A 55,487-nucleotide genomic window follows, 5' to 3' on the forward strand; every position below is an offset into this window, starting at 1 on the left:
GGCCCGGTTCGGCATCCCGCTCGGCCCGCGCGGCCATGTGGACACCGCCCCGACCCTCCAGGTCCAGGGCAGCGACTACATCTGGGCCGCCGGTGACAACGCCCAGGTCCCGGACCTCGCCACCGGCGAGGGCGCCTGGTGCCCGCCGAACGCCCAGCACGCGCTGCGCCAGGCCAAGGTCCTCGGTGACAATGTGATCTCCGGTATGCGGGGCTTCCCGCAGAAGGAGTACAAGCACGCCAACAAGGGCGCCGTCGCGGGCCTGGGCCTCCACAAGGGCGTCGCGATGATCGTCTTCGGCAAGATGAAGATCAAGCTGAAGGGCCGCCTGGCCTGGTACATGCACCGTGGCTACCACGGCATGGCCATGCCGACCTTCAACCGCAAGATCCGGGTGCTCGCCGACTGGACACTGGGGATGTTCCTCAAGCGCGAGGTCGTCTCGCTCGGCGCCATCGAGAACCCCCGCGAGGAGTTCTACGAGGCCGCCTCCCCGGTCAGCGCCGCCACCGCGGCCAAGCCCGCGGCCCCGGCCGAGAAGGCCAAGGCGTCCTGACCCATACGGGCCCGACCGGCCCGGCCATACGGGCCCGACCCGTACAAATGAACGCCGAGGGCGTCCGCCATCCGTGGGGCGGACGCCCTTACGTCTGCCCTCGGACGCCCTCCGATGGCCCGCTTTTGAAGCTGTTTTGCCGATTCCAGACGTGTCGGCGGGACTGTACGGCGGGTTCCATGGTGTTTACGTGGTGAGTGAATCTTCCTGACTCGCCATCACGGAGGTGTGATATGGCCGACGCCGCTGGGCGGATCGCCACCCTGGCCGAGGAGGTGCTGGGAACCCCCCTCCCGATCCGCGTCCGCGCCTGGGACCACAGCGAGACCGGTCCACCCGGCGCGCCCACCCTGGTCATCCGGCACCGCCGGGCGCTGCGCAGGATCCTGTGGCGGCCGGGCGAGCTGGGCCTGGCCCGCGCCTGGGTCGCCGGGGACCTCGATGTCGAGGGCGATCTGTACGAGGCCCTGGACCGGCTGTCCGGACTGCTGTGGGAGCGCGGCCCCGCGACCGCGCCGCGGTCCCGGCTCCGCACCGGCCTCCAGGCGCTGCGCGACCCCGGGCTGCGCACCGCCGCCCGGGAGATGATCGCGCTCGCCGGGCCGGGGCTGCCGCCGCCCCCGCCGCGCGAGGAGGCCCGGACCAGCCTCGGTTCGCTGCACTCCCCGCGCCGCGACCGCAAGGCCATCAGCCACCACTACGACGTCGGCAACGACTTCTACGAGCTGGTGCTCGGCCCCTCGATGGTCTACTCCTGCGCCTACTGGGACCAGGCGGACTCCACGCTGGAGGAGGCCCAGCGCGCCAAGCTGGACCTGGTCTGCCGCAAGCTGGCCCTGAAGCCCGGCCATCGGCTGCTGGACGTGGGGTGCGGCTGGGGCTCGATGGTGCTGCACGCGGCGCGCGAGTACGGGGTGCGCGCCGTCGGCGTCACGCTCTCCGAGGAGCAGGCGGCGTACGCCCGTAAGCGCATCGCGGACGCCGGGCTCACCGACCAGGTGGAGATCCGGGTCCAGGACTACCGCGAGGTCCCGGACGGCCCCTACGACGCCATCTCCTCGATCGGCATGGCCGAGCATGTGGGCGCCGTGCGGTACGCCGAGTACACCGCCATCCTGCACCGGCTGCTGCGGCCCGGCGGGCGGCTGCTCAACCACCAGATCGCCCGGCGCCCCCAGCCGGACGAAGAGGCGTACCACGTGGACGAGTTCATCGACCGCTATGTCTTCCCCGACGGTGAGCTCGCCCCGGTCGGCCGGACCGTGGCCCAGCTGGAGGAGGCGGGCTTCGAGGTGCGCGACGTGGAGGCCATCCGCGAGCACTACGCGCTCACGCTGCGCCGCTGGGTCGCCAACCTGGAGCGGTCCTGGGCCCAGGCCGTGCGGCTGACCTCCCCGGGCCGGGCCCGGGTCTGGCGGCTCTACATGGCGGCCTCCGCGCTCTCCTTCGAGCGCAACCGGATCGGGGTCAACCAGGTCCTCGCCGTGCGCACTCCCGAGGGCGGGGCCTCGGGGCTTCCGCTGCGCGCCCGCGACTGGCGCGGCTGAAGGCGGCCGAAGGCGGCTGGAACCGGCCACGACGCGGACGTCCCCGCCCGCCCCGGAGAGGGGCGGACGGGGACGTCCCGTGTCCGGCTCGCCGCTGTGCGGCTCGCTCGGCTACTCGGCCTTGATGGCGGCCAGCATGTTGAGCTTGGAGGCCCGCCGGGCCGGCCACAGCGCCGCGATGACGCCCACGAGCGCGGCCATCAGCAGGAACAGTGCCATCCGGGGCCACGGAAGCACCAGCTCGTAGCTCGGCAGCTCGGTGGCGATCAGCTCACCGGCCGCCCAGCCGAAGAAGACGCCGAGCCCGAGGCCGAGCACCCCGCCGAAGAGCGAGATGACCAGCGACTCCAGCCGGACCATCCGCTTGATGCCGCCCCGGTCCAGGCCGATCGCCCGCAGCATGCCGATCTCCTTGGACCGCTCGAAGACCGACATCGCCAGGGTGTTGATGACACCGAGCACGGCGACGATCACGGCCATGGCGAGCAGCCCGTAGAGCATGTTCAGCATCAGGGTGAAGGCGCTGGCGATCTCGTCGGAGGTGTCCTGCTTGTTCTGGATCTTGATCGCCGGGTTGTCGCCGAGCGTCTTCTTCAGCAGGTCCTTGTTGTTCTCCGTGGCGCCGCCCTTGGTCTTCAGCATCACCTGGAAGTCCGCGACGGTGGTCATGTGCGGGGTGACCGTGGCGCTGTCGACCATGACGCCGCGGATCATCTGGTTGCCCTCGTAGACACCGCCCACGGTCAGCTTGCCGCTGCGGCCGTCCTCGTAGGTCACCGGGATGGTGGAGCCGACCTTCCAGCGGTGCTCATCGGCGATCTTGTCGTCGATGAGGGCCTTGGTGCCCCCGAGCGCGGCGAACGAGCCCTCGGTGAAGTCCACCTTCACCAGGTCCTTGATGGCCTTCGGGTCGACGCCCGTCAGGGAGTCGGAGTCGCCGGCGACCCGGGCCGGGGAGGAGCGCAGCGGGCTGATCGTGGTGACCTCCGGCAGCTTCGCCAGGGTCTTGGACACCTCGGGCGACAGCGGCCGCCCGCCGGTCCCGCCCCCGCCCATGCTGACGACGTAGTCGGACCTCAGCCCGTCGGCCGCCATCTTGTCGATCCCCTTCTGCATGGATCCAGCGATCACCGTCATACCGGTGATCAGAGTGAGACCCACCATCAGGGCGGAGGCGGTGGCGGCGGTGCGGCGCGGGTTGCGCACCGCGTTCTGCCGGGCCAGCTTGCCGGGCATCCCGAAGATCCGCAGCACCGGGGAGGCGGCCGCGATCAGCGGCCGGGACAGCAGCGGGGTGAGCACGAAGACGCCGATCACCAGGACGGCCGCGCCGAACGCCATCGGGCCCTGGCCGTCGCCGCCCATGCCCGCACCGGCGACCACCAGCGCGGCACCGGCCGCGGCGAGGATCGCGCCGATGGTGTTGCGCACCACCAGACCGCGGGTGGTCGGCGCGGCGTGCACGCTGTTCATCGCGGCGACCGGCGGGATCTTGGCGGCGCGCCGGCCGGGCAGCCAGGCGGAGAGCACGGTCACCACGACGCCCACGACCACCGAGGCCAGCACCGTGGTCGGCGCGACGATCAGCGGACCGTCCGGGACGTTGGCCCCGGTGGAGTTGAGCACCGAGCGCAGCACGGCCCCGATGCCGACACCGGCGGCGAGACCCACCACGGCCGCGACGGCGCCCACGACGGTGGCCTCGATCAGCACCGAGCGGGTGACCTGACGGCGGGTCGCACCCACCGCGCGCATCAGGGCGAGCTCCTTGGTGCGCTGGGCGACCAGCATGGTGAAGGTGTTGACGATGATGAAGATGCCGACGAAGAGCGCGATACCGGCGAACACCAGCATCGCGGTCTGCATGCTGCTCATGCTCTCTTCGATCGCCTTGGCCTGGTCCTTGGCGAGCTTCTTGGCGGTGGTGGCCTTGGCCTGCTCGGGCAGGATCTTGTCGACCGACGACTTCAGGGCGGACTGCGAGGTGCCCGCGGCGGCCTTCACATCGATCTCGTCGAACTGCCCGGGCTTGCCGAACAGCTTCTGCGCGGTGGCCGTGTCGTACAGCGCGAGGGTGCCGCCCGCCGCGACATTGCCGTCGTCGGTGGTGAAGACGCCGACGACCTTCTCGGTGCGCACCGGGCCGTCGACGGAGACCCGGATGGAGTCCCCGGCCTTGTAGTGGCCGCGCTCGGCGGTCCTGGAGTCGAGCGCGATCTCACCCGCGGCCTTGGGGGCGCGGCCCTCGGTCATGTTGTACCGGGGGTCCTTGCCGTCGGCGCCCGGGTAGTAGTTGCCGCCGAGGTTGGAGAAGCCGCCGCCGAGCAGGTCGCCCTTCTTGTCGGCGAGGGAGGAGGAGCCCTTCACCACACCGTAGGCGGAGGCGGCGCCGGGCGCCTTGGCCGCCTGGTCCAGCAGCCGCTGGCTCAGCCGGGGCGCCTCACCGGGGTTGGCGGAGTCGTCGTCCTTCTTGTCGGGGGTGATGGCGAGGTCGACGCCCTTGAAGCCCTTCTGGGAGCTCTTCTGGTACGCGTCGGAGATGGTGTTGGTGAAGACCAGGGTGCCGGCGACGAAGGCCACGCCGAGCATCACGGCGAGCACGGTCATCAGCAACCGGGCCTTGTGCGCAAGCACATTGCGCAGGGCTGTACGGAGCATGAGGTGTCAGTCCTGAAGGGTGGAGTGGGGGAGGGCGGGGCGGCGTGCTTTATACGGGCGCGCGCCCCGCGTCAGCTCGTGCGGCCCTTGGCGTCGAAGCGCTTCATGCGGTCCAGCACCGAGTCGGCGGTGGGGCTCCGCAGCTCGTCCACGATCCGGCCGTCGGCGAGGAAGACCACCCGGTCGGAGTAGGACGCGGCGACCGGGTCATGGGTCACCATCACGATCGTCTGGCCCAGCTCCCGTACCGAGTTGCGGAGGAAGCCCAGAACCTCGGCGCCGGAGCGGGAGTCCAGGTTGCCGGTCGGCTCGTCGGCGAAGATGATCTCCGGCTGGCCGGCCAGGGCGCGGGCCACGGCGACGCGCTGCTGCTGACCACCCGACAGCTGGTTGGGGCGGTGCTTGAGCCGCCCGGCCAGACCGACCGTGGCCACCACCTGGTCCAGCCACGCCTGGTCGGCCTTGCGGCCCGCGATGTCCATCGGGAGGGTGATGTTCTCCAGCGCGTTCAGCGTCGGCAGCAGGTTGAACGCCTGGAAGATGAAGCCGATCTTGTCCCGGCGCAGCTGGGTGAGCTTCTTGTCCTTGAGCGTGGTCAGTTCGACGTCGCCGATCCGGGCCGAGCCGCTGGAGATGGTGTCGAGACCCGCCATGCAGTGCATCAGCGTGGACTTGCCGGAGCCGGAGGGGCCCATGATCGCGGTGAACTCGGCCTGGCGGAACTCGACGGAGACCGAATCCAGGGCGATGACCTGGGTCTCGCCCTCGCCGTAGACCTTGCTCAGGTCCGTGGCGCGGGCGGCCGCCCCGGTGGAGTGGGCGGTGGTTTTGACGCCGAGGGGCATGGTGGTCACGGTGAATGACTCCTGTCGTGCTCTGCGGGAGTGGGCGGGACGTCACTCCATGGTTCCGGTTGTGAAGGGGAGCGGGATCCGCCCGTGCTCCCGTTCTCGTGGGGGTCTCGCGATGTAGGTGGTGGTGGCGGAGTCCTCCTTGAGGAGGAGAGGACACCCCGTCCGGGGCGTCGAGATTGCGTCAATCCGCAGTTAACGGGGGTTCAGGGCATATCGGCAGGTCCAATGGCCGTCGGCATCTTTGGGTACCCCGCCCCGCTGCTGATGCTCCCTCAGTTGCCAATAAAATAAGACAACCTCGGGTCGAGGATTCACTGTGCGGGGGCATGTCCCCGGATAGGCTCGTGCTGCTCTCTTCCAGGGGAGGGCCGTATGCGCACCGTGCGGCCCAGGGGGAACCGCTGCCCGGATGGTGGAATGCAGACACGGCGAGCTTAAACCTCGCTGCCCCTCGCGGGCGTACCGGTTCAAGTCCGGTTCCGGGCACCTTCAGATCCGGTGGGCGCACTCAGCGTGTGTGGATGGTCGCCCCAAGTGCGGGCGCGGGGCCCGCAGGGGCCTCGCGCTGCCTCTTCCTGCGTGAAAAGATCCTCCTTGGGCACTAGGGTGCTTTCTTTGCTTACCCATTACTCTTGAGTCAAGGTCGCGCCCGGCGGCCACGGAGGAGTGAGATGAGGAGCAGCAACCCGGTCTTCTCGCGACGGGGGTTCAGCCGCAGCGGCGGCTACGCCGGTTTCGGCGCGGCGCCGCAGGCCGGGAGTCCCGCCGCCGGTCAGGCCAACCCGTACGCGGGCGGTAACCCGTACGCGCAGACACAGCCGCCCACGAACCCCTACGCGGCGGGCGACCAGCAGAATCTGACCCCCGAACAGCTGCAGCAGATGTACGGCGCGCCGCCGGCGGGCCCGCCGCAGACCGGCCGGATGACGATGGACGACGTCGTCATGCGCACCGGTATGACCCTCGGTACCGTCATCGTCGCCGCCGCGGTCGCGTGGATCGCGCAGCTTCCGGTGGGCGTGGGCTTCGGCGCCGCGCTCGTGGCGCTGGTGCTCGGTCTCGTCCAGTCGTTCAAGCGCACGGCCTCGCCCGCGCTGATCTTGGGTTACGCCCTCTTCGAGGGCCTCTTCCTCGGCGTTATCAGCCAGGTGTACAACGATCGCTGGTCCGGCATCCCGATGCAGGCCGTGCTCGGCACGATGGCCGTGTTCGTCGGTGTGCTCGTCGCGTACAAGACCCGCCTCATCCGGGTGAACGCGCGATTCCAGCGCTTTGTGCTCGCCGCCGCCATCGGGTTCATCCTGCTGATGGCGGTCAACCTGCTGTTCGCCGCCATCGGCGGCGGGGACGGCCTCGGCTTCCGCAGCGGTGGCCTCGGCATCGTCTTCGGCCTCGTCGGCGTCGTGCTCGGCGCGGCGTTCCTGGCGATGGACTTCAAGCAGGTCGAGGACGGTGTCCGGTACGGCGCTCCGCGCGAGGAGTCCTGGCTGGCCGCCTTCGGGCTGACGCTCTCGCTGGTGTGGATCTACCTGGAGCTGCTCCGGCTGATCTCGATCTTCAGGGACTAGCTCCTGAGTGTCGCGTAGCACGTAGGCAGCGCGTAGACAGCGCGTAGAAGGGCCCGCGGAGGCGAAGACCTCCGCGGGCCCTTCTTGCTATGCGGCTTAAGCCGCTCCGTTCGGTGGGTCTGTCATACACGCTTCTGCCTCCGGGCAGCGGCTACAGCAGTTTGCGTGCCGCACGCCTCAAGTCGTGTTCATGGATGATGGCCTTCGCATGACCGTAGGCGAGCTGGTGCTCGCCGCGCAGCCAGCTGACCTTCTCCTCGAATCGGAAGAATGCGGGGCCCTCGTCGACCGTGCGCAGCCAGTCGGCGACTTCACGGCCCGTGCACTGGGGGATGCGGGAGAGTAGGTTCCGGTGAGTCTCGTCGGAGAAGATTTGGGACATCGGCGCCTCCGGACGCTTCCATGCCGGACCCGGGTCGCTGGCCCGGGTTTCCTTCAGCTCACCGTGCCTGAGTGTTCGCCCGTTGGCAACAGTCCCTCAGTGGCGCATACGCTCGGAGCGTGGATGATGTCTCCCCCCTCCTGGCCGCCGTCGACCGGCTCGCCGACCGGTTGCGCGCCCTTCCGCAGTCCCGGCTGCGCGCGGGCGCGGCGGCCGAAGGACTGGCCCTGGCCAGGGAATTGTCGGTGCGCGCACAGCGGCTCGAGGAGCCGGGAACCCCGCCGCGGATCATGCCGGACGCGGGGCTGTTCGTGGTCGCCGACCAGGTGGCGGTGGCCGGACATGACTTGGTGCACGCGCTGGAGCGTGCGCCGGAGGGCGCCGGGGGCGGCGATACGGCGCGGGGGGCCGCCGAGGCGGTGGCGCTCGTGGCGGAGGCGGCGGGGCGCTGCGGCGTCTGAGGGCCTGCTCACAGCCTGGGGCCCGGCTGACAGCCATGAGCCTGCTCACGGCCTGAGGGCCTGCTTACAGCGGGGCGATGTGTCCCTACAGCGAGGCGATGACGCGGTCGGCGAGGATGTACACGTTCTCCTCGCCGCAACCGAACGTGAGCGCATAAGCACCGGAGACGCCCGAGCCGCCGAGCAGCACCGGGGCGGTGCCCTCGCGCAGCGCGTCCGCCAGCCGCTCAGCGGTCTCCCGGTGGCCCGGGGTCATACAGATCGTGGTGCCGTCGGCGAAGACGTAGACATCGAGGGTGCCGAGGGGTCCGGGCCGCACATCGGAGAGCGGGGTGCGGGCGTCGGCCAGCTCGGTCAGCCGGGTCACCGTACGGTCGTGGTCGGCGACCGGTGACGACGGGGTGAAGTCGGGGTGGGACGGATGGCGACGGCGGGCCGCCGCCAGCTCGGCCGACTCCCGGGGCTCGGCCGCGGGCTCCGCCCCGGCGCCCAGCTCCAGCTCCACCTCGGACTCGACCTCGGGCTCCTGGTCCCCGCCGGAGTCCATGGCCTCGGGGCCCAGCGCGTCCAGCCCGAGCAGCGGTTCGAGCCCGGCCAGGTCGGCCTGGCGGGGCACGAAGAGCTGCGCGTCCTGGGAGGCGTCCTCGAACCCGCCCGGCCCGCTCAGCAGCGAGTGGGCGTCGGCCGCTCCGGTGGAGTCCCTGGCCTCCTGGGCGGCCCAGAACGCCCGCGCCTCGGCCAGCTCGCGCTCCCGCTCCTCGGCCAGCGCGTCGGCGACGGCCGCGCGTATCTCGGCGGCCGGGGTGGCGCGGGGCGCGGGCACCGTCGCGCCGCCCTCCGTGCCGTCGCCTCCGCCGCCCGTCCGGGCACCGGCGGCGCCGGTGGCCGCGAGCTCGGCGCGCAGCTCACTGATCTGCCGGCGCACACCGCGCGCGGTGTGCAGGGCGGCCGCCCCTACGGCCGTGGCGGTCACCGCGGCCAGGAGGAGGACAAGACTCGTGGGGCTCACTGACGTACTCCCGGTTGGCTGTAGATCCCCCGAATTCCTACCTCAGCTTGAGGCTTATCGCCTCTCGACGTCAGTGCATACCATCACCAAATGGGCAGAATTCGGTACCGGGCGGGCCTTTGGTCACCGGTGCTGAGCTGGGCAGACACCTCTCCCCCAGGACTTTTGTCACATCCTGGGGGAGATCCGGTCACGGCCCGGACCGAACCAGTGTCGCAGACGTGTCGCCGCGGCCTAGCTCAGGCGCTCGATGACCATGGCCATGCCCTGGCCACCACCGACGCACATGGTCTCCAGGCCGAACTGCTTGTCGTGGAACTGCAGCGAATTGATCAGCGTGCCGGTGATCCGGGCGCCGGTCATGCCGAAGGGGTGGCCCACGGCGATCGCGCCGCCGTTGACATTGAGACGGTCCAGGTCGATGCCCAGATCGCGGTAGGACGGGATGACCTGTGCGGCGAACGCCTCGTTGATCTCCACCAGGTCGATGTCGCCGATCGACATCCCGGCGCGGGCCAGCGCCTGCTTGGACGCCTCGACCGGGCCGTAGCCCATGATCTCGGGGGAGAGGCCGGTGACACCGGTCGACACGATCCGCGCCAGCGGGGTCACGCCCAGCTCGCGCGCCTTGGTGTCGGACATGATCACCAGCGCCGCGGCGCCGTCGTTGAGCGGGCAGCAGTTGCCCGCGGTGATCCGGCCGTCGGGGCGGAAGACCGGCTTCAGGCCCCGCACGGCCTCCAGGGTGGTGCCCGCGCGGGGGCCGTCGTCCTGGCTGACGACCGTGCCGTCGGGGGTGGTCACCGGGGTGATCTCACGCTCCCAGAAGCCCTTCCTGATGGCCTCCTCGGCGAGGTTCTGGGACCGCACGCCGAACTCGTCCATCTCCTCGCGGGTGACCCCCTTGAGCCGGGCCAGGTTCTCGGCGGTCTGGCCCATCGCGATGTACGGGTCGGGCAGGAGATCGTCCTCGCGCGGGTCGTGCCAGTCGGAGCCTTCCTGCTCGGCGCGCGCGACCGTACGGGCCTCGGCCTCCGCGAACACCGGGTTGTGGGTGTCCGGCAGCCCGTCCGAGGTGCCCTTCTTCGACCGCGAGACCATTTCGACGCCCGCCGAGATGAAGACGTCGCCCTCGCCCGCCTTGATGGCGTGCAGCGCCATCCGCGAGGTCTGGAGGGAGGAGGAGCAGTAGCGGGTGATCGTACAGCCGGGGAGATGGTCCATCCCCATCTGCACGGCCACGATCCGCCCCAGGTTGTGCCCCTGCTCACCGCCCGGGAGCCCGCAGCCGAGCATCAGGTCGTCGATCTCGTGGGGGTCGAGCTCGGGGACCTTGGCGAGCGCTGCCTGGATGATCTCGGCGGTGAGGTCGTCCGGCCTCAGATCCTTGAGCGAGCCCTTGAAGGCGCGGCCGATGGGAGAACGGGCGGCAGAGACGATCACTGCTTCGGGCATCACGGCTCCATGGGGGCGGGGGTGCGGGCGGGACTCCGAGGGAAGTTACCCGTACGTATCGGCAGGGTCACGGGGTGCGGGCTGTGACACCGGACTCTTTTTTCCAAGCGTACGCTCAGCGGCTGGGGGCCGCCCCGGGTGCGGCGCCCTTCTTGCGGCTGGGCGTCGCCCCGGGCGCGGCGCCCTTCTTGTGCGATGTCCGGGCCGCGCGGCCGGGTCGGGTGCGGCTTACGTCCCGCGCCTTCGGCGCGATGGGGCAGCGGGGCAGGGGCGCCGGGGAGCGGGCGCCCGGAGGCCCGGCCCGGTGCCCCCGGCCCACTCGGACGCGCCGAAGGCGCGAGACGGGCCGTCCGCACCCGGCGGAGCGGATCGGCCCGCGCCGGGCGGCAGGGCGGCCAGGCCCAGGGGACGCAGCCCCCGACCCGGCCCGGCGGGGTCAGCAGCCCGAAGGGGGCGGCGACGTCGGGGACGAGGTGTCGGGGGAGCCGGACACGGCCGCGGGCTCCTTCTTGGCGGGGCCCTGGCGGCGCAGCAGACGGGCCCAGGGGCCGCGGGCCGCGGTGACCTCCGTGCCACCCTCCGCGGCCGCCTCGGCCGCCGCCGTGGCGACCGGCAGGATGCCCTCGTCGAGCATCTCCGGCGCCTCCTCGGGCCACAGGCCCAGCGAGTCGCACAGGGTCGGCAGAACGGCCATCGCGGCCGTGGCGTACCCCTCCGCCGAGGGGTGGTAGTTGTCCGGGCCGAACAGCTCCCGCGGATTCGCCGCGAACTCCGGGCCCAGCAGATCGCCCAGCGAGACCGTGCGCCCGCCCTGCTCCACCACCCCGATCGTCTGCGCGGCGGCCAACTGCCGGCTCAGCCGCCGCGCGATCCAGCGCAGCGGCTGATAGACGGGCTCGATCGTGCCGAGGTCGGGACAGGTGCCCACGATCACCTCGCAACCCGTCTCGCGCAGCCTGCGCACCGCGTCCGACAGCAGCCGCACCGACTTGGCGGGCGGCATCCGCCGGGTGACGTCATTGGCGCCGATCATGATCACGCATACGTCCGGGAGCAGGTCCGGATCCTCCAGCACCAGCGTGACCTGGCGCTCCAGATCGCTGGACTGCGCCCCCGGCAGCGCCACGTTCCGCAGGTCCACCGGGCGCTCCGCGACCGCCGCCAGCCCCGAGGCGAGCAGCGCGCCCGGTGTCTGACTAGGGCGGTGGACGCCCTGTCCGGCGGCCGTGGAGTCGCCGAGAAAGGCCAGCCGCAGTGGTGGCTGGCCGGTCCTGCGGGCGAAGGCGAAGCCATATCGGCCGTCCGCGCGCGGAGGCGGGTCGTCCGACCCGCCCACGACCCGCTTGGCATGGGACACCTCGGTGAGCACCAGCACGGCGGTCACCCCGCCCAGCAGCCCGATCCCGCCGCCCCCGTACGCCGCCGCGGCGGCGATCCGCCGCGCCACCCTCGCCCTCGACATCGACATGGGTCCAGCCCACCTCCGTCCGCACGCGCACGCGCTTCTTTCTCCTTTGTACGCCTTGCTAACAACTTGTTGCCCCGTGCAGGCTTCGTCCCAACGCGCCGGTCGGAGGGCGGCAGTGCGCAATAAGCTGACAGCAAGGCCCCGCGACGGCGGCCGCCCCGACGCGGAGATCCCGCGGAACCGGACCAGGAGCAGGTGTGCAGTACTACGAATCGATGATTGAGCTGGTCGGCAACACCCCGCTGGTGAAGCTCAACACCGTGACCGAAGGCATCCGGGCGACCGTCCTGGCCAAGGTCGAATACTTCAACCCCGGCGGCTCGGTGAAGGACCGGATCGCGGTCCGGATGATAGAGGCCGCCGAGCGCTCCGGTGAGCTGAGGCCGGGCGGCACCATCGTGGAGCCGACCTCCGGCAACACCGGTGTGGGCCTCGCGATGGTCGCCCAGCGCAAGGGCTACAAGTGCGTCTTCGTCTGCCCGGACAAGGTGTCCACGGACAAGATCAACGTGCTGCGGGCCTACGGCGCCGAGGTCGTGGTCTGCCCCACCGCGGTGGACCCCGAGCACCCCGACTCGTACTACAACGTCTCCGACCGGCTGGTCCGCGAGACGCCGGGCGCCTGGAAGCCCGACCAGTACAGCAACCCGAACAACCCGCGCTCCCACTACGAGACCACCGGCCCCGAGCTGTGGGAGCAGACCGAAGGCAAGATCACCCACTTTGTGGCGGGCGTCGGCACCGGCGGCACGATCTCCGGCACCGGCCGCTATCTGAAGGAGGCCAGCGAGGGCCGCGTCCAGGTGATCGGCGCCGACCCCGAGGGCTCGGTCTACTCCGGCGGCTCCGGCCGCCCATATCTGATCGAGGGCGTCGGCGAGGACTTCTGGCCGACCGCGTACGACCAGACCGTCGCGGACGAGATCGTCGCCGTCTCCGACAAGGACGCCTTCCAGATGACGCGGCGGCTGGCCAAGGAGGAGGGGCTGCTGGTCGGCGGCTCCTGCGGGATGGCCGTCGTGGGCGCCCTGAAGATCGCCGAGCGGCTCGGCCCGGACGATGTGGTGGTCGTCCTGCTGCCCGACAGCGGCCGCGGCTATCTCTCCAAGATCTTCAACGATGAGTGGATGGCCGACTACGGCTTCCTCGAGGAGGACGGCCCCTCGGTGCGGGTCGGCGATGTGCTCCAGGGCAAGGAGGGCGGACTGCCCTCGCTGGTCCATATGCACCCGGAAGAGACGGTGGGCGAGGCCATCGACGTACTGCGGGAGTACGGCGTCTCGCAGATGCCGATCGTCAAGCCGGGCGCCGGTCACCCCGATGTGATGGCCGCCGAGGTCATCGGCTCGGTGGTGGAACGCGAGCTGCTGGACGCCCTGTTCGCTAAGCGCGCGGAGCTGACCGACCCGCTGGAGAAGCACATGAGCCCGCCGCTGCCGCATGTCGGCTCCGGTGAGCCGGTCGAGGACCTGATGGCGGTGCTGGGCGCGGCGGACGCGGCGATCGTGCTGGTGGAGGGCAAGCCCAAGGGCGTGGTGAGCCGGCAGGACCTGCTGGCGTACCTGGCAGGCGGCCCGAAGTGAGGGCACGTAAGGGTCCCAACCGCTCCCAACTGCCCTTCGGGCAAGTGGTACGAACGTGTCACGCGCCCGCAGCACAGGGTTAACACGGCTCCGGCAGATTAGTGGGCGTCGGAAGGACGACACCGACACCCGAGATGAGGCGGCAGGACCTCCGGAGCGGCTCCCGGACCTCCATGGTCGCCTGGACGCGGAATTCCGGCCCTGACCCGGCCCGCGTCCCCGCGGGGACCGCCGTCGTCCCGCCCTCGGTGGCTTGCCACCGGGGTGCGGCGGTCCCCGCGCAGACTTCTCTAGTCCTCGCTCTTCTCCCGCCCATGGCCTCGGCGGAGCCAGGAGAAGGCCCCCATGGCATGGACCGCGTTGACGCCGAAGATTCCGGCCCAGGTGATCAGCAGACCGGGCAGGCCCTCGTTCACGACGCCGATGGCCGACAGCGGGATGGCCAGGACCAGGGAGACCCCGACGAAGGCGAAGCGCTCGCCGACGCCCAGGCCGTGGGCCTGGTCCGCGGGCGCGCCGGTGGCGTACGGGCGGCTGCCGCGGGCCGTCGCCATCTGCTGTTCGGCGAGCTGGCGGCGGACATGGCGGTCCGCCGTATCGTTGAAGCGCTGCTCGACCTTCTCCATGAAGGAGTCGACCAACTCCGACTCGTACTCCGTGCCCAGCTCCTTACGGGTCTGCAGGGCCGCGTCGAGTTCCTTTTTCAGATCCGGGTCACGGGCGTCCATGCTTAAGGACGGTACGGTCGCGGGGACGCTTTGTCGGTAGGGCTAGCCCCCTGAACCCAGCCCCCCGAAACCCAGCCCCCCTGGAAGACGCGCGGGCCCGAGAAGCACCACCCCCGGCCCGCTGTGGAAGGAGTCAGTTCCGTGACCGCACCTCTCCTCACGTCCCTCGCCGCGCCCGGCGACGACCGCCCCGACGCACTGAGCGTCGGCGGCCGCGCGCTCTCGCGCGAGGAACTGCTCGGTGCCGCGGGCGCGGTGGCGGCTCGTATCGCCGGTGCGCCGGTCGTCGCGGTCCGGGCGACCGCGACCCCGGAGACGGTGGTCGCGGTGGTCGGCGCGCTGCTGGCCGGGGTGCCGGTGGTGCCCGTACCGCCGGACTCCGGCCCGGCCGAACGCGACCACATACTGCGGGACTCGGGCGCCACCCTGCTGCTCACCGGGGAGGCCGTGGACGCCCCGGTGGAGACCGTCCCGGTGAACCTGACCGAGCGCGCGGCGTGGACGAAGGCGGAGCCGGACCCGGAGTCCACGGCGTTCATCCTCTACACCTCGGGCACCACGGGGGCGCCCAAGGGCGCGCTGATCTCCCGGCGGGCGGTCGCCGCCGACCTGGACGGACTCGCCGCGGCCTGGGCCTGGACCCCGGAGGACACCCTGGTCCACGGGCTGCCGCTGTTCCATGTGCACGGCCTGGTGCTCGGCGTCCTGGGCGCGCTGCGGACGGGCAGCCGCCTCGTCCACACCGGCAAGCCGACCCCGGCGGCGTACGCGGCGGCGGACGGCAGCCTCTACTTCGGTGTCCCCACCGTCTGGAACCGCGTCGTCCAGGACCCGGACTCCGCCCGCGCCCTGGCCTCCGCCCGGCTCCTGGTCTCCGGCAGCGCCCCGCTCCCCGCCCCCGTCTTCCGCGAGCTGGAGCGGCTCACCGGCCAGCGCCCCATCGAGCGCTACGGCATGACCGAGACCCTCATCACCATCAGCACCCGCGCCGACGGCGAACGCCGCCCCGGCTATGTCGGCACCCCGCTGACGGGCATCCGCACCCGGATCGCCGCCGAGGAGGGCGCCGAGATCGGCGAGCTCCAGCTGACCGGCCCGACCCTCTTCGACGGCTACCTCAACCGGCCCGAGGCCACGGCCGGTTCGTACACCGAGGACGGCTGGTTCCGCACGGGCGACATCGCCGCCATCGACCCCGACGGCTTCCACCGCATCGTGGGCCGCGCCTCCACCGACATGATCAAGTCCGGCGGCTACCGCATCGGCGCGGGCGAGGTCGAGAACGCCCTGCTGGACCACCCGGCCGTCCGCGAGGCCGCCGTCGTCGGCGCCCCGCACGAGGACCTGGGCCAGGAGATCGTCGCGTACGTCGTGGCCGACGGCATCGGCGAGCGGGAGCTGATCGACTTCGTCGCCTCCCAGCTCTCCGTCCACAAGCGCCCCCGCAAGGTGCGCTTCCTGGAGGCCCTGCCCCGCAACGCCATGGGCAAGCCCCAGAAGAAGCTCCTGCCCCCGGCCTGATTGCGGCTTGATCCCGTCTTCGGCTCCAGCGACCGTTGCCATCCGTAAAGGCCATTCCTACACTCGGTAACCACGACGGATGAGTGGAGAGAGCGATGGCCCGCGCGTGGGAAGCCGACCCGTCCGCATCGTTCGCGCGTCGATTAGGAAAGTCGGCGCGCGAGCTCGGAACCACCGGTGGACGGGACGGGTGCCCCGACATCTGGCAGCTCGACAACGGTGACATCGCGGTCATCGGCCGCGACCTCACCGACACCTACCGGGCGAAACTCCCCGAGGACGCCAGCATCGCCCCTGACGAGCGCCTCGTCGTCATCCCGGGCTCCACCCTGAGCGCCGCGAAACCGGACATCCCCGATGCTCGGACTTGACGGCCCCCGCCTCGGGACCGGCCAGGGCGAAGCGCTGCCCCTCGACGTCTACCGCCGCGACTTCCGCGAGCGGCAGTGGACGATCGACGGTCAGGACTCCTGGAAGCTGGAGCGCGGGCAGCACTTCAGGGAGCCGGGGTTCGCCAGCTGGGAGGCGTTCGCCCGAGGCGACTGGGACGAATCCCTGCGTCTCATCGAGGAGGAGCGCGACTATCTGCGGGAATTCTCGCAGGAGGTTGACGACCACCGGATCACCCTCTACCGGGTCCGGGTGGTCGAGGAGCCCATCACCCCGTATCTGCAATGGGAGCTGCACCTGCTGCGGCTGCGCGCCGAATGCGGGGAGAGGATCCGGGTGGTCGGCCCGGAACACCTCGCCGACTTGGAGAGAACCGAACCGTTGCCGGAGCTTCTGACGCTGGGCGACTCGACGACCTACCGGATCCGCTACACGGACCAGGGCGTTCTCGACGGCGCGGTGCGGTTCACGGATGCCGGGATCACCACCCGCTGCCGCGCGCTCACCAGAGATCTCTACGACGCCGGTGAGGAACTAGGGTCGTATTTCGCCCGCGAAGTAGCGCGTTTACCTCCACCACAACCGGAGTAGCAGATCAACGAGGATCACGGGATGCATTCCGAACTGTCCGGGTCCGCGGGTGACGTGGTGCAGGCCCGGGACGTCAGCGGAGGCATCCACTTCCACAGCGGCGGGCGCCCTGAGAGTCTCAAGCCCCGGCAACTGCCCGGAAACGTCCGGGGATTCGTAAACCGGGGCCAGGAGCTGGGACGGCTCGACGCCATCCTGACCGACGGCGGCGATGTATCCGTTTCCGTCCCGGTCTGCGTTCTTGCCGGGACCGCGGGCGTCGGCAAGACCTCCCTGGCGCTGCGCTGGGCGCACCGCGTACAGGACCGTTTCCCCGATGGCCAGCTGTATGTGAACCTGCGCGGTTATGACCCGGGTGCGCCGGTCACCCCGCAAGAGGCGCTGCACCGGTTCCTCTCGGCTCTGGGCGTACCGGTGGCGGCGATTCCGGCGGACCTGGAGGCGGGCGCGGCGCTCTACCGGTCGCTGCTGTCCGGGCGCAGGGTGCTGGTCGTCCTCGACAACGCGGCCACCGCGAGCCAGGTGAGACCGCTGCTTCCGGGCGCCGCGGGCTGCCTGGTCATCGTGACCAGCCGGAGTCGGCTGTCCGGGCTGGCCGTCCGCGACGGGGCGCACACGCTGACCCTGGGCACGCTGGACGAGGCGGAGGCCGTCGCGCTGCTGAGCGTCGTCACCGCCCCCTACCGCCCCCAGGACGACCCGGGCCGGCTGATCGAGCTGGCGCGGCTGTGTGCCCGCCTTCCGCTGGCCCTGCGCATCGCCGCGGAGCGGGCCGCCAGCCGTCCGCGGATGGGGCTGGACGACCTGATAAGAGACCTTCGCGACGAGTCAGCCCTGTGGGACGCGCTGAGCGTGGGAGACGACGAGGAGGCCGAGGCGGTGCGTACCGTGTTCGCTTGGTCCTATCGGGCGCTGCCCGCGGAGGCGGCGCGTCTCTTCCGGTTGCTCGGGCTGCATCCGGGCGCCGAGTTCGGCATCGCGGCCGCCGCCGCTCTCGATGCGGGCGGGGGCACGGGCCGCATCCGGCATCTGCTGGACGTGCTGGTCGGCGCCCATCTGCTGGAGCAGACCGGGCCCGACCGCTACGAGTTCCACGACCTGTTGCGCGCCTACGCGGCCGACCAGGCGCGGCACGAGGAGTCCCCGGAGGAACGCGGGGCGGCGCTGCGTCGGGTGCTGGTCTGGTACCTGCACTCCGCGGACGCGGCCCAGACCTGGATCAACCCGCAGGAGGCCCACATCCCGCTCGATCCGCCGGGCGACGGCCTCACCCCCGCGTCCTTCGCGGACTACGACGAGGCCATGCGGTGGTACGAGACGGAGCGTGGCAATCTGTTGGCCGCGACCCGTGCGGCCGAGGATGCCGGTATCGATGTGATCGCGTGGCAACTTCCCGCGGTGCTGCGGAGCGTGCACATGCTCCTGAACCCGTTCGAGGAATGGCTCGCCATGGGCCGCATCGGACTGCGCGCCGCCCGCAGGCTGGGCGACCGCACCGCCGAGGCCGAGCTTCTGGAGAGCCTCGGAATGGCCTGTACGCAGTCCCATCGCCTTGCCGAGGGCGCCGAGTACCACCAGGGCGCCCTGGCCGCCCGCCGGGAGATCGGCGACCGGCTCGGGGAGGCGCTCTCACTGAACGACATCGGGCTTATCCACTTGCGGGGACGCGGGCTGGAGTTGGCGAAGGACCGGTTCGAGCAGGCGGCGGCGCTCTTCCGGGAGCTGGGCGCCGCCCACTGGGAGGCCGTCCTGTCGGCGAATCTCGCCGAGGTCACGTACGAGCTGGCCCGGCTGGAGGAGGCGTCCGGCTTTGTGCTGCGGGCCCTGGAGATGCACCGCGAACTGGGCAACCAGGGCGGTGAGGGCAACGCGCTGCGCATCCTGAGCGCCATTCAGCGGGACAGCGGGCAGCCGGAGGAGGCGCTGCGGTCCGCACAGGGCGCGCTGGACATCGCCCTCACCCACCGCAACCACATGTGGGAGGGGTACTGGCTGCTGGAGCTGGGACGGGCGCAGCAGGCCAACGGTGCGTTCGACGCCGCCCTGGTCTCGTTCCAGCGGGCCGCCTCCCTCCAGCGACGCCTCGGCGACCGGGCGCGGGAGGCCCGGGCGTGGGACGGCGCGGGGGAGACGTACCGGCGGCTCGGGCGGCCCGGCGAGGCGGCCGATTTCTACCGTCGCGCCGCGGCGGCCCACCGGGAGTTGGACGACCTGTGGCACACGGCGCTCTCCCTCTGCGGCCTCGCCGGTGCGCTGCGCGAGGCCGACGGGGCCGACGGGGCTCATGGGGCCGACGGGGCCGAGGAAGCGCGGGGGCACTGGGCCGAGGCTCTGAGGGCGCTCGCCTCGTACGACGATCCCCGGGCGGTGGCGCTGCGCGAACGCGTCTCCGCCGCCCTCGCGCGATAGGACCATCCGGACGGGAACGGCTGGACGTGACAACGGCTTTGTGGGACCCGCTCACCCGGCCTCGGTGACGTACGGGCGGCCCGATGGCGGATCCGGGGTGAGGATCATGCGGTCCGGGACGTGGGCGGTGTCGCGGTGGGCCAGGAGCCAGTAGACGGCGGCGGGGACGGCGAGGCCGATGAGCCAGGAGATGTCCGCACCGCCCAGGGGGGCGACGAAGGGGCCGGTGTAGAAGGCGGTGGACAGGAAGGGGAGTTGGGCGAGGACGCCGAGGGCGTAGGTGGTCAGCGCCTTCCAGCGCCAGGCGCCGTAGCGGCCGTTCGGGTCGCTGAGGGCGGGGATGTCGTAGCGCTCCTTGGCGATGGCGTAGTAGTCGACGAGGTTGATCGCGCTCCACGGGGTGAAGAAGGTCAGCAGGAACAGCAGGAAGTCTTTGAAGGAGGACAGGAAGCTGTCCTTGCCGAGCAGCGCGACCGCCGTGCCCGCGACCATGATCCCGGCGATGTAGGCGGCCCGGCCGCGCGGGGAGAGGGTGGCGCGGCCGCGGAAGCCGCTGACGCTGGTCACCATCGACATGAAGCCGCCGTAGGTGTTGAGGACGTTGATCGTCAGCTTGCCGAGGGCGATGACGAAGTAGAGCAGCGAGGTGATCAGGGCCGCGCCGCCGCCGAGGCCGACGATGTACGAGACCTCGTGGCCGACGAAGGCGTGGCCGGCCGCGGCGGCCGCGAGGGCGCCGAAGGTCATCGACCACTGGGAGCCCAGGACGGTGCCGGCGAGGGTCCAGGAGAAGGTGGCCTTCGCGGAGGTGGCGCGCGGCAGATAGCGGGAGTAGTCGGCGACGTACGGGCCGAAGGCGAGCTGCCAGGAGGCGGACAGCGACACCGCGAGGAGGAAGAGCGGGAAGTCGAAGGTCCGGTCGTGGAGGAGGGTGGCCAGGTCGGTGCGGTCCAGCAGCCGGATGCCCAGATAGACGAAGGCCAGGGCGCAGACGAGGCCCGCGATCCGGCCCAGGGTGTGGATCAGGCGGTAGCCGACGGCGGCCGCCACGGCGGTGACGAGGGCGAAGAGGACGATCCCGGTGGTGTCGCCGAGATGGGTGAGTTCGCCGACCGCCTGTCCCGCGAGCACGCTGCCGCTGGCGAAGAAGCCCACGTACATGACGATGACCAGCAGCAGCGGGACGATCGCGCCCCGGACCCCGAACTGGGCCCGGGAGGAGATCATCTGAGGGAGGCCGAGCCGCGGTCCCTGGGCGGAGTGGAGCGCCATGACGGCTCCCCCGAGCAGGTTTCCGATCAGCAGAGCGATGATCGCCCAGAGGGCGGCGGCGCCGAAGACGACGGCCAGGGCGCCGGTCACGACGGCGGTGATCTGGAGGTTGGCGCCGAGCCACAGGGTGAACTGGCTGAAGGCGGTGCCATGGCGCTCCGCGTCCGGGACGACGTCGATCGAGCGCTTTTCGACCAGGGAGTCCAGGGAGTTTGGGGAGTCGGGCATACGGTGCTCCTGCCGCTACTTCTTGGTGAGGCCGTTCTTGGCGGCCCAGTCGGCGGCGACCCGGTCCGGGTCCTTCTTGTCGTTGCTCACCAGCTTGTTGAGCCGGGCCAGTTCCCGGGTGGTGAGGGCACCGCCGAGGCGGGCCAGGGCCTTGCGGACCTTGGCGTCGGCCTTGGCGGCGCGGACCACGGGCACGATGTGCTGGGCCGGGACGAGGGATTTGGGGTCGGCGAGGATCACCCAGTCGTTGGCCTCGATGTCGGGGTCGGTGGAGAAGAGGTTGGCGACGTCCACATCGCCCTTCTTCAAGGCGCCCTTGACCAGGGGGCCGGAGGCGTCGAGGGCCTTGAACTCCTTGAACGTCACGCCGTAGCGGTCCTTGAGGCCGACCAGGCCGACCACCCGGTTCTTGTCCTCGGCCGGGCCGCCGAAGACCAGCTTGCCGTTCTGCTTGGCGAGGTCGGCGAAGCTGCGCAGCCCGTACTTCCGGGCGGCCTCGCGGGTGACGCAGAAGACGTCCTTGTCCTCGGCGGCCGCGTACGACAGGGCCTCCAGACCGCTGGGGAGGGCGACGGTGAGGGCGTTCTGGAGGTCGCCGGCCTCGGTCTGGGGGGCCTTGTCGTCGAAGTGGAGCAGCAGATTGCCCTGGTACTCGGGGAGCAGATCGATATCGCCCTGCTGGAGGGCGGGTATGACGATCTCCCGGGAGCCGAGGTTGGGCCGCACGCTGGTCTTGATGCCCGCGCCGCTCAGCGCCTCGGCGTAGAGGTAGCCCAGCAGCTGGTTCTCGGTGAAGTTGGCGGTGCCGATGACCAGCCCGCCCAGGCTGCTGCCGCCGCCCGAGCCACCGCTGCCGCCGTCGCCCTTGAGCGAGGTGACGCCTCCGCTACAGGCGGCGAGCGTGGGCACGGAGGCGCCGGCGAGCAGGCCGCCGAGCAGTTTCCTGCGGTTCATGGGGTCGTCTCCTCGGATCGGAGTGAAGTCGCTGAGTCGGTGGGGCGCTGAGGCGCTGAGTCGGTGGGGGCTCTGAGGTGCTGAGCCGGTTGGGGCGGCGCTCAGTGCGCGTGGGCGCGCGGGGGGCGGTTGCGGAACAGCAGGCGCTGCACTCCGGCCAGCGCCAGGTCCAGGGCGATGGCCAGCACGGCGACCAGCACCGCCCCGCCCAGCACCTGCACCAGATCGCGCTGGGCGAGCCCGTCGAAGACATAGCGGCCGAGCCCGCCGAAGCTGACGTACGCGGCGATGGTGGCGGTGGCCACGACCTGGACGCAGGCCAGCCGCAGCCCGGTCATGATCAGCGGCAGCGCGAGCGGCAGCTCGACCTGGAACAGCACCTGGTACCAGCGCATGCCCTGGCCCCGCGCCGCGTCCCTGACCTCGGGGTCCACGGCGGCCATGCCCGCGTACGTATTGGTGACGATCACCGGGATCGCGAGGGCGACCAGCGAGACGTACACCGGCCACATGCTCAGCCCACTGGCCAGGAAGACCAGCGTGACCAGGCCGACGGTCGGCAGCGCCCGCCCGAAGCCGGAGAGGTTGATGGCGAGGAACGCGCCGCGCCCGGTGTGCCCGATGAGCAGCCCGACCGGGAGGGCGATGGCGGCGGCGACCAGGGTGGCCAGCAGCGAGTACTGGAGGTGCTCCAGCAGGCGGGTGGCGATGCCGTCGGGCCCGGACCACTGGGAGCCGCTGGTCAGCCAGCGGAGGAGGTTCTGGAGTAGTTCGAGCATGTCAGGCACGCCTCCTCAGCCACGGGGTGCACAGCCACTGGATGGTGACCAGCACGGCGTCCGCGACCAGCGCCAGTACCAGGGACAGGACGACTCCGGCCACGACGGGGGTGGGGTAGTTGCGCTGGAAGCCGTCGGTGAACAGCTGGCCGAGGCCGCCGTACCCGATGTAGCTGGCCACGCTGACCAGCGATATCGCCATCACCGTGGCGACCCGTACGCCCGCCATGATCACCGGGAAGGCGAGCGGCAGCTCGACGGTGAGCAGGGTGCGCAGCGGACGGGCGCCCATCGCGGTGGACGCCTCGCGGACCTTGGTGGGGACGCTGTCGAGCCCCTCGACGGTGTTCCGCAGCAGCACGACCAGGGTGTAGATGGTCAGGCCGGTGATGGCGGTGGTGCGGGTGAGGCCGGTGACCGGCAGCAGCAGGACGAAGATCGCGATGGAGGGGATCGTGAACAGGATGTTCGAGAGCCCCAGCAGGAGTCCGCGCAGCGGGCGCACCCGGTGGGCGATCACGGCCAGCGGCAGCGCGATCAGCAGACCGAGGAGGACGGCGGGGACGGCGGTGGAGAGGTGGTCCAGGGTGAGCGTGACCAGGGTGCTCCGATGATCGGGGAACCAGCCCCAGTCGATGGTCATGCGGTCACGCTCGTGTCGGAGGCCGTGGTGTCGTCGCCCGCGTCGGCGGTTTCGGGGCCCTCGTCGGCGGTCTTGAGGGCGGCCGCGCGGCCCGCCTCCGTGTGGCGCTGCCCCGCGTACTCGTGGATCGCGTCGCGCCCGGTGACTCCGGTGAGCACCCCGTCGGCGTCCACGCGGGCCACCAGACCTGCGGGCGAGGCCAGCGACTCGTCCAGGGCGGTGAGCAGCGAGTCGCCGTCCCGCAGCGGGCGCACCGGCAGCAGCGGGGCCCGGTCGCCCTCCGGCCCCTCGGTGTCGCGCCAGCCCAGCGGCTCACCGCGCTCGGAGGTGACCAGCCGCCAGCGCTGCCCGTCGGTGGGCGCGGGCTCCCGCTCCACGTCGGCGAGGGTGGACAGGGAGAGCAGCTTCAGCCCGCGCTCGGCGCCCAGGAAGCCCGCCACGAAGTCGTCGGCGGGGCTCGCCAGCAGCTCGGCGGGGGGTGCGCACTGGACCAGATGGCCGCCGGTGCGGAAGATCGCGATGCGGTCGCCGAGCCGTACCGCCTCGTCGATGTCGTGGGTGACGAAGACGACCGTCTTGCGCAGCTCGCTCTGGAGCCGCAGCAGCTCGTTCTGGAGCTGGGTCCGTACGACCGGGTCGACCGCCCCGAACGGCTCGTCCATCAGCAGCACCGGCGGATCGGCGGCCAGCGCGCGGGCGACCCCGACGCGCTGCTGCTGACCGCCCGAGAGCTGGTGCGGGTAGCGCTTGCCGGAGTCGGCGGGCAGCCCGACCAGCTCCAGCAGCTCGGCGGCGCGGGCCCGCGCCTTGCGGCGGCCCCAGCCCAGGAGCAGCGGGACGGTGGCGATGTTGTCGAGGATCGTGCGGTGCGGGAAGAGCCCGGCCTGCTGGATCACATAGCCGATCCCGCGCCGCAGCTCGGCGGCGTCCGCTCGCAGGACATCACGCCCGCCCACGCTCACCGTGCCGCTGCTCGGCTCGACCATGCGGTTGACCATGCGGAGGGTGGTGGTCTTGCCGCAGCCCGAGGTGCCGACAAGAACGGTGATGCCTCCTTCCGGGAGCTCGAGATTGAGGCGATCCACCGCGGTGGTGCCGTTCGGGTAGTGCTTACTGACGTCCTTGAAGCTGATCATCCGCTTCCCCTTGCCCTGTCTGCATATAGTCATGCACAGTCATAGTCGAGTGAATAGAAGTCAAGAGGTCTGCGTTAATCACCGGTTACTTCTGCTCGCGATGTGGACGGAGTGCTGGGCGGTTGGCCCAGAAAGGGCGTGTTCGAAAGGGGTTGCCCTGGATGTTGTCTCACATGCTGGATGCTGATCACGCGGCGGCCGACGGCACCGACGGCGCCAGCCCGCGGATCACGCTGGACGGCCGGAGCCTACGCGTCGTGGATGTCGCGCGGCTGGCCGACCGTCTCAGCCGGCCCGCCGCGCCCGATCCCACCGCGCTCGCCCTGGCCGAGCGCGCCTGGGAGACCGCGGACCGGCTCGCGGCCACCGGCCGCGTCTACGGGCGCAGCACCGGTGTGGGCGCCAACCGCACCGAGGACGTCGGCCCGGCCGACTCCGACCACGGGCTGCGGCTGCTGCGCAGCCACGCCGGAGCGATCGGCGCACAGCTGCCCGGCCGCGAGGTCCGCGCCATGATGGCCGTCCGGGCCAATCAGCTGCTGGCGGGTGGTGCCGGGCTGCGCCCCGCCGTCGTCACCGCGCTCGTCGAGGGCCTCGACAGCGGCGCCCACCCGGTGATCAACGAATACGGCGCGGTCGGCACCGGGGACCTCGCCGCGCTCGCCCAGACCGGTCTCGCGCTCGTCGGCGAGCACCCCTGGGACCTCACCGAGGCCGCCCCGGGCCGTCGCGCCCCCGACCCCATCAGGCTCGACAGCAACGACGCCCTCGCGCTCATCAGCAGCAACGCCCTCACCCTCGGCCAGTCCGCGCTCGCCCTCGCCGAGCTGCGGCGGCTGCTGTCCGCCTCGCTCGCCGTGGCCGCGCTCTCGCTGATCGCGGTCGGCGGCTCGTACGAGGCATACGCCGAACCCGTCCACGCGTCCCGGCCGCACCCCGGCTCCGTCGCGGCCGCCGCCCGGATGCGCGCCCTGCTCGGCGCCCCGCCCCGGCCCACCCCGCCGCTGGGCCGCATACAGGACCCGTACGGCTTCCGCTGTCTGCCGCAGATCCACGGACCGGCGCTGGACGCGGCGGACGCGCTGGAGCGGGTGCTGGCCGTCGAGTTCAACGCCGCCGCCGAGAACCCGCTGATCAGCTCCACCGACGAGGCCGCCTACCACCACGGCAACTTCTACGCCGCGCACACCGCCCTCGCCCTGGACCACTTCCGGCTCGCCGCGCTCCAGACCGCCCGGCTCTCCACCGCCCGGCTCGCCGCGCTCAGCGAACCCGACTTCACCCGGCTGCGCCCCTTCCTCGGCGACGCCGCGCCCGCGAGCTCGGGCGTGATGATCCTCGAATACGCGGCGGGGGCGGCCCTCGGCGAGATGCGCGCGGTCTCCCACCCCGCCTCGCTGGGCCACGCGGTGCTCTCGCGCGGGGTGGAGGAACAAGCCAGTTTCGCCTCGCTCGGCGCCCGCCAGACGCTCCGGGTGGCCGACCACTACCGGCTGGTGCTGGGCTGTGAACTCGTGGCGGCCGTACGGGCGTTGCGCCAGCGCGGCCTTGAGCCGGACCCGGAGCTCCCGGCCGGGGTGGCCTTCGCCCTGGCGTCGGAAGTGCTCGATCCCCGGATGGAGGACCGGCCGTTGACGGAGGATGTGGCGGTGGCCGCGCGCCTGCTCGACCGGCTGGCGGGGGTCTGAGGGACGAGGGTACGAGGGTCAGGAGGACGTGATGAGTACGGACCACGGGGTGAGTGGTGGGGTGGGCGGTGCGCGGGTGACGCAGGTGGACGAGGACGTCACGGCGGTGTCGCCGGGGGTGCCGGGCGTCCCGCCCGCTTCCGGCGCCTCGACCGCGGCCCGGCTTCAGGCGCTCTTCGAGGGCCACCGGCTGACCCCGACCCAGCGGCGGATCGCCCACTGCATGGTGCGGCGGGCCGCGGACGCGCCGTTCCTCTCCAGCGTCGAGCTGGCCGAGCTCGCGGGCGTCAGCCAGCCGTCCGTGACCCGCTTCGCGGTCGCCCTCGGCTTCGACGGCTATCCGGCGCTGCGCAAGCATCTGCGCGATGTCGCGCCCGCCGAGCCGGAGGCGGACGAGGGGTCGTACAACGAGTACCAGCAGGCCGTGCAGTCCGAGATCGACAATCTGCGCCATCTCGCCGCGCTGCTGGCCGACCCCGCTCCCGTCGTCCGCGCCGGGCGGCTGCTCGCCGAGTCCCGTCCGCTGCCGGTCCTCGGGCTGCGCGCCGCCTCCGCGCAGGCCCGCGGCTTCAGCTACTTCGCGCGCAAGGTCCATCCGGACGTCCGGCTGCTCGACGAGGGCGGCACGATGCTCGACGACCGCGTGGACGCGGCGAAGCGGGCGGGCGCCACGGCGCTGCTGTGCTTCGCGCTGCCGCGGCATCCGCGCGAGGTCGTGGAGGGTCTGGAGTACGCCCGGGATGCGGGTCTGACCGTGGTCACCGTCGCCGACAGCGCCTTCGCCCCGGTCGCCCGCCACAGCGATCTGCTGCTGCCGGCGGCGGTCGGCACGGGCCTGGCCTTCGACACCGCGTGTGCGCCGATGCTGCTGGGGCGGGTGCTGCTGGAGGCGATGTGCGACGCGCTGCCGGACGCGCAGGCGCGGCTGGAGGAGTTCGACGCGAAGGCGGCGGAGCGGGGCCTGTTCGTGGAGTGAGCCGGGCTTCCGGGCCACTCTGTGTGCCAACCCCCGTTCCTCTCACCGAATTCTCAGGCATCCTGGCTAGATTCCTCGATTCGACAGGGATTTCTTCCGGGATTCACCAGAGTGAGGAGGTCGGTCGTGGGGCGCGGGGCGTATGCGCTGGCACGGGTGGCGGTGATCGTGAGGGCTCCCGCGGGGTGGCTGTGGTGGCCCGGTGTGCTGGCCGCGGGGATCGGGGCGCTGGTGCCGGGGCTGACCGGCCGCCGGATCGGAGTGCTCGCAGGGGCGGCGCTCTTCCTGATCGCGGGGGTCGTGGTGTTCGTGGTGCGCCGTAAGCGGTATCTGGAGCTGGCGCGCGACGCCTCGCGCGCGGGCAAGGCGGTCTTCCTCCAGGACCGCGCGGTGACCGTAAGGACCCGGCGGCGCGCCCTGCGGTGGTGGCTGCTGCTGGCCTTCCTCGCCGCGACGGGCTCGTCCTTCGCCGTTCCGGCGGCGGGCGGGATGCTGCTGGCGGGGCTCGGCGCCGGGCTGTGGGCCAAGGCGCTGTGGCTGGGCCGCTGGGAGCGTGCGCACGACGCGCTGTTGTGGGTGCGCACGGAGCGGGTCACTCGGGGGCGGCCCGCGGGCAAGGCGGTGGACGGCTACCAGACGACGGGGATCGTGGCCGGTGACGCGGGACCGGGCGGGGCGCGGCGCTCCCGCGCGATGGCGGCGGCCGGGCGCTGAGGGGTGCCCCCGGCTCTTCGGCCCAACCTCGGTGGGGTTGGTCCGGTGGGGTTGGCTCGGCGGGATTGGACCAGTGGGGTTGGCCCGGCGGGGTTGCGCGGCGTGGGTTTGTGCGGCGCCGTCTCGCGCCTTCGGCGCCTTTGAGCATGGGGGCGGGGGTGCCCTGGCCGGGGTCCGTCGCCGGCGGTCGGCCGGAGGGGGCGGGCCCGGTCGCGGCGCCCCTCCGGCCAGGGCTTCGCGCCAATCCGGACTGCGGGGGGGGGTGGGGGTACCCCTCTCGAAAACGTTTGACAAATTAGTTGCGTCAGATCAAGCGTTTTTTGGAGGGGTACCCCCACCGGGCCCGGTGGGGGCGGCCGGGCTCCGGGCCGCCGGGCACGGAGTGGGGCGTCGGGCCGTCCCGAACACGCTGGCTCTTCGGCGACTTGCGATGGTCGCCGGACCACAGGGGCCCGCAGTCCGGCAACGGCCTCGGCGCCAGGTCACAGAGGCCGCCACCGGCCTCGCCCCCACTGGCCGGTGGTCGGCGATGCGGCCCGCGCCCGCCCCCACCTGCCCCGATGCTCAATCAACGCCAACCCAGACGAAAGCGCCACCCGTACGGCGGACTTCGGAGCCCCACAGCCCGGGCGCCTCATAGCCTGGGCGCCCCACAGCCTGGGCGCCCCGCGCCCTACCGCAACCGGCTCAGGCCCAGCGCGTGCTTCGCACCGCTCTCGGCCACGATCTCGTCCACCGTCTGCGGCTCCCGTACCGTCGCGAAGCGCACATCGGCGCTCGTCGCGTCAAAGCCGTAGATCCCCGGGCGGGGCAGGCTGTTGTACGCGAAGTGGTTGGAGAAGTAGTACGCGCCGGTGTCCAGCAGGGCGACCAGGTCGCCCGCCGCCAGCTCCGGCAGCGGCCGGTCGCGCGCGACCAGGTCGCCCGCGAAGCAGCAGGGACCGGCGATGTCCTGGGGGACCGGGCCGTCGCCGGTCGCGGCCTTGGGGCGGCCCGCCGCGTCGTAGGCCAGGACGCGCAGCGGCCAGGCCTCCGGGGCGAAGACCGTACGGGTGGCGAGCTGGGCGCCCGCGTGGGTGACCGCGATCGGGCGGCCGCCCGCGGACTTGGCGTATTCGACCCGGGCCAGCACCAGGCCGGACTTGGCGAGCAGGGACCGTCCGAACTCGGTCACCAGCTTGTACCGGCCGTCGAAGAGCCCCGGCACGGTGGCCCGCAGCAGCTGGGCGTACTGCCGGTGGCCGGGGGTGATCTCGTCGGAGGTGAAGTTCACGGGGAGGCCGCCGCCGATGTCGAGGGCGTCGATCTGCTGTCGGCCGGCCGCCTCGTTGATCTCCTCGGCCAGTTCGTAGGCCGTCCGTATGCCCGCCGCCATCAGCTCCAGCGAACAGCCCTGGGAGCCCACGTGTGCGTGCAGCCGGGTCAGCCAGGGGCGCTCGGCGAAGGCGCGCGCGACCCACGCGCGCGCCCCCGGGTCCTGGAGGGCGACGCCGAACTTGGAGGTCGTGGTGGCCGTGCTCATCGCGTCGATGCTGCCGCCGCCCACCTGGGGGTTGACCCGCAGGCCCAGGGGCGGGGGCGGGGTCGCGCGGTGCCCCACCAGCGCGTCGAGCCGCGCCAGCTCCTGGGGGTTGTCGGCGTTGACGGCGATGCCCAGGTCGAGGGCCTCGCGCAGCTCCGCGGCGGTCTTGGCGGGGGAGTCCAGGACGATCCGGTCGGGCGTCACCCCCGCCGCGCGGGCCAGCGCCAGTTCGCCGGGGCTGGCCACCTCGCAGCCCAGGCCCTCGTCGGCCAGCAGCCGCAGGACGGGGACGAGCGCGGCGGCCTTGACCGCGAAGGCGTGCAGGATGGGGGTGCCGGGCGCGACGACCTCCTCGAAGGCCGCGCGCAGCCCGGCGGCCGCGGAGCGGATCCCGGCCACGTCCAGCAGCCCCACGACGGGCTGGTCCGGGCCCAGCAGCCGCTGCTCCACGGCCGCCTGTACGGCTTGTTCGCGCCGGGTGGCCATCGCAACCGCTTTCGATGTCATGCTTTCAGCCAACCATCCGGAACGGCCGCGGACCAGCTCCGCGGGGGGCGCTCCGGGAGCGGGGCCGTGCGGTCGCGGGGAGCGCGCCCCCCGGCACCGGGCTGATTCGGCCCTACAGCTCCACCAGCACCGCCCCGAGGTGGCGGCCCGCCACCAGCTCGCACAGCGCGCCCGGCGCCTGGTCGATCCCCGTCAGCCGGGTGTACGGGTAGATGAGCGCGCCCTCGCGCAGCGCCCGGCCGAACTCGCTCAGGTACGCGGGCATGGCGTCCTGGTGGTCCACCGCGCTGATGCCGCGCAGCGTGATGCTCCGGGTGATCAGGTCCAGGGTGCTGATCGCGGTCGGGGCCAGCGCGTCGTCGGACAGCTGCGCGGCCAGCGCGCCGACCAGGGCGAACCGGGCGTTGCGGCGGGCCAGCGCCAGGGCGGCCCGCAGCTGCTCGCCGCCGACGGTGTCGAAGAGGACGTCGACGCCGTCGGGGGCGGCCGCGCGCAGCTGCTCCTCGATCGATCCGTCGCCGCGCAGGACGGCCGCGTCATAGCCCAGCTCCCGCGTCAGCCGGTCGGCCTTGTGCCGGGAGCCGGTGGAGCCGATGACCCGCTTGGCACCGTGCAGCCGGGCGAACTGCCCGGCCAGGGAGCCCACTCCGCCCGCCGCGCCGGTGACGAACACCGTGTCGCCGCGCCGCACCCCGGCCCCGCGCACCACCCCCAGCCAGGCGGTGAACCCCTGCGAGAGATGGGCGGCGGGGTCCGGCAGCACCTCGGGGTCGACGGGCGACACCTCGGGGGCGTTCAGGAGCGCGTACTCGCGCCAGCCCGCGCGGTGGCGGACGAGGGTTCCGGGGGCGAGATCCGTGCCCGGCGCCCGGACCACCTCGCCGAGGGCCGCGCCCCGCATCACCTCGCCGGCCTTGTGCAGCAGCTGGGGGAGGCCGAAGGCGTCCGGGTCGGCGAGCGTGAGCGGGCGCATCACGGCGGCGACGCTCATCAGCCGGTTGCGCACCAGCACCTGACCGGCGCGGGGGGTGGGGACGGGGGCGGTGACGACCTCGAAGTGGCCGGGGGTGAGCTCCCCATCGGGCAGGGCCGCCAGACGGACCTCGCGGTGGGTGGCGGGGAGGGACACGAAGGGCTCCTCGGCGGGCGTGGGGACACGACCTGGTGACGCTACCCCGTGGCCGGGGCGGGTTGGCCGCGACCAGCACGGTGAGCCCGTGCCGCTGAACCACCTGGACGTATGCGGAGCCCCACGGTATTGACTAGTCATATTCATTCGCATCAAGATGTGAATAACTCGATCCAGTCGATGCGGTCGACGTAGTCGATGCAGTCGAACCAGTTGATGGCACAGGGAGGCTTGGCCCATGACAGGACCGCGACCCGTACGGGCGCCGCGTGGTGCAGAGCTCAGCGCCCGGGGGTGGCAGCAGGAAGCCGCCCTGCGGATGCTGCAGAACAACCTCGACCCGGAGGTCGCCGAGCACCCCGACAAGCTCGTCGTCTACGGCGGCACCGGTAAGGCGGCCCGTGACTGGCGTTCGTTCGACGCCATGGTCCGCACCCTGCGCACGCTGAAGCAGGACGAGACGATGCTGGTCCAGTCGGGCCGCCCGGTGGGCGTCATGCAGACCCACGAGTGGGCACCGCGGGTGCTGATCGCCAACTCCAACCTCGTCGGCGACTGGGCCAACTGGGAGGAGTTCCGCCGCCTGGAGGCGCTGGGTCTGACCATGTACGGCCAGATGACGGCGGGCTCCTGGATCTACATCGGCACCCAGGGCATCCTCCAGGGCACGTACGAGACCTTCGCCGCGGTCGCCGCCAAGAAGTTCAACGGCACCCTGGCCGGGACGATCACCCTCACCGCCGGTCTCGGCGGCATGGGCGGCGCCCAGCCGCTGGCGGTCACGATGAACGACGGCGTCGCGATCTGCGTCGACTGCGATCCGCGCGCCATCGAGCGCCGTATCGACCACCGCTACCTGGACGTCCGCGCCGACAGCCTGGACCACGCGCTCCAGCTCGCGACCGAGGCCCGGGACGCCCGGCGCCCCCTGTCGATCGGCGTGCTGGGGAACGCGGCCGAGCTGGTCCCGCAGCTCCTCGCGATGAACGCCCCGATCGACATCGTCACCGACCAGACCAGCGCCCACGACCCGCTGTCGTACCTGCCGGTCGGCGTGGACTTCGACGAGATGGCCTCGTACGCCGCCGAGAAGCCCGCCGACTTCACCCAGCGGGCGCGCGAGTCGATGGCCAGGCATGTGGAGGCCATGGTCGGCTTCATGGACGCGGGCGCCGAGGTCTTCGACTACGGCAACTCCATCCGCGGCGAGGCCAAGCTGGCGGGCTTCGAGCGCGCCTTCGCCTTCCCCGGCTTCGTCCCCGCCTACATCCGGCCGCTCTTCTGCGAGGGCAAGGGCCCCTTCCGCTGGGCGGCCCTGTCCGGCGACCCGAAGGACATCGCGGCCACGGACAAGGCGATCCTGGAGCTCTTCCCGGAGAACGAGTCGCTGGCCCGCTGGATCAAGATGGCGGAGGAGCGGGTCCACTTCCAGGGGCTGCCCGCCCGGATCTGCTGGCTCGGCTACGGCGAGCGCGACAAGGCGGGCGAGCGCTTCAACGAGATGGTCGCCGACGGCACCCTGGCGGCGCCGCTGGCGATCGGCCGCGACCACCTCGACTGCGGCTCGGTGGCCTCCCCGTACCGCGAGACCGAGGCCATGCTGGACGGCTCGGACGCGATCGCCGACTGGCCGCTGCTCAACGCCATGGTCAACGTCGCCTCGGGCGCCTCCTGGGTCTCCATCCACCACGGCGGCGGCGTCGGCATGGGCCGCTCGATCCACGCCGGCCAGGTCACGGTCGCCGACGGCACGGCGCTCGCGGGCGAGAAGATCCGCCGCGTCCTGACGAACGACCCCGGCATGGGCGTCATCCGCCACGTGGACGCGGGCTACGACCGAGCGGACGAGGTAGCGCAGGAACGCGGCGTGCGAATCCCCATGAGGGAGACGGATAAGTGACCGTTGTGGGCAATCGTTCCGCGGAGGGGGCACCTCCCGGCGGTAGCTGGGGGAGGGACGGGTCGGCACAACCCACCCACCGGGCCGCACCCGCGCACGAAACGGAGGCTGAGACGGGCGTGGGCGCACCCCGCACGACCGGCGCGTCGTTCCACGACATGTGGCGCGACCTGGCGCCCATCGGCCGCGACACAACAACGAACGGCTACCGCCGCTACGCCTGGACGGAAGCGGACGCCGACTGCAGAACGTGGTTCAAGGAGCAAGCCCAGAACCGTGGCCTCACCTACGAAGTGGACCGCAACGGCAACCAATGGGCCTGGCTGGGCGACCCCACCGCGGGAGACGCCGTCGTCACCGGCTCCCACCTGGACTCCGTCCCCGACGGCGGCGCCTTCGACGGCCCGCTGGGCGTCGTCTCCTCCTTCGCCGCCCTCGACGAGCTACGAGCACGGGGCACCCACCCCACCAAACCGCTCGCCATCGTCAACTTCGGCGACGAGGAGGGCGCCCGCTTCGGCCTGGCCTGCGTCGGCTCCCGGCTCACGGCGGGGCAGCTCCCCCGGGACCAGGCGTACGCCCTGCGGGACGCGGACGGGCTGAGTCTCCCCCGGGCGATGGAGCGCGCCGGTTACGACCCGGACGCCATCGGCCCCGACCCGGAGCGGCTGGCCCGTATCGGCGAGTTCGTCGAGCTCCACATCGAGCAGGGGCGCGCCCTCGCCGACACTGACGACCCCGTGGGCGTCGCCTCCGCGATCTGGCCGCACGGCCGCTGGCGGTTCGACTTCCACGGCGAGGCCAACCACGCCGGGACCACCCGGATCGAGGACCGCCGCGATCCGATGCTCACCTACGCCAACACCGTCCTCGCCGCCCGTAAGAAGGCGAAGCTCGCCGGGGCGCTGGCGACCTTCGGCAAGGTCGGCGTCGAGCCCAACGGGGTCAACGCCATCGCGAGCCTGGTCCGCGGCTGGCTGGACTCGCGCGCGGCCGACGAGGAGACCCTGGCCGCCGTGGTCGGCGAGATCGAGCGCGCCGCGGTCGAGCGCGGACAGCGCGACGGGGTGGACGTCCGGGTCACCCGGGAGTCCTTCACCCCGGTCGTGGAGTTCGCCCACGATCTCCGGGACCGACTGTCCGGGCTGCTCGGCGGCGTCCCGATCCTCCCCACCGGGGCCGGACACGACGCCGGCATTTTGTCCGCGTCGGTTCCGACGGCCATGCTGTTTGTAAGGAACCCCACCGGCGTCTCGCATTCACCCGCGGAGACGGCGGGCGAGGACGATTGCCTCGCCGGTGTGGCCGCGCTCGCGGAGGTACTGGAGGGCCTGGCGTGTCACTGACGGCGCAGACGTACTGGGCGGAGCACGCCTGGGTGGACGGAAGCGTGCGGTCGGACGTGGTGATCGTGGCCGCGGCCAATGGGCGGATCACGGCGGTGGTGCCCGGGAGTCCGCGGCCACCCGCCGGGTCGGTCACCCTTCGTGGCCTGACGCTCCCCGGCCTGGCCAACGCCCACAGCCACGCCTTCCACCGGGCCCTGCGCGGTGTCGTCCAGGCAGACGGCGGGGCGAACGGCGAAACCGGAGGCGAGGCGGACGGCCCGCCCGACCAGCAGCGCAACGGCGGCGCGCCGGACTCCTTCTGGACCTGGCGCGAGGTGATGTACGGCGTCGCCGACCGGCTGACCCCGGACAGCTACTTCGAGCTGGCCCGTGCCGTCTACGCCGAGATGGCCATGGCCGGGATCACCTGCGTCGGGGAGTTCCACTACCTCCACCACGCACCCGGCGGCGCCCGCTACGGCAACCCCAACGCGATGGGGGAGGCCCTGATCGCGGCCGCGGCCGAGGCCGGTATCCGGATCACCCTGCTCGACACCTGCTATCTCTCCTCCGGTTTCGGGGCCGAGCCCAACGAGCACCAGCTGCGCTTCTCCGACGGCACGGCCGAAGCCTGGGCCGAGCGGGTCTCCGGGCTGAAGGGCGACGGCAACACTCGCATCGGCGCGGCGATCCACTCGGTGCGGGCCGTCCCCGTCGACCAGCTGGCGACCGTGTCCGGCTGGGCCGACGAGCGTACGGCGCCGCTGCATGTCCACCTCTCCGAGCAGACGGCGGAGAACGACGCCTGTGTGGAGGCACACGGCTTCACCCCCACCCGGCTGCTCGCCGACCACGGGGTGCTGGGCCCGCGGACCACCGCCGTGCACGCCACCCATCTCACCCCGGGCGACATCCGGCTGCTCGGCCACGCCGCCACCGGCGTCTGTATGTGTCCGACCACCGAGCGTGACCTCGCCGACGGGATCGGCCCGGCCGTCGAGCTCCAGAGCGCTGGCTCACCGCTCTCGCTGGGCAGCGACAGCCATGCCGTGATCGACATCCTGGAGGAGGCCCGCGCCATGGAGCTGGACGAGCGGCTGCGCACCCGCGCCCGGGGCCACTGGACCGCGGCCCAGCTGCTGCGGGCGGCCACCGTGGACGGTCATGCGGCGCTCGGCTGGGGCGCGGAGGCGGGCCGGATCGAGGTGGGCGCGCTCGCCGACCTCACCACGATCGCGCTGGACTCGGTGCGCACCGCGGGGCCGCCGCCCCGGCTGGGCGCGGAGACCGCCGTATTCGCGGCGACCAGCGCGGATGTCCGGCACACCGTGGTCGGCGGCCGCCATGTCGTACGGGACGGCGCCCATCAGCTCGTCCCGCGTGTGCCGCAAGCGCTGGCCGAGGCCATCGAAGCCCTGCACGGACCGTGATCCGGCCGCTGCCGGCACCGCTACCGGCACGGCCGACGAAGGAGAGCACCCCCACGATGACGACCGCGACGCCCACGACGGCCATCACCGACATCGCCACTCTGGTCACCAATGACCCCTCCCTCGGTGAAGGCCCCCTCGGTCTGATCCGGGACGCGGCCGTCGTCATCGACGGCGACCGCATCGCCTGGGTCGGTGAGTCCAGCAAAGCACCCGCCACCGACAACCGGGTCGACGCCGGTGGCCGGGCCGCCATTCCGGGCTTTGTGGACTCCCACTCCCATCTGGTCTTCGCGGGCGACCGGACCGAGGAGTTCAACGCCCGGATGTCCGGCCGCCCCTACAGCGCGGGCGGGATCCGCACCACCGTGGCCGCCACCCGCGCCGCCTCGAACAACGTGCTGCACGCCAATGTCGGCCGCTATGTGGCCGAGGCGCGCCGCCAGGGCACCACGACCGTCGAGATCAAGTCCGGCTACGGGCTGACCTCGCAGGACGAGGCCCGCGCCCTGACCATCGCCGGTGCCCACACCGACGAGGTGACCTTCCTCGGGGCGCATATCGTCGCCCCCGAGTTCGCCGACGACCCGGCCGCGTACGTGGATCTGGTCACCGGCCCGATGCTGGACGCCTGCGCCCCGCACGCCCGCTGGATCGATGTCTTCTGCGAGCGGGGAGCCTTCGACGGCGACCAGGCCCGTGCCGTCCTGACCGCGGGCAAGGAGCGCGGGCTGATCCCGCGGGTTCACGCCAACCAGCTCTCCTACGGCCCCGGGGTGCGACTCGCGGTCGAGCTGGGCGCCGCCTCGGCCGACCACTGCACCCATCTGACCGAGGAGGACGTCGACGCGCTGGCCCAGGGCGAGACGGTGGCCACCCTGCTCCCCGGGGCGGAGTTCTCCACCCGCTCGACCTATCCGGACGCGCGCCGGCTGCTCGACGCGGGCGTCACGGTCGCCCTGTCCCCGGACTGCAACCCGGGCTCGTCCTTCACCAGCTCCATGCCGTTCTGCGTCGCCCTGGCCGTACGGGAGATGGGGATGACGCCGGACGAGGCGGTGTGGGCCGCGACGGCCGGCGGGGCGCGGGCCCTGCGCCGTACCGACGTGGGCCGGGTGAGTCCGGGCGCCCGCGCTGATCTGGCGCTGCTGGACGCCCCGTCCCATGTGCACCTCGCCTACCGCCCCGGCGTGCCCCTGGTCTCGGCGGTGTGGCACGAGGGCACCCTGATCTGACGGCACGGCAGGGACCCGTACAGGCGCCGCAGGGCACACGGATCAAGTGCGGGGCACACGGATAAGGGCCCGTCCCGGGCGATCCGGGGGCGGGCCCTTATTCGTCTGCGGAGGCGTCACTCCTCGATCATCAGACCCTTGCGGAGCCGACGGAGGGTGCGCGACAGCAGCCGCGAGACATGCATCTGGGAGATGCCCAGCTCCTCACCGATCTCCGACTGCGTCATATTGGCCACGAAGCGCAGGGAGAGGATCTTCCGGTCGCGGGCGGGCAGATCGGCGATCAGCGGCTTCAAGGACTCGACGTACTCGATGCCTTCGAGCCCGTGGTCCTCGTATCCGATCCGGTCCGCCAGCGCGCCCTCGGAGTCGTCCTCCTCCGGCTGGGCGTCCAGCGAGCTCGCGGTGTACGCGTTGCTCGCGGCCATGCCCTCGACGACCTCGGACGGGCTGATGTCCAGCCGCTGGGCCAACTCGCTGACGGTGGGGGCGCGGTCGAGCCGCTGGGCCAGCTCGTCGCCGGCCTTGGCCAGGTCGAGACGGAGCTCCTGGAGGCGCCGCGGCACGCGCACCGACCAGCTGGTGTCGCGGAAGAAGCGCTTGATCTCACCGACGATCGTCGGCATCGCGAAGGTCGGGAACTCCACGCCCCGGCCGGGCTCGAAGCGGTCGATCGCCTTGATCAGGCCGATGGTGCCGACCTGGACGATGTCCTCCATCGGCTCGCTGCGGGAGCGGAACCGGGAGGCGGCGAACTTGACCAGCGCCAAGTTGAGCTCGACCAGGGTGTTACGCACATAGGCGTATTCGTGGGTGCCTTCCTCCAGCACCTGGAGACGTTCGAAAAGGGTCTTCGACAGAGCCCTCGCGTCTACTGGTGCTACCGTGTCATAAGGAGGTATTTCCGGCAGATCGGACAATTCCGGCAGTTCATCAAAGAGGTGGCCAACGGTCGCCGGGGCGTCAACGTCGGGGGTGAACTGCTCGGGCAGGGGGGCCGACGAAACGGTGGTCCGAGTACTCCCCGAGGGTTCGGTACGCGTGTCGTCGAGGCGGGGTGACATAGTCTCCTCCATCGTTCTTCGGCATATGGCTGCCGGTGCCATAACGTGCTGCTCCGGTGAGCGGCGCCTCCAAAGCCGGGCCGTAAGCGGGTGTGACTCTCTACGCCTACCTGCATCGGCCACCAAGTGGCAAGTCCACGTTGTCCATATTTGCCGAACTATGCGAAATGTTCGGCTACCAGAGCGGCGGGTGGAAGGCGTAGGGTTCGATGCGCGCAATCGAAAGCAACGAGACGCCAGAAGAGGTGCGCAGATGGACCGCGGGATGGTCGGCAGCGCCAGCAAGGGCCGACTTCAGGTCGAGGTTCGGCACCACGGGGCGAGTGCGGTCGTCACGCCGGCGGGTGAGCTGGACCACCACACCGCCGAGGTGCTGCGCGAGCCGCTTGAGAAATGCGTGGAGGGGGGACGTGTCCGGCTGGTGGTGGACTGCTCGAAGCTGGAGTTCTGCGACTCCACCGGGCTCAATGTCCTCCTCGGTGCCCGGCTCAAGGCCGAGGCCGCGGGCGGCGGCGTCCACCTGGCCGGGATGCTGCCGATCGTTGCCCGGGTATTCGAGATCACGGGCGCGGACGCCGTCTTTACCGTGCATGAGTCGCTTGATGCCGCTCTTGTCGAGTGACATAGCTCACTCCTGTTTCCGGCATGTCATCGATGGGTCATCGATGCGTTGCCCGCGTCACATCGATGGGGCGGAAGTAGTGGGTGTTCTCACGCTATGGCCGGGCAGGAGACAGGCTGAAACTGTTGAAGAGATCAGGTATCCCTTGTCCCTGAATCGGTGAATCGGTGAGGTGAAGCGCTGATGAGCACCACGCGGCCGTACCCGCCGGGCGACCGCGGCCCGGACCCGGACGGCCCCGCCGCTTCGGCCTCCCCACCGCCCCCCCCGACCGCCGGCGCCCCTCCGGTCGCCGGTCCGACCCGCCAGGTCCGCAGACTCCATCTGATCGGTGCCAGCGGGGCCGTGCCGCGCGCGCGCGACTTCACCCGCCAAGCGCTGCGCGACTGGGGGTGGCTTCCGGCCGCGACCGCCGACCACCGGGCCGCCGCCGAGGATGTGCTGCTCGTCGTCTCCGAGCTGGTCACCAACGCCTGTCTGCACGCCGACGGCCCTGAGGAGCTGCGCGTCAGCTGCAACGCCAAAGTGCTCCGGCTCGAGGTCGTGGACCTCGGCACCGGTACGCCCGCGCCGCGCACCCCGCACCGCGCCGGGCGGCCCGGCGGCCACGGCATGTTCATCGTCCAGCGGCTGTGCCTGGACTGGGGGGTCGTGCGGAACGTGGAGGGAACCGGCAAGACGGTCTGGGCCGAGCTCGCCGCGCCGGGCTGAAGAGCACGGCTCCGGCGCCACGATCCCCGCCTTCACTCACCCCTCCCCCCCGCCCCACGATCCCGCCTTCGCTCACCCCTCCCCCCGCCCCACGCCGATCCGGCGTGCTCTTTGTCTTCCCTTGGCAAGGTCCCCGGCGTACCGTCAGCGCCCAATCTGATGTGCCGTCAGTTACATTCGGCTGCGGCGCTTGACGAGAGGGGATCTCGTGGTGTCCCACAACCAACGCCGTCCGGCCGGCCGTGGCGGCGCCCTCACGCTCGCGGCGGCCCTGGCCGGCTCCGTGGTGCTGCTCACCGCCCCGGCCGCGCACGCCGCCACTGTGGACGTCGACTACAAGTGCAAGACGCCGATCGGCGACAAGAGCGCCGTATCGCCCATCGACATCAAGAGCGTCGCGAGCGGCGGCTCCTACAAGCTCACGATGTCCTTCCAGAAGGGCGTCTCCTCCAGCCCCGTCGAGCTCGGCAAGGGTGCCATGCACCCCAGCGCGCTCATCAAACTGGGCGGAGCGGAGAGCGGCACCGTATCGGTGTCGGGCCCCACCAACGACAAGGCCATCCCCGCCAACACCCCGATCAAGATCAGTGACCTGTCGGGCACCTACACCCCCAAGAAGAGCGGAAAGGTCACCTTCACCGCCTCCACCCTCACCATCAAGGCGCTGGGCACGACCACGACCTGCACCCCCGGCAACAACCCCAAGCCCTCGCTGACGCTGGACGTCAAGGCCGCGGGCGGCGGCGGAGACTCCGGCTCCACCGGCGGTTCGGGCAGTACGGGCGGTACGGGTGGTACGAGCACGGGCGGCTCGGACGGATCCGGCGGAGCGCAGGGCGGCTCCGGCAACGACCAGTTGCCGCAGACCGGACCGACGGACTCCGCCGTCGCGCTCGGCACCCTCGGCGGCACGGTGCTGCTCGCCGGAGTGGCCGGGGCGCTCTGGCTGACCCGCCGTCAGCGTCCCACGCCCTGACGCGCGCGGCAGCCGAGGAGCCGCCGATGCTGTCGCGTATCCGTGCAGCGGTCCATGCCGTCATCCGCCCTGCCGTACGCCCGGCCGTATGCGGGGCCGTGCGGGCAGCCGTACGCGGGGCCGGGCGGGCAGCCGTACGTCCGGCCGTCCGTCGAGCCGTCCGCGCCTGTGCCCCGGTCCTGCTGGCCGCGTCCCTGGTGAGCCCCGTGCCGTGGGCCTCCCCGGCGGCCGCCGCCGGGCCCGACTGGTCGGCGGCCCCCGCCGCCGGGGGCGGCGACGCACCGGGCGCGGGCGACCGGCCGTACATCTACCTCGAAGGCGGGCCCGGCGCCGTCCTCGAGGACAAGCTCTCGGTCACCAACCGGAGCGAGCACCCCCGCACCGTCCGGCTGCGCGGCGGCGACGGCGCCCGGATCGCGCTCGCCGAACGGCGGGTGACGGTGCCGCCCCGCACCCGCGCCGACATCCCCTTCACTGTCACCGTCCCCTCCGACGCGGTGCCCGGTGAGCACCCCGGCGCGGTCATGGTCTCCTCCGGCGGCCGGGAGATCGCGGTCCGGCTGCGGCTGCGGATCAGGGGCGCGACGCTGTCCGCCCTCTCCGTCGAGGACGTGACGGTCCAGGACCACGGTGGCGGGGCGGCGATCCGCTACGCCCTGGTCAACCGCGGCAACACCGTGCTCACCCCACGGCTGGCCGTACGCGCCGACGGGCTCTTCGGCCAGGTGCTGCGCCGCGGCCCCCGCACCCTGCCGGTCGAGCTGCCGCCGGGCAAACGGATCAGGCTCACCGAGAGCTGGCCGGACCCGCCCGCCCTCGACTCGGTGGACGTCACGCTCACCGTCACGGCGGGCGGGGGCGCGCACGCCTCGGCGACCGCCGGTTACACGGCCGTCCCCTGGTGGCTGCTCGCGCCGGTGGCGACCGCCTTGGCGGGCGCCGGGGGAGGCGTCTGGCTGCTGCGCAGACGACGACGCCGACGCCGCACACCGCGATCGCAGCCGCAGCCGCAGCCGGAACCGCAGCCGCAACCGCAGCGCACAGGGGCAGGAGCGACCACGTGAACGCACGCCGACACCCAGGCACCCCGGCCCGGCCCTCCGCCGTGCTCACCGTGCTCGCCCTGGTCCTCCTCACCCTCGGCGCGCCCCTTACGGGCGGCGCCGCGGCGGCCGAGGGCCCGGCCGCCAAGGTCTCCAAGGCCGAGGCGGGCACGGGCGGCACGGTCACCGTGACCGGCACCCGCTGGCGGCCGCGTGCCCTGCTCACCCTGCTCATCTGCGGGCAGAACATGATCGGCGGCACCAACTCGTGCGCCAACGGCGACGGCAGGGCGGCCACCGTCGGCAAGGACGGCACCTTCACCAAGAAGCTGCCGGTGTCCGAGCCACCCAAACCCTGTCCCTGTGTCATCCATATAGCGACCGTCACCGGCGAAGCCGCCGCCGCGGACGTGGCGTTCAAGGTCGCCGGGCATCCGGTCGCGCCACTGCCGAAGGAGCGGACCGGAGGCGAGCGGCTGAGCGTGCTATCGGCCCGGCTCGACGGCTCCAGCGGGCTGCTGACCTGGTTCGGCGCACCGCCCAGGCGAAAGCTCGTGGTCACCGTCGGCAATCTCGGCTCGACCCCGGCCCGCGACCCGGTCTTCGAGGTGGGCAGCTCGCACGGCGTCTTCGCCCCCTCCTGGGAGGAGCAGCGCTGGCGGGGAACCATCCAGCCGGGCAAGAAGGCCCAGGTCAAGCTGGATGTCGAACTGTCCGCCGGGGCCCATGGCGACTATCTGGTCTCACTGCGCTACGGCCACAAGCTGCTCGTCGAACAGCCGTGGGCGGTGGGACGGCCCTGGGGCGTCACGCTCTTCTGGGTCCTGCTGTGCGTGGTGGTCTCGGCGACGGTCTTCCGGATCGGCATGGCCGTCGTGGACAAGGTACGGCCCCGTACGGCCAGGACCGTGCCACCACCGCCCCCGTTCCCGCCCTCGTCGCCGCCGTCCGGACCGGCCGCGGCGGACGGCGCACCGCCGGCGCTGCCCTGGTTCACCCCGGACACCGCGCCGGAGGCTCGGCCGCACCACCAGATTTCCGCACCGACCGAGGAGATCCGACCGACCCCGAAAGGAACCACGTGAGATGCGACCAAGAGTGAGTGCGGCGGCCGTCGCGCTGCTGCTCGGCGGTGTGGGCGTGCTGCTCGGCGCGGGCAGCGCGGAGGGCGCCGAGGTCTCGTACAAGACCGAGTGCTTACCGCCCCCCATCTCCGGTCTGCCCCCGGTGGAGGGCACCACGACCGTGGCCGTGACGGCACCGGAGACGGCCAAGGTCGGGGACGAGGTGGAGGTGGTGTGGAAGACGGTGCAGGCCGCCTCCAAGAACCCGCCCATCCTCGACCTGGAGGCCAACACCGTGCTGCCGACCGGCACCGTCACGGTGGGCGGTGCCCAGACCGGCGAACTGGCCATGGAGGGGCCGCGGGAGAACCCGGCGATCCCCAAGGGCGGTGAGATGAAGCTCTCCGACATGAAGGGGAAGCTGAAGCTCACCAAGGCGGGAGAGGTGACGCTGACGCCCGGCGGCTACAACATCAACGTCAGCAAGCCGCTGTCCACGGACACCAAGTGCTCGGCGAAGGAGGACGTCAAGGCCGCCGTGACCATCAAGGTGACGGACGGCGGCAGCGGTCCGGGCGGCACGACGAGCGGTACGACGAGTGGCACCACGAGCGGGACGACCAGCGGTACCACGAGCGGCACCACCAGTGGTACGACGAGCGGGACGACCAGCGGCACCACAAGTGGCACCACGAGCGGGACGACCAGCGGGACGACCAGCGGCACCACCGGTGGCGGGGGCGGCGGAGATGATGCGTACACCGGCAAGGAGGTTCAGGTCGCCTACGCCTGCAAGACCCCCATCGGCGACAAGAACGCGACCTCCCCGGTGCAGATCAACGCCACCAAGAGCGGCGGGAACTTCGAGCTGACCGTGAAGTTCGGCAAGTCCGTGATGGACAGCCCGGCCGACATCCCCGCCGATTCGGTCAAGCCGTCGATGGCCGTCAAGGTCGGCGGTGCGGACAAGGGCACCGTGGCCGTGACGGGGCCGACCAACAAGGAGCCCATCAAGTCAGGCGATCCGATGGAGATCCCCGACCTCACCGGCACCTACAAGCCGGGTGCGAGCGGCAAGTCGACGCTCACCCCCGGCGTGCTGACGGTCAAGGCGCTCGGTACGACCACCACCTGTACCCCGTCCAAGGACCCCGGCGCCTCGCTGGAACTGGACACCACCGGCCAGCCCGGCGGCACCACCGGCGGTGACTCGACCGGCGGCGGCAGCGGCTCCGGGGGCGGCACCTCCGGCGGCGGCGGTTCGGGCAGCAGCGGCGGTTCGGCCACCAGCGGCGGGCTCGCCGACACCGGTGCCAGTGACCACGGCGGGCTGAAGGCGCTCGCCCTGATCGCCGGTACCACCGTGCTGCTCGGGGGCGCCATCTTCACCCTCACCCCGTGGCGCAAGCTGCGCGGCACCACCCGCTGAACACCGGTCCCCGGGCAATGGCGAGGGGCCCGGCGCGGATCTCCCCGCGCCGGGCCCCTTGTGACCCTCTTACGGACGTCAGCGGACGTCTTACGGACGTCAGTGGACGTCTTACGGACGTCAGTGGACGTCTTACGGACGTCAGTGGACGTCGGCCATCAACGCCACGACCTTCCGCCGGTACATGAAGACCGCGAAGCCCGCGAGCGCCGCCACCGTCGCCTCCAGCGCGATCACCCCGCCCCCGCTCAGGTCGACCCCGGCGATGGACAGCAGCCCCGTAACGCAGTCGCCCGCGGTCACGGCCAGGAACCACACGCCCATCATCTGGCTGGCGTACTTCGCCGGTGCCATCTTGGTGGTCACCGACAGGCCGACCGGCGACAGGCACAGCTCACCCATCGTCTGGATCATGTAGATCGATACCAGCCACAGCGGGCTGACCTTGGTCCCGTCCCCGGCCATCCCCATCGGCACGACGAAGACAAAGAACGAGGCACCGACCAGGACCAGGGCCATCGCGAACTTCAGCGTGGTGTTCGGCTCCCGGTCACGCCGCGCCAGCCACAGCCACAGCCAGGCGAAGACCGGCGCCAGCGCCATGATCATCAGCGGGTTGACGGACTGGAACCACGAGGACGGGAAGTGCAGCCCGAAGATCGTGTCCGCGGTCTTGGAGTCGGCGAAGGCCGACATCGTCGAACCGCCCTGGTCGTAGATCATCCAGAACACGGCGGCGGCCACGAAGAACCAGATGTAGCCGCTCACCTTGGTCTGCTCGACCGCCGAGAGCTCCCGGTCGCGCTTGATCCGGATCAGCACCCCGGTCGGGATGATCAGGCCGAGGATGGTGATCGGGATCAGCACCCAGTTGAGGGTCCAGCTGCCGCTGAGCACCACGCCGGTGTAGAAGACGGCGGCCACGATCAGCCAGATCATCGCCTTGCGCAGCCAGGAGCGGCGCTCCTCGGCCGCCAGCGGGGTCGGGACGACGCTGCTCTCCGCGTTCAGGTGGCGGGTGCCGACCAGGAACTGGACCAGCCCCAGCGCCATGCCGAGGGCGGCGAGGGCGAAGCCCAGGTGCCAGTTGTACGACTGGCCGACGGTGCCGATCACCAGGGGAGCGGCGAAGGCACCGAGGTTGATGCCGATGTAGAAGATGGTGAAGCCGCCGTCCCGGCGCGGGTCCTGCGGACCGTCGTAGAGCTGGCCCACCATCGTCGAGATATTGGCCTTGATCAGGCCGGAGCCGAGCGCCACCAGGCCGAGACCGGCGAAGAAGGTCGCCTGGCCGGGGACGGAGAGCGCCAGATGCCCGGCCATGACGACGCCGGACGCGATCACCACCGTCTTGCGCGGACCCCAGACCCGGTCGCCGAACCAGCCGCCCGGCATGGCCAGCAGATAGACCATGGCCAGGTACACCGAGTAGATGGCCACCGCGTTGCCCTCGGTCATCCCGAGTCCGCCGCCCTGCCCGCCGTCCTTGGCGTCCGGGCCACCGGAGATCAGATAGACCACGAGGAGGGCCCGCATACCGTAGAAGCTGAACCGCTCCCACATCTCGATCATGAAGAGAGTGGCCAGGCCGCGGGGGTGGCCGAAGAAGGTTTTGCCGCCGGCAGGGGTCTCCTGCGCGGTGGCGCCCTTCGTCAGGCTGGACGCCATGGTGGTTTCCTTGTGTGCTCAGGGAGCGCTGCCAGACGGGGCCAGCGCCCTGTGGGGGGATGGCTGAGCGACTGAGCGGCCGGGCGCGGCCGGGCCGGTTGTGCCGACCTCGTCCCGCTCCGGACATGACAGAGACCTTTGGGTGCGTCGTCGCCACCAAAGGCCCCGGAGGAGTGCTGCAGACGTTGTTTCACCATACGACACGTTCTTGACACCTTTGGGACGGTGAGAGATACCTCACGGGCGGGGTGTGCAACCTTCCGTGCTCCGTCCGTCGCGCCGTACGCGCCCCGTGCTCCGACCTCAGCGGACTACCATCACCCCCATGACCCGAGTACTGCTCGCCGAGGATGACGCATCCATCTCGGAGCCGCTCGCCCGCGCCCTGCGCCGCGAGGGATACGAGGTCGAGGTGCGTGAGGACGGACCCACCGCGCTCGACGCCGGTCTGCAAGGAGGCGTCGATCTGATCGTCCTCGACCTCGGCCTGCCCGGGATGGACGGGCTCGAGGTCTGTCGTCGGCTCCGTACGGAGGGCCATGGCTTTCCGGTGCTGGTGCTCACGGCCCGCGCGGACGAGGTGGACACGGTGGTCGGCCTGGACGCCGGTGCCGACGACTACGTGACCAAGCCGTTCCGGCTCGCCGAGCTGCTCGCCCGGGTCCGGGCGCTGCTGCGGCGCGGCGCCGTCGAGACGCAGCAACAGCAGCCGGCCACTCATGGGGTGCGGATCGACGTCGAGTCGCACCGCGCCTGGATGGGCGACGAGGAGCTGCAGCTGACCGCCAAGGAGTTCGATCTGCTGCGGGTCCTGGTGCGGGACGCCGGGCGGGTGGTCACCCGCGATCAGCTGATGCGCGAGGTGTGGGACACCACCTGGTGGTCCTCCACCAAGACCCTCGACATGCACATCTCCTGGCTGCGCAAGAAGCTCGGTGACGATGCGGCCAACCCCCGTTATATCGCCACCGTCCGCGGCGTCGGCTTCAGATTCGAGAAAAGCTGACCAGAGCTGACACGGTAGGGCAATGCGCCGTCGCTTGATCAACTCCACTCTGGCCGTGGTGCTCGTCGTCATCGCGGTCTTCGGCCTGTCGCTGGTCATCGTCGAGACGCGGACCATCGAGAACAGCGCCCAGGAGAGCGTGAGCTCCGATGCCGTGCGCCTGGTCAGCATCGTCGACAGCAGGCTGCTGGGCGGCGAGGGGGTCACCCCCAGGGTGCTGCGCGAGCAGATCGAGCCCGGCCGCTACGCCGTGATCAGGATGCCCGACCACCGCACGGTGGAGATCGGCAAGCGCCCCACGGGCAGCGTCATCTCCGCCGAGGAGCCGGGGGAGCAGGGCGAGAACGTCCGGGTCGAGGCGTCCCGCTCCACGGTGAGCCGCGAGATCGGCCGCACCATGCTGATCATCCTCGCCGTGGCGCTGCTCGCCGTGCTCGCCGCGGTGGCCCTCGCCGTACGCCAGGCGCACCGGCTCTCCGCCCCGCTCACCGATCTCGCGGAGACCGCCGAGCGGCTGGGCTCCGGGGACCCCCGGCCGCGCCACCGGCGCTACGGGGTGCCGGAGCTGGACCGGGTCGCCGATGTCCTGGACGCGAGCGCCGAGCGCATCGCCCGGATGCTCACCGCCGAGCGGCGGCTGGCCGCCGACGCCTCCCACCAGCTCCGTACACCGCTGACCGCGCTGTCGATGCGGCTGGAGGAGATCACGCTCACCGACGACCCGGAGACGGTCAAGGAGGAGGCGACGATCGCGCTGGGCCAGGTGGAGCGGCTCACCGACGTCGTCCAGCGGCTGCTGACCAATTCGCGCGATCCGCGCAGCGGCTCCGCGGTCGCCTTCGACCTGGACGAGGTCGTCAAGCAGCAGATCGAGGAGTGGCGCCCGGCCTCGCGCAGCGAGGGCCGCGCCATCGTGCGCTCGGGCAAGAAGGGGCTGCGCGCGGTGGGCACCCCGGGCGCGGTCGCGCAGGTGCTGGCCACGCTGATCGAGAATTCGCTGATGCACGGTGACGGTACGGTCGCGCTGCGTACGCGCGTCACCGGCAACCAGGCCGTGGTGGAGGTCTCCGACGAGGGGCCGGGGGTGTCGCCGGACCTGGGGGCGCGGGTCTTCGAGCGGACGGTCAGCGGACGCAACTCCACGGGGCTGGGGCTCGCTGTGGCGCGGGACCTGGCGGAGGCGGACGGCGGCCGGCTGGAGCTGCTCCAGCAGCATCCGCCGGTGTTCGCGCTCTTCCTCAGCCGGGAGGCCGAGGACCCCTCGCCCTCCTGAGCGGCCCTGCCGCGTCGCTGGGCCGCCCTCCTGAGCGGCCCTGCCGTGCCGCTGGGCGCTACTTCCGGACCACCGGCTGCTTCCGGGTGGCCTGGGCGGGCGGCGCCTCGGACAGGAAGGCCTCCGCGCGCTCGACGGCCTCCCGCGCGGGCAGCGTCCGGAACACCCAGGTCCGGTAGGACCAGAAGCGGAAGAGGGTGCCCAGGCCGATGCCGAGGAACTTGAACACATTGCTCTGGAGTGAGCTGTCCCACCCGAAGCCATATGTGGCGGTGTAGAGCACACCGTTCTCGATGATCAGGCCGATGGCGCTGAACAGCAGAAAGAGGCTGAGCTCCTTGGTGCGGCCCTGCTTGTCGCGGTCCCGGTAGGTGAAGTACCGGTATCCCAGGTAGTTGAAGCAGGTGGCGACCACCGTGGCCACGATGCTGGCCCGCACCACGGGGAGTTCGGTGACCCCGCGCACCAGGTTGAACACCGCGAGATTGACGAAGACGCCGGCACCGCCGACCACCCCGAACTTCGCGATCTCGCGGGCCAGTTGCCCCATCCGGGCACGCAGCCCACCGAGTGTGCTCCGTTCACTCATGGTGATCGTTCAGCCCCGTCCCGTCGGCGTCATCAATCCCCCCATGCTAACCAGCGGCCGCGCCCCGCGCCCTTCAGGTCGCGAGGCCGGGCCCGGCGGAATATGTGGAGGTTCCTCCAACGCAGGTCAGGGCCGGTCGAAGGGGGAAGTTACCCTGGGAGGGTGACATTCCCGGTAGTCGGCATGGTCGGCGGCGGCCAGCTCGCCCGTATGACCCATGAGGCGGGCATCCCCCTCGGCATCAGGTTCAAGCTGCTCAGTGACAACCCCCAGGACTCGGCGGCCCAGGTGGTCAGCGATGTCGTCATCGGCGACTACCGCGACCTGGACACCCTTCGTGCTTTCGCACAGGGCTGTGATGTGGTCACCTTCGACCACGAGCATGTCCCGGCCGAGCATCTGCGCGCCCTGGAAGCGGACGGCGTGGTCATCCGCCCCGGAGTCGAGGCGCTGCTGCACGCCCAGGACAAGGGTGTGATGCGCGAGCGGCTGCGTACGGCCGGTGTGCCGTGCCCCCGCCACCGCATCGTGGCCGACCCCGAGGACGTGGCGCGCTTCGCGGAGGAGGAGGGCGATGGATACCCGGTCGTCCTCAAGACCGTGCGCGGCGGCTACGACGGCAAGGGCGTCTGGGTCGTCCGCGGTGTGGCGGACGCGGCCGAGCCGTTCCGCGCGGGCGTGCCCGTCCTCGCCGAGGAGATGGTCGACTTCGCCCGCGAGCTCGCCGCCAATGTCGTACGGTCCCCGCACGGCCAGGCCGTCGCCTACCCCGTCGTGGAGTCGATCCAGGTGAACGGGGTCTGCGACACCGTGATAGCCCCCGCCCCCGGCCTCTCCGAGGAGCTGGCGGGCCAGGCGCAGGAGATGGCGCTGAAGATCGCCGCCGAGCTCGGGGTGGTCGGCCATCTCGCGGTCGAGCTCTTCGAGACCCGCGACGGCCGGCTGCTGGTCAACGAGCTTGCCATGCGCCCCCACAACTCCGGCCACTGGACCCAGGACGGCGCCGTCACCTCCCAGTTCGCCAACCACGTACGCGCCGTGCTCGACCTCCCGCTGGGCGACCCGCGCCCGCGCGCGCGGTGGACGGTGATGACCAATGTGCTCGGCGGCGACTACCCCGACATGTACGCGGCGTATCTGCACTGTATGGCGCGCGACCCGGCGCTCAAGATCCATATGTACGGCAAGGACGTGAAGCCCGGGCGCAAGGTCGGCCACGTCAACACCTACGGCGACGACCTGGCCGACGTCCGCGAGCGCGGCCGCCACGCCGCCGACTACCTCCGAGGGACCATCACCGAATGAGCGCTCCTGTGATCGGCATCGTCATGGGCTCCGACTCCGACTGGCCCGTCATGGAAGAAGCGGCCAAGGCCCTCGACGAGTTCGAGGTCCCGTACGAGGTGGATGTCGTCTCGGCACACCGCATGCCCCGCGAGATGGTCGCCTACGGCGAGAACGCGGCGGACCGCGGCCTCAAGGCGATCATCGCCGGCGCGGGCGGCGCCGCCCACCTCCCGGGCATGCTCGCGTCCGTCACCCCGCTGCCGGTCATAGGGGTGCCCGTACCGCTGAAGTACCTCGACGGCATGGACTCCCTGCTGTCGATCGTCCAGATGCCCGCGGGGGTCCCGGTGGCCACCGTCTCCGTGGGCGGCGCCCGCAACGCGGGGCTGCTCGCCGCCCGGATCCTGGCCGCGCACGACGCCGGGCTCCGGTCCCGGATGTGCGAGTTCCAGGACGAACTCAACGCCCAGGCCACGGAGAAGGGCAAGCGCCTGCGCGCGAAGGTGGACGGCGCGGGTTCGTTCGGCTTCGGCCACTGAGCCCCTCCGGGGCAACTCCAGTCCCTCCGGACAACTCCCAGCCCCTTCGGGCAACTCCCAGCCCCTCCGGCGTTTGAGGAGCGGGGGCCTGGGGGCGGAGCCCCCAGTTTCGGGAAGGGGCGGGGTGGGGAAAGCCCGCCGCAGGCGCCCCCACCCGTAGGCGCCCCCACCCCACACGCGCCCACAACACGTGACTTCGGCCGCGCCCCACGCGAAACTACGAGGATGACCGATCACCTCGCGCAAGCCCACGACCTGCTGGCCACCCACCCCATCGTGGACGGCCACAACGACTTCCCCTGGGCCCTGCGCGAGCAGGTCCGCTACGACCTCGACCAGCGCGACATGGCCACCGACCTCACCGCCTACACCCACACAGACCTGCCCCGCCTACGGGCGGGCGGCGTAGGCGCCCAGTTCTGGTCGGTATTCGTCCGCTCCGACTTCCAGGGCGACACCGCGGTCAGCGCCACCCTCGAACAGATCGACGTCGTCCGCCGGTTCACCGACCGGTACGCGACCGACCTGCGCCCAGCCTTCACCGCCGACGACATGGAGGCGGCCCGGACCGAGGGCCGGATCGCCTCCCTCATGGGCGCCGAGGGCGGCCACAGCATCAACTGCTCCCTGGCCACCCTGCGCACCCTCTACGACCTCGGCGTGCGCTATATGACGCTCACCCACAACGACAACGTCCCCTGGGCCGACTCGGCGACCGACGAGCCGAAGGCACACGGCCTCACCCGATTCGGCGAGGAGGTGGTGCGCGAGATGAACCGCCTGGGCATGCTCGTCGACCTCTCCCATGTCTCGGCCGACACCATGCGGGACGCGCTCCGGGTGACCGAGGCGCCCGTGGTCTTCTCGCACTCCTCCGCGCGCGCCGTCTGCGACCATCCGCGCAACATCCCCGACGACGTGCTGGAGTCGCTGCCCGCCAACGGGGGCGTGGCGATGGCCACCTTCGTGCCCAAGTTCGTGCTGCCCGAGGCGGTCGCCTGGACCCGGGAGGCGGACGAGAACATGCGCGCCCATGGGCTGCACCCGCTGGAGATGACGCCCGCCGCGATGAAGGTGCAGCGCGCCTTCGAGGAGGCCAACCCGCGCCCCATGGCCACCGTGTCGACCGTCGCCGACCACCTCGACCACATGCGCGAGGTGGCGGGCATCGACCACATCGGCATCGGTGGCGACTTCGACGGCACCGCCTTCACCCCGGAGGGCCTGGGCGATGTCGCGGGCTATCCGAACCTGGTGGCCGAGCTCCTCGACCGCCGCTGGTCACCGGCCGACCTGTCCAAGCTGACCTGGCAGAACGCGGTCCGTACGCTGCGCGGCGCAGAGGACGCGGCACGCGCGGCGCACACCACGCGCGGCCCGTCCATCGCGACGATCGACCAACTGGACGCCGCCGAGCAGGATCCCGAGCCGGACGCTGCCGAGTAACTGAACGGCACCGGTTTCAGGGACGGATCAGGCAGAAGGGGTGCCCCGCCGGGTCGGCGAAGACGCGGAAGTCCCGCTTCCCGCCCTCGTCGTCGAGGTCCAGCGCACGGGCCCCCAGCGCCAGCACCCGCTCCTGCGCCGCCGCCATATCGGTCACCCGCAGATCGAAGTGCAGCTGCTGCGACTCCTTCGCCGACGGCCAGCTCGGTGCCACGAAGCCGGGCGCCTCCTGGAAGGCCAGCCGCGTCCCGTCGGGCAGGTGGAGATCGACCCACGGCTTCCCCTCGTTCTCGATCTCACCGCCCAGCACCTGCTGGTAGAAGTGGGCGAGCGCGGTGGGGTCGGGGCAGTCGACGGCGGTGACGATCAACTTGGCGATGGCCATGGCTCCTCCTCGGGTCCCGTCCCGGGTTGACCGAACGGGACCCCCCCAAACCGCCCGCTCCCGTCGTGTGCTCCTTATCGCCTGCTTCCGTCGTGCGCTCCTTACCGCCCGCTCCCGCCGCGTGCGCTCAGGAGCCGGCCGAAGCTCCCCCGCCGTCTGCCGCGCGGGCAGCCGCGGTGCGCGAGCCGACCAGCAGTAGACACAGCACGGACACCCCGGCGACCGCCCCGGCCAGGGCGAGCAGCGGGTCCACGGAGCGCGCCGCTCCGGCGGGCACCGTGGCCTGCGGTGGCGGGGCGGCGTTCGGAGGCGCGCTCGGGGCGGCGGCGGATGGCGCCCCCGCGGCGGCGGAGGTGCTCGCCGCGGGGCTCCCCGAGGACGGGGCAGGGCTGGGACTCTTCGCCGACGACCCCGTCGCCGGGGCGCTCGTCCGTGCCGCCGCGCTCGTACGGGGCGCCGCCGGGGCCGTCGGCGGATGGGTGCCGCCGTGGGCGTGTGTCGGCGCGGCCGTGGTGGCCGGGGCGGCGGGCTTGACCACAAGGCTCCCGGTCATGCCCGGGTGCACCGTGCACAGATAGCCGTAGCTTCCGGCCGCGGTGAAGGTGAAACTCCAGGTCTCGCCCTTGTCGAGCATGGGGGAGTGGATCGCGGCCGGGCCCGAGGTGGTCTTCACATCGTGCGGGGCGGTGTCCTGGTTGACCCAGGTGACCGTGTCCCCGACCGAGATGGTGAGCGTGCGCGGCCCGAACGCGTAGCCCTTCATGACGACCTGGTGCGTGGCGGCCGATGCTTCGCCCGCGGTCAGCGACACCACCCCGAGCGCGCTCAGACCGGTGGCCACGACGGCGCCTGCCGCCCGGAGCGCCCTCATGAGAACTCCGCGGCGACGAGCAGCCGCAGGCGTCCCGCCGGCGCGGTGCGCGGCAGCGTGAAGCCGGTCGCGCGGCGCAGCGGCCGGTACGGGAGCTCGGCGGCGCCGATGACGAGCAACTGGTCATCGGCCCGGCGCACCACCCGCAGCCGGAGCGTGGTGGCGAGCGGGACGCCACGCAGTTCCAGATCGCCCGGAACCTCCAGGCGTTCGCCGCCGTCGACGGGTTCGACGCCCTCGGAGCGGAAGACAAGGCTCTTGTGCCGCTCGGCGTAGAGCCCCCGGCGGCCACGCAGCCTGCTGTCGCCCAGCAGTCTGCCGGTGCGCAGCGAGCCGCTGTTCACCTCGATGCGCATGCCACACGCGGCGGGGTCGGCGTCGACGGTCAGAGCCGCGCCGGTCGGCGCCAGCCGTCCGCGGAGCGTGACGAACGGGCCGAGCCGCGCGGTGAGTTCGACGATGCCGCGGCCCGGCGCGACGGTGTAGGTGCCCGGACGCGGTAGCCAGTCGGGACCGGTCTCGGGTGGTGGGGCGGGGGTGATGGGCAGGGTCTGGGTGGTCATACCGGTCTCCAGAGGAGGGAGCGAGGGGCTATGGTGCGGACGGCGGCGGGCCGGCCGACTGCGACTCGGCCGGCCCGCCGTTCGTCAGCAGCTACCGGTGACGTAGTCCTCGGTGGGCTGGAGCAGATGCTCGGCCCAGACGGTGTGCATCTTCACGTAGCTGTCGAGGTTGAGCGCGTCCTGGATCTGCTGACCCAGGGACTCTTCCAGATGCGCGGTCTTGACGTGCTGGAGGACGACGGAGAGCGTCTTGTCGGCGGTCGCGCCGCCGTCCTCGACGACCGGGTTGAGGATGCTCTCCACCCACACGGTGTGGGTCTTGATGTACTGGTCGAGCTGGAGGGCGTCCTGTACCTGTTCGCCGGGGGAACGCTCCAGGTGGGCCGAGTTCAGGTGCCGCAGGATCGGCATCAGCACCTTGCGGACGTCGGCGCACTGGCTGTCATCGCCGCCCGAGCCGCCGGTGCCGCCCGATGAGTCGCCGCCGCCCATGCCGCCGTCGCCGCCGGAGTCACCGCCCGAAGTACCGCCGGAGTGGCCGCCGCCGGTGCCCCCGGAGTGGCCGCCGCCGGTCCCGCCGGTCCCGCCGGTCCCGCCGCCGGACGTGCCACCGTCGCCCGTACCGCCGCCGGTTCCGCTGCCTGTACCGCCCCCGCCTGTACCGCCCCCGCCCGTACCGCCGTCGCCCGAGCCGCCGTCGTCCGCGAGGACCGTGATCGAGGCCGTCATGTCCGGGTGCACCGCGCAGTAGTACTCGTACGTGCCGGGAGTGGTGAAGGTGTGCGACCAGGAGTCGCCCTTGTTGAGCGTCCCGGAGTCGAACTTCTTCGGACCCTTGGTGGTGGTGACCGTATGCGGGGCCTCGTCCGAGTTGGTCCACTGCACCGTGTCACCGACGTGCACCGTCAGCTTCGCGGAGCCGAACTTCATGTCCTTGATGTCGACCTTGTAGTCGGCCGCCGCGGCGGGCTGCCGAGCGGCGACCGGTTGCGCCGCCTGCTGGGCGGCCGCGGGGGCCGGGGCGGCCGTCGTTCCGGAGGCCGCCGACTGGATCAGCCCCAGGCACAGCACGGCGGAACCGGCCGCGGCCAGCCCGCCCGCCAGCAGGGCCCGGTTGCCGAATCGGGAGCGGGGGCGCTGGCCCGGCTCCCGTACCGCCTGTGCGGTGTCGTTGTCGCTCATGGTCTCGCGAACTCCCTTGGAATGTCGGGGGATGGGAAACAGATGCCGGTTCAGCGGCCGGGATCGGACGTGACCAGCAGACTCGTCGCCGCGAGTACGACGAGGACGAGCCCCGTCTCCGCGGCCACCGAGTAGCCGAAGGGCCGCACGGAGGCGGCGTCGCCGCGCAGCAGCACGGCGATGTCGAGGCGGTTGCGCACCCACAGCCGGCTGCTCTGGGCGACCAGCAGCGTGGCGAGCAGGACCGCCACCTTGAGCAGCAGCAGCTGTCCGTACGCGGTGTGCAGCAGTGCGCCGAACGAGCCCACCACCTGCCAGGTGAGCACCAGTCCGGCGGCGGCGATGGCGGTCACGCTCACCGCCGCCAGCGTCGAGTAGCGGGGCACGACCGCGGCCAGCTCCTCGGGGCGGCGCCGCGGCAGGACGGCGACCGCGAGCATGGCCAGCCCACCGATCCACAGGGAGACGCCGAGCAGATGCACCAGGTCGGCGGTGGCTCCCCAGCCCGGTGCGGCGCCCTCGGAGCTGTGGCCGGACATGCCCGCCGTACGCAGCAGGCCGAGCGCGACGGCCGCCGCGCCGACTCGCCAGCCCGGCGAGCGGGCGGCCCGATCGCCGCCCTGGAGTACGGCCGCGAGGACGACCGCGGCCAGTACCCACAGCAGCCCGCGGGTGGCCAGGACGACGCCGACGTCGGTGTCGAGGATGTCCCGGTACGAAGCGGAGGAGAGTACGTCACCGAGTCCGCCCATCGCGACGTACGCCCCCTGGAGGCCCCACGCGGCGACGGACGTCAACAGTCCGCACAGCCAGGATCCCGTCAGCAGGGCCCTGGCCCGCCGGTCCGCCGCGCCCCGCGGCCACAGTAGGGCGACGAACGCCAACCCGCCCACGAACAGGGCCAGGGACAGATAGCCGAACCAGCGGGCGGTGACCAGCCCGCGGTGCACCGCGGGCGACGGCCCGGTGGGCGCGGCCTGCGCCATGGAGCCGTGCTGCGCGGGGTGGCCGTGAGGCGCGGCCTTGTCCTTGCCCGTACCGGCGGCGAACCGGAACCGGAGGTGCCCGGAGCTGGCGTGGCCGTCCTGGTCGTCGACCGCCCGCCAGGTCAGGTCCACCCGGCCGTGCCGGGGGGCGGCTTTCTCGCG

49 protein-coding genes and 1 tRNA gene (2 of these 50 running past the window's edge) are annotated in these 55,487 nt (G+C 71.8%); 28 read left to right on the forward strand and 22 right to left on the reverse strand.

The features are described 5' to 3' along the window. Positions 1-556 carry the end of an NAD(P)/FAD-dependent oxidoreductase gene (locus tag ACMTAK_RS29950; RefSeq protein ID WP_413809056.1) on the forward strand. Its footprint begins 824 nt before the window's first position, so 556 of the gene's 1,380 nt are visible here — the last part of the coding sequence; its start codon lies off the left edge, out of view; its stop codon occupies positions 554-556. Between the two features lie 233 nt (positions 557-789). After that, positions 790-2,103: a class I SAM-dependent methyltransferase gene (locus ACMTAK_RS29955; protein WP_413809057.1), complete on the forward strand. Its 1,314-nt coding sequence runs from the start codon at positions 790-792 to the stop codon at positions 2,101-2,103. Between the two features lie 111 nt (positions 2,104-2,214). On the opposite strand, the gene ACMTAK_RS29960 is transcribed toward ACMTAK_RS29955, so the two are convergent. Together ACMTAK_RS29960 and ACMTAK_RS29965 are read right to left on the reverse strand one after the other, a co-directional pair. After that, complete coding sequence (locus tag ACMTAK_RS29960; protein ID WP_413809058.1) at positions 2,215-4,761, reverse strand: ABC transporter permease; 2,547 nt, start codon at positions 4,759-4,761, stop codon at positions 2,215-2,217. Between the two features lie 71 nt (positions 4,762-4,832). Next, positions 4,833-5,606 (reverse strand): ATP-binding cassette domain-containing protein, encoded by a 774-nt coding sequence (locus ACMTAK_RS29965; protein WP_137980782.1) that lies wholly within the window; start codon positions 5,604-5,606, stop codon positions 4,833-4,835. Between the two features lie 412 nt (positions 5,607-6,018). On the opposite strand from ACMTAK_RS29965, the gene ACMTAK_RS29970 reads away from it, so the two are divergent. Both ACMTAK_RS29970 and ACMTAK_RS29975 read left to right on the forward strand, forming a co-directional pair. Next, positions 6,019-6,101: transfer RNA gene (locus ACMTAK_RS29970), tRNA-Leu, on the forward strand. A 185-nt stretch (positions 6,102-6,286) separates the two neighbouring features. Next, entirely contained in the window at positions 6,287-7,183 is an 897-nt protein-coding gene (locus ACMTAK_RS29975) for a Bax inhibitor-1/YccA family protein (protein WP_413809059.1), read from the forward strand. Between the two features lie 151 nt (positions 7,184-7,334). Here the strand turns inward: ACMTAK_RS29975 and ACMTAK_RS29980 are convergent, their stop codons facing one another. Continuing rightward, a complete protein-coding gene (locus tag ACMTAK_RS29980) occupies positions 7,335-7,565 on the reverse strand; it encodes a DUF4287 domain-containing protein (RefSeq protein WP_037954490.1) in 231 nt (76 codons plus the stop codon). Positions 7,566-7,684: 119 nt separating this feature from the next. Between ACMTAK_RS29980 and ACMTAK_RS29985 the strand changes: the two genes are divergently transcribed. Further along, positions 7,685-8,026 carry a hypothetical protein gene (locus ACMTAK_RS29985; RefSeq protein ID WP_413809060.1) on the forward strand — a complete coding sequence of 114 codons (342 nt, stop codon included), beginning with the start codon at positions 7,685-7,687 and terminating at the stop codon, positions 8,024-8,026. 85 nt (positions 8,027-8,111) lie between these two features. Here the strand turns inward: ACMTAK_RS29985 and ACMTAK_RS29990 are convergent, their stop codons facing one another. From ACMTAK_RS29990 to ACMTAK_RS30000, 3 genes are all read right to left on the reverse strand, one after another. Then, positions 8,112-9,035: a hypothetical protein gene (locus ACMTAK_RS29990; protein ID WP_413809061.1), complete on the reverse strand. Its 924-nt coding sequence runs from the start codon at positions 9,033-9,035 to the stop codon at positions 8,112-8,114. A gap of 234 nt (positions 9,036-9,269) precedes the next feature. Beyond that, positions 9,270-10,490 (reverse strand): acetyl-CoA C-acetyltransferase, encoded by a 1,221-nt coding sequence (locus tag ACMTAK_RS29995; RefSeq protein ID WP_413809062.1) that lies wholly within the window; start codon positions 10,488-10,490, stop codon positions 9,270-9,272. 436 nt (positions 10,491-10,926) lie between these two features. Further along, entirely contained in the window at positions 10,927-11,958 is a 1,032-nt protein-coding gene (locus ACMTAK_RS30000) for an SGNH/GDSL hydrolase family protein (RefSeq protein WP_413809063.1), read from the reverse strand. A gap of 197 nt (positions 11,959-12,155) precedes the next feature. On the opposite strand from ACMTAK_RS30000, the gene ACMTAK_RS30005 reads away from it, so the two are divergent. Further along, positions 12,156-13,541, forward strand: a complete 1,386-nt coding sequence (locus tag ACMTAK_RS30005) for a cystathionine beta-synthase (RefSeq protein WP_413809064.1) — start codon at positions 12,156-12,158, stop codon at positions 13,539-13,541. 290 nt (positions 13,542-13,831) lie between these two features. Here ACMTAK_RS30005 and ACMTAK_RS30010 read toward each other — a convergent pair whose 3' ends face one another. Then, complete coding sequence (locus ACMTAK_RS30010) at positions 13,832-14,269, reverse strand: hypothetical protein (protein ID WP_413809065.1); 438 nt, start codon at positions 14,267-14,269, stop codon at positions 13,832-13,834. A gap of 141 nt (positions 14,270-14,410) precedes the next feature. Here ACMTAK_RS30010 and ACMTAK_RS30015 point away from each other — a divergent pair, with 141 nt between their 5' ends. The 4 genes from ACMTAK_RS30015 to ACMTAK_RS30030 all read left to right on the forward strand — a co-directional run bounded on the left by ACMTAK_RS30015 (position 14,411) and on the right by ACMTAK_RS30030 (position 19,180). Then, positions 14,411-15,790 carry an acyl-CoA synthetase gene (locus ACMTAK_RS30015; RefSeq protein ID WP_413809066.1) on the forward strand — a complete coding sequence of 460 codons (1,380 nt, stop codon included), beginning with the start codon at positions 14,411-14,413 and terminating at the stop codon, positions 15,788-15,790. 95 nt (positions 15,791-15,885) lie between these two features. Next, entirely contained in the window at positions 15,886-16,161 is a 276-nt protein-coding gene (locus tag ACMTAK_RS30020) for a hypothetical protein (protein WP_413809067.1), read from the forward strand. Further along, positions 16,148-16,771: a DUF6879 family protein gene (locus tag ACMTAK_RS30025; protein ID WP_413809068.1), complete on the forward strand. Its 624-nt coding sequence runs from the start codon at positions 16,148-16,150 to the stop codon at positions 16,769-16,771. Before ACMTAK_RS30020 ends, ACMTAK_RS30025 begins: the two co-directional genes overlap by 14 nt. A 21-nt stretch (positions 16,772-16,792) precedes the next feature. Continuing rightward, positions 16,793-19,180, forward strand: coding sequence for an ATP-binding protein (locus tag ACMTAK_RS30030; RefSeq protein WP_413809069.1), 2,388 nt, complete (start codon positions 16,793-16,795; stop codon positions 19,178-19,180). 51 nt (positions 19,181-19,231) lie between these two features. Here the strand turns inward: ACMTAK_RS30030 and ACMTAK_RS30035 are convergent, their stop codons facing one another. The 5 genes from ACMTAK_RS30035 to ACMTAK_RS30055 form a co-directional block, all read right to left on the reverse strand. Beyond that, the gene (locus ACMTAK_RS30035) at positions 19,232-20,680 is read right to left on the reverse strand and encodes a purine-cytosine permease family protein (RefSeq protein ID WP_413809070.1); all 1,449 of its coding nucleotides are present in this window, start codon (positions 20,678-20,680) and stop codon (positions 19,232-19,234) included. A 15-nt stretch (positions 20,681-20,695) separates the two neighbouring features. Beyond that, positions 20,696-21,634 (reverse strand): ABC transporter substrate-binding protein, encoded by a 939-nt coding sequence (locus ACMTAK_RS30040; RefSeq protein ID WP_413809071.1) that lies wholly within the window; start codon positions 21,632-21,634, stop codon positions 20,696-20,698. A 101-nt stretch (positions 21,635-21,735) separates the two neighbouring features. Next, on the reverse strand, positions 21,736-22,413 hold the full coding sequence (locus ACMTAK_RS30045) for an ABC transporter permease (protein WP_198272135.1): 678 nt from the start codon (positions 22,411-22,413) through the stop codon (positions 21,736-21,738). A 1-nt stretch (position 22,414) separates the two neighbouring features. After that, on the reverse strand, positions 22,415-23,056 hold the full coding sequence (locus ACMTAK_RS30050; RefSeq protein ID WP_413809072.1) for an ABC transporter permease: 642 nt from the start codon (positions 23,054-23,056) through the stop codon (positions 22,415-22,417). Next, the gene (locus tag ACMTAK_RS30055) at positions 23,053-24,192 is read right to left on the reverse strand and encodes an ABC transporter ATP-binding protein (RefSeq protein WP_413813035.1); all 1,140 of its coding nucleotides are present in this window, start codon (positions 24,190-24,192) and stop codon (positions 23,053-23,055) included. The genes ACMTAK_RS30050 and ACMTAK_RS30055 overlap by 4 nt, the downstream gene beginning before the upstream one ends. Before the next feature lie 161 nt (positions 24,193-24,353). Here ACMTAK_RS30055 and ACMTAK_RS30060 point away from each other — a divergent pair, with 161 nt between their 5' ends. The 3 genes from ACMTAK_RS30060 (at position 24,354) to ACMTAK_RS30070 (ending at position 27,570) form a co-directional block, all read left to right on the forward strand. Next, on the forward strand, positions 24,354-25,880 hold the full coding sequence (locus tag ACMTAK_RS30060) for an aromatic amino acid ammonia-lyase (RefSeq protein WP_413809073.1): 1,527 nt from the start codon (positions 24,354-24,356) through the stop codon (positions 25,878-25,880). A 31-nt stretch (positions 25,881-25,911) separates the two neighbouring features. Beyond that, positions 25,912-26,856: a MurR/RpiR family transcriptional regulator gene (locus ACMTAK_RS30065; protein WP_413809074.1), complete on the forward strand. Its 945-nt coding sequence runs from the start codon at positions 25,912-25,914 to the stop codon at positions 26,854-26,856. A 126-nt stretch (positions 26,857-26,982) separates the two neighbouring features. Further along, positions 26,983-27,570, forward strand: a complete 588-nt coding sequence (locus tag ACMTAK_RS30070; protein ID WP_413809075.1) for a hypothetical protein — start codon at positions 26,983-26,985, stop codon at positions 27,568-27,570. Between the two features lie 673 nt (positions 27,571-28,243). Here ACMTAK_RS30070 and ACMTAK_RS30075 read toward each other — a convergent pair. Further along, positions 28,244-29,599: a type III PLP-dependent enzyme domain-containing protein gene (locus ACMTAK_RS30075; RefSeq protein WP_413809076.1), complete on the reverse strand. Its 1,356-nt coding sequence runs from the start codon at positions 29,597-29,599 to the stop codon at positions 28,244-28,246. A 112-nt stretch (positions 29,600-29,711) separates the two neighbouring features. Continuing rightward, a complete protein-coding gene (locus tag ACMTAK_RS30080; protein ID WP_413809077.1) occupies positions 29,712-30,728 on the reverse strand; it encodes an MDR family NADP-dependent oxidoreductase in 1,017 nt (338 codons plus the stop codon). A 238-nt stretch (positions 30,729-30,966) separates the two neighbouring features. On the opposite strand from ACMTAK_RS30080, the gene hutU reads away from it, so the two are divergent. From hutU to hutI, 4 genes are all read left to right on the forward strand, one after another. Next, positions 30,967-32,628: a urocanate hydratase gene (gene hutU / locus ACMTAK_RS30085; RefSeq protein WP_413809078.1), complete on the forward strand. Its 1,662-nt coding sequence runs from the start codon at positions 30,967-30,969 to the stop codon at positions 32,626-32,628. A 158-nt stretch (positions 32,629-32,786) separates the two neighbouring features. Then, positions 32,787-33,974 (forward strand): allantoate amidohydrolase, encoded by a 1,188-nt coding sequence (locus tag ACMTAK_RS30090; RefSeq protein ID WP_413813036.1) that lies wholly within the window; start codon positions 32,787-32,789, stop codon positions 33,972-33,974. Further along, positions 33,971-35,386: a formimidoylglutamate deiminase gene (locus ACMTAK_RS30095; protein ID WP_413813037.1), complete on the forward strand. Its 1,416-nt coding sequence runs from the start codon at positions 33,971-33,973 to the stop codon at positions 35,384-35,386. Before ACMTAK_RS30090 ends, ACMTAK_RS30095 begins: the two co-directional genes overlap by 4 nt. Positions 35,387-35,442: 56 nt before the next feature. Beyond that, positions 35,443-36,621 (forward strand): imidazolonepropionase, encoded by a 1,179-nt coding sequence (hutI, locus tag ACMTAK_RS30100; protein WP_413809079.1) that lies wholly within the window; start codon positions 35,443-35,445, stop codon positions 36,619-36,621. A 116-nt stretch (positions 36,622-36,737) separates the two neighbouring features. Here the strand turns inward: hutI and ACMTAK_RS30105 are convergent, their stop codons facing one another. Continuing rightward, positions 36,738-37,685 carry an RNA polymerase sigma factor SigF gene (locus tag ACMTAK_RS30105; RefSeq protein ID WP_413809080.1) on the reverse strand — a complete coding sequence of 316 codons (948 nt, stop codon included), beginning with the start codon at positions 37,683-37,685 and terminating at the stop codon, positions 36,738-36,740. Between the two features lie 253 nt (positions 37,686-37,938). Between ACMTAK_RS30105 and ACMTAK_RS30110 the strand changes: the two genes are divergently transcribed. From ACMTAK_RS30110 to ACMTAK_RS30135, 6 genes are all read left to right on the forward strand, one after another. Next, positions 37,939-38,307 carry an STAS domain-containing protein gene (locus ACMTAK_RS30110; protein WP_020870782.1) on the forward strand — a complete coding sequence of 123 codons (369 nt, stop codon included), beginning with the start codon at positions 37,939-37,941 and terminating at the stop codon, positions 38,305-38,307. Positions 38,308-38,490: 183 nt separating this feature from the next. Further along, positions 38,491-39,018: an ATP-binding protein gene (locus tag ACMTAK_RS30115; RefSeq protein WP_413809081.1), complete on the forward strand. Its 528-nt coding sequence runs from the start codon at positions 38,491-38,493 to the stop codon at positions 39,016-39,018. Positions 39,019-39,226: 208 nt separating this feature from the next. After that, positions 39,227-39,994, forward strand: a complete 768-nt coding sequence (locus ACMTAK_RS30120) for an LPXTG cell wall anchor domain-containing protein (protein ID WP_413809082.1) — start codon at positions 39,227-39,229, stop codon at positions 39,992-39,994. A 26-nt stretch (positions 39,995-40,020) separates the two neighbouring features. Then, positions 40,021-41,058, forward strand: coding sequence for a COG1470 family protein (locus ACMTAK_RS30125; protein ID WP_413809083.1), 1,038 nt, complete (start codon positions 40,021-40,023; stop codon positions 41,056-41,058). Then, the gene (locus tag ACMTAK_RS30130) at positions 41,055-42,122 is read left to right on the forward strand and encodes a hypothetical protein (RefSeq protein ID WP_413809084.1); all 1,068 of its coding nucleotides are present in this window, start codon (positions 41,055-41,057) and stop codon (positions 42,120-42,122) included. Before ACMTAK_RS30125 ends, ACMTAK_RS30130 begins: the two co-directional genes overlap by 4 nt. Before the next feature lies 1 nt (position 42,123). Next, entirely contained in the window at positions 42,124-43,530 is a 1,407-nt protein-coding gene (locus ACMTAK_RS30135; RefSeq protein WP_413809085.1) for a hypothetical protein, read from the forward strand. 141 nt (positions 43,531-43,671) lie between these two features. On the opposite strand, the gene ACMTAK_RS30140 is transcribed toward ACMTAK_RS30135, so the two are convergent. Beyond that, a complete protein-coding gene (locus ACMTAK_RS30140) occupies positions 43,672-45,198 on the reverse strand; it encodes a peptide MFS transporter (protein ID WP_413809086.1) in 1,527 nt (508 codons plus the stop codon). 325 nt (positions 45,199-45,523) lie between these two features. Here ACMTAK_RS30140 and ACMTAK_RS30145 point away from each other — a divergent pair, with 325 nt between their 5' ends. Both ACMTAK_RS30145 and ACMTAK_RS30150 read left to right on the forward strand, forming a co-directional pair. Continuing rightward, the gene (locus ACMTAK_RS30145) at positions 45,524-46,204 is read left to right on the forward strand and encodes a response regulator transcription factor (RefSeq protein ID WP_020870789.1); all 681 of its coding nucleotides are present in this window, start codon (positions 45,524-45,526) and stop codon (positions 46,202-46,204) included. A 22-nt stretch (positions 46,205-46,226) separates the two neighbouring features. Then, complete coding sequence (locus tag ACMTAK_RS30150; protein WP_413809087.1) at positions 46,227-47,477, forward strand: ATP-binding protein; 1,251 nt, start codon at positions 46,227-46,229, stop codon at positions 47,475-47,477. Positions 47,478-47,535: 58 nt separating this feature from the next. Here ACMTAK_RS30150 and ACMTAK_RS30155 read toward each other — a convergent pair whose 3' ends face one another. Beyond that, positions 47,536-48,066, reverse strand: a complete 531-nt coding sequence (locus tag ACMTAK_RS30155) for a GtrA family protein (RefSeq protein ID WP_413809088.1) — start codon at positions 48,064-48,066, stop codon at positions 47,536-47,538. 162 nt (positions 48,067-48,228) lie between these two features. Between ACMTAK_RS30155 and ACMTAK_RS30160 the strand changes: the two genes are divergently transcribed. The 3 genes from ACMTAK_RS30160 (at position 48,229) to ACMTAK_RS30170 (ending at position 51,338) form a co-directional block, all read left to right on the forward strand. After that, on the forward strand, positions 48,229-49,371 hold the full coding sequence (locus ACMTAK_RS30160; RefSeq protein WP_413809089.1) for a 5-(carboxyamino)imidazole ribonucleotide synthase: 1,143 nt from the start codon (positions 48,229-48,231) through the stop codon (positions 49,369-49,371). Further along, the gene (gene purE, locus ACMTAK_RS30165) at positions 49,368-49,892 is read left to right on the forward strand and encodes a 5-(carboxyamino)imidazole ribonucleotide mutase (protein WP_413809090.1); all 525 of its coding nucleotides are present in this window, start codon (positions 49,368-49,370) and stop codon (positions 49,890-49,892) included. Before ACMTAK_RS30160 ends, purE begins: the two co-directional genes overlap by 4 nt. Positions 49,893-50,117: 225 nt before the next feature. Continuing rightward, positions 50,118-51,338, forward strand: a complete 1,221-nt coding sequence (locus ACMTAK_RS30170) for a dipeptidase (RefSeq protein WP_413809091.1) — start codon at positions 50,118-50,120, stop codon at positions 51,336-51,338. Between the two features lie 16 nt (positions 51,339-51,354). Here the strand turns inward: ACMTAK_RS30170 and ACMTAK_RS30175 are convergent, their stop codons facing one another. From ACMTAK_RS30175 to ACMTAK_RS30195, 5 genes are all read right to left on the reverse strand, one after another. Then, positions 51,355-51,723: a VOC family protein gene (locus tag ACMTAK_RS30175; RefSeq protein ID WP_413809092.1), complete on the reverse strand. Its 369-nt coding sequence runs from the start codon at positions 51,721-51,723 to the stop codon at positions 51,355-51,357. A gap of 127 nt (positions 51,724-51,850) precedes the next feature. Further along, a complete protein-coding gene (locus ACMTAK_RS30180) occupies positions 51,851-52,594 on the reverse strand; it encodes a cupredoxin domain-containing protein (protein WP_413809093.1) in 744 nt (247 codons plus the stop codon). Further along, positions 52,591-53,157, reverse strand: a complete 567-nt coding sequence (locus ACMTAK_RS30185) for a YceI family protein (RefSeq protein ID WP_413809094.1) — start codon at positions 53,155-53,157, stop codon at positions 52,591-52,593. The genes ACMTAK_RS30180 and ACMTAK_RS30185 overlap by 4 nt, the downstream gene beginning before the upstream one ends. Before the next feature lie 84 nt (positions 53,158-53,241). Then, positions 53,242-54,339 (reverse strand): cupredoxin domain-containing protein, encoded by a 1,098-nt coding sequence (locus tag ACMTAK_RS30190; protein ID WP_413809095.1) that lies wholly within the window; start codon positions 54,337-54,339, stop codon positions 53,242-53,244. A gap of 50 nt (positions 54,340-54,389) precedes the next feature. Further along, on the reverse strand, positions 54,390-55,487 hold the 3' portion of the coding sequence (locus tag ACMTAK_RS30195; RefSeq protein WP_413809096.1) for a copper resistance CopC/CopD family protein. The gene runs 315 nt beyond the window's last position; the window shows 1,098 of its 1,413 coding nt (coding positions 316-1,413); its start codon lies off the right edge, out of view; its stop codon occupies positions 54,390-54,392.

Origin of the sequence: Streptomyces lacaronensis, from assembly GCF_047337785.1 — a bacterium.
Classification (GTDB): domain Bacteria; phylum Actinomycetota; class Actinomycetes; order Streptomycetales; family Streptomycetaceae; genus Streptomyces; species Streptomyces lycopersici.

What these genes read in the sequence shown, in the direction of transcription:
- ACMTAK_RS29955 (WP_413809057.1), top strand. Translation starts at nt 790, where the DNA reads ATGGCCGACGCCGCTGGGCGGATCGCCACCCTGGCCGAGGAGGTGCTG.
- ACMTAK_RS29960 (WP_413809058.1), bottom strand. Translation starts at nt 4,761, where the DNA reads ATGCTCCGTACAGCCCTGCGCAATGTGCTTGCGCACAAGGCCCGGTTG.
- ACMTAK_RS29965 (WP_137980782.1), bottom strand. Translation starts at nt 5,606, where the DNA reads ATGCCCCTCGGCGTCAAAACCACCGCCCACTCCACCGGGGCGGCCGCC.
- ACMTAK_RS29975 (WP_413809059.1), top strand. Translation starts at nt 6,287, where the DNA reads ATGAGGAGCAGCAACCCGGTCTTCTCGCGACGGGGGTTCAGCCGCAGC.
- ACMTAK_RS29980 (WP_037954490.1), bottom strand. Translation starts at nt 7,565, where the DNA reads ATGTCCCAAATCTTCTCCGACGAGACTCACCGGAACCTACTCTCCCGC.
- ACMTAK_RS29995 (WP_413809062.1), bottom strand. Translation starts at nt 10,490, where the DNA reads ATGCCCGAAGCAGTGATCGTCTCTGCCGCCCGTTCTCCCATCGGCCGC.
- ACMTAK_RS30000 (WP_413809063.1), bottom strand. Translation starts at nt 11,958, where the DNA reads ATGTCGATGTCGAGGGCGAGGGTGGCGCGGCGGATCGCCGCCGCGGCG.
- ACMTAK_RS30010 (WP_413809065.1), bottom strand. Translation starts at nt 14,269, where the DNA reads ATGGACGCCCGTGACCCGGATCTGAAAAAGGAACTCGACGCGGCCCTG.
- ACMTAK_RS30020 (WP_413809067.1), top strand. Translation starts at nt 15,886, where the DNA reads ATGGCCCGCGCGTGGGAAGCCGACCCGTCCGCATCGTTCGCGCGTCGA.
- ACMTAK_RS30025 (WP_413809068.1), top strand. Translation starts at nt 16,148, where the DNA reads ATGCTCGGACTTGACGGCCCCCGCCTCGGGACCGGCCAGGGCGAAGCG.
- ACMTAK_RS30030 (WP_413809069.1), top strand. Translation starts at nt 16,793, where the DNA reads ATGCATTCCGAACTGTCCGGGTCCGCGGGTGACGTGGTGCAGGCCCGG.
- ACMTAK_RS30035 (WP_413809070.1), bottom strand. Translation starts at nt 20,680, where the DNA reads ATGCCCGACTCCCCAAACTCCCTGGACTCCCTGGTCGAAAAGCGCTCG.
- ACMTAK_RS30040 (WP_413809071.1), bottom strand. Translation starts at nt 21,634, where the DNA reads ATGAACCGCAGGAAACTGCTCGGCGGCCTGCTCGCCGGCGCCTCCGTG.
- ACMTAK_RS30045 (WP_198272135.1), bottom strand. Translation starts at nt 22,413, where the DNA reads ATGCTCGAACTACTCCAGAACCTCCTCCGCTGGCTGACCAGCGGCTCC.
- ACMTAK_RS30050 (WP_413809072.1), bottom strand. Translation starts at nt 23,056, where the DNA reads ATGACCATCGACTGGGGCTGGTTCCCCGATCATCGGAGCACCCTGGTC.
- ACMTAK_RS30055 (WP_413813035.1), bottom strand. Translation starts at nt 24,192, where the DNA reads ATGATCAGCTTCAAGGACGTCAGTAAGCACTACCCGAACGGCACCACC.
- ACMTAK_RS30060 (WP_413809073.1), top strand. Translation starts at nt 24,354, where the DNA reads ATGTTGTCTCACATGCTGGATGCTGATCACGCGGCGGCCGACGGCACC.
- ACMTAK_RS30065 (WP_413809074.1), top strand. Translation starts at nt 25,912, where the DNA reads ATGAGTACGGACCACGGGGTGAGTGGTGGGGTGGGCGGTGCGCGGGTG.
- ACMTAK_RS30075 (WP_413809076.1), bottom strand. Translation starts at nt 29,599, where the DNA reads ATGACATCGAAAGCGGTTGCGATGGCCACCCGGCGCGAACAAGCCGTA.
- hutU (WP_413809078.1), top strand. Translation starts at nt 30,967, where the DNA reads ATGACAGGACCGCGACCCGTACGGGCGCCGCGTGGTGCAGAGCTCAGC.
- ACMTAK_RS30090 (WP_413813036.1), top strand. Translation starts at nt 32,787, where the DNA reads ATGTGGCGCGACCTGGCGCCCATCGGCCGCGACACAACAACGAACGGC.
- hutI (WP_413809079.1), top strand. Translation starts at nt 35,443, where the DNA reads ATGACGACCGCGACGCCCACGACGGCCATCACCGACATCGCCACTCTG.
- ACMTAK_RS30105 (WP_413809080.1), bottom strand. Translation starts at nt 37,685, where the DNA reads ATGTCACCCCGCCTCGACGACACGCGTACCGAACCCTCGGGGAGTACT.
- ACMTAK_RS30110 (WP_020870782.1), top strand. Translation starts at nt 37,939, where the DNA reads ATGGACCGCGGGATGGTCGGCAGCGCCAGCAAGGGCCGACTTCAGGTC.
- ACMTAK_RS30115 (WP_413809081.1), top strand. Translation starts at nt 38,491, where the DNA reads ATGAGCACCACGCGGCCGTACCCGCCGGGCGACCGCGGCCCGGACCCG.
- ACMTAK_RS30125 (WP_413809083.1), top strand. Translation starts at nt 40,021, where the DNA reads ATGCTGTCGCGTATCCGTGCAGCGGTCCATGCCGTCATCCGCCCTGCC.
- ACMTAK_RS30135 (WP_413809085.1), top strand. Translation starts at nt 42,124, where the DNA reads ATGCGACCAAGAGTGAGTGCGGCGGCCGTCGCGCTGCTGCTCGGCGGT.
- ACMTAK_RS30140 (WP_413809086.1), bottom strand. Translation starts at nt 45,198, where the DNA reads ATGGCGTCCAGCCTGACGAAGGGCGCCACCGCGCAGGAGACCCCTGCC.
- ACMTAK_RS30145 (WP_020870789.1), top strand. Translation starts at nt 45,524, where the DNA reads ATGACCCGAGTACTGCTCGCCGAGGATGACGCATCCATCTCGGAGCCG.
- ACMTAK_RS30150 (WP_413809087.1), top strand. Translation starts at nt 46,227, where the DNA reads ATGCGCCGTCGCTTGATCAACTCCACTCTGGCCGTGGTGCTCGTCGTC.
- ACMTAK_RS30155 (WP_413809088.1), bottom strand. Translation starts at nt 48,066, where the DNA reads ATGAGTGAACGGAGCACACTCGGTGGGCTGCGTGCCCGGATGGGGCAA.
- purE (WP_413809090.1), top strand. Translation starts at nt 49,368, where the DNA reads ATGAGCGCTCCTGTGATCGGCATCGTCATGGGCTCCGACTCCGACTGG.
- ACMTAK_RS30170 (WP_413809091.1), top strand. Translation starts at nt 50,118, where the DNA reads ATGACCGATCACCTCGCGCAAGCCCACGACCTGCTGGCCACCCACCCC.
- ACMTAK_RS30175 (WP_413809092.1), bottom strand. Translation starts at nt 51,723, where the DNA reads ATGGCCATCGCCAAGTTGATCGTCACCGCCGTCGACTGCCCCGACCCC.
- ACMTAK_RS30180 (WP_413809093.1), bottom strand. Translation starts at nt 52,594, where the DNA reads ATGAGGGCGCTCCGGGCGGCAGGCGCCGTCGTGGCCACCGGTCTGAGC.
- ACMTAK_RS30185 (WP_413809094.1), bottom strand. Translation starts at nt 53,157, where the DNA reads ATGACCACCCAGACCCTGCCCATCACCCCCGCCCCACCACCCGAGACC.
- ACMTAK_RS30190 (WP_413809095.1), bottom strand. Translation starts at nt 54,339, where the DNA reads ATGAGCGACAACGACACCGCACAGGCGGTACGGGAGCCGGGCCAGCGC.